The 53292-nt window shown below is 31.0% G+C and carries 53 protein-coding genes, 1 pseudogene, 1 riboswitch and 1 other annotated feature; of the genes and pseudogenes, 14 read left to right on the top strand and 40 right to left on the bottom strand.

All coding sequences use genetic code 11. The annotated features are described in order from the left end of the window. The 4 genes from Ctaglu_RS19230 to Ctaglu_RS19225 form a co-directional block, all read right to left on the bottom strand. The coding region (locus Ctaglu_RS19230) for a phage antirepressor (RefSeq protein ID WP_125004735.1) at positions 1 to 699 on the bottom strand (699 nt) is incomplete at its 3' end. A gap of 12 nt (positions 700 to 711) precedes the next feature. Beyond that, entirely contained in the window at positions 712 to 876 is a 165-nt protein-coding gene (locus Ctaglu_RS25365) for a hypothetical protein (protein WP_164943801.1), read from the bottom strand. Between the two features lie 130 nt (positions 877 to 1006). After that, positions 1007 to 1156 (bottom strand): hypothetical protein, encoded by a 150-nt coding sequence (locus tag Ctaglu_RS25360; RefSeq protein WP_164943802.1) that lies wholly within the window; start codon positions 1154 to 1156, stop codon positions 1007 to 1009. A 98-nt stretch (positions 1157 to 1254) separates the two neighbouring features. Further along, complete coding sequence (locus Ctaglu_RS19225) at positions 1255 to 1494, bottom strand: helix-turn-helix domain-containing protein (protein WP_125004733.1); 240 nt, start codon at positions 1492 to 1494, stop codon at positions 1255 to 1257. 206 nt (positions 1495 to 1700) lie between these two features. Between Ctaglu_RS19225 and Ctaglu_RS19220 the strand changes: the two genes are divergently transcribed. Both Ctaglu_RS19220 and Ctaglu_RS19215 read left to right on the top strand, forming a co-directional pair. Beyond that, the gene (locus Ctaglu_RS19220; protein WP_125004731.1) at positions 1701 to 2066 is read left to right on the top strand and encodes a helix-turn-helix transcriptional regulator; all 366 of its coding nucleotides are present in this window, start codon (positions 1701 to 1703) and stop codon (positions 2064 to 2066) included. A 1-nt stretch (position 2067) separates the two neighbouring features. Beyond that, on the top strand, positions 2068 to 3576 hold the full coding sequence (locus Ctaglu_RS19215; RefSeq protein WP_125004729.1) for a recombinase family protein: 1509 nt from the start codon (positions 2068 to 2070) through the stop codon (positions 3574 to 3576). Positions 3577 to 3604: 28 nt separating this feature from the next. On the opposite strand, the pseudogene Ctaglu_RS19210 reads toward Ctaglu_RS19215, so the two are convergent. The 19 genes and pseudogenes from Ctaglu_RS19210 to Ctaglu_RS19120 all read right to left on the bottom strand — a co-directional run. Then, positions 3605 to 4021: pseudogene (locus Ctaglu_RS19210) on the bottom strand (sigma-70 family RNA polymerase sigma factor); the annotation flags it as partial. A gap of 92 nt (positions 4022 to 4113) precedes the next feature. Further along, positions 4114 to 5793 carry a penicillin-binding transpeptidase domain-containing protein gene (locus Ctaglu_RS19205; protein WP_125004727.1) on the bottom strand — a complete coding sequence of 560 codons (1680 nt, stop codon included), beginning with the start codon at positions 5791 to 5793 and terminating at the stop codon, positions 4114 to 4116. A gap of 75 nt (positions 5794 to 5868) precedes the next feature. Then, on the bottom strand, positions 5869 to 6489 hold the full coding sequence (udk, locus tag Ctaglu_RS19200) for a uridine kinase (protein WP_125004725.1): 621 nt from the start codon (positions 6487 to 6489) through the stop codon (positions 5869 to 5871). Continuing rightward, positions 6489 to 7712 (bottom strand): peptidase U32 family protein, encoded by a 1224-nt coding sequence (locus Ctaglu_RS19195; protein WP_125004723.1) that lies wholly within the window; start codon positions 7710 to 7712, stop codon positions 6489 to 6491. The genes udk and Ctaglu_RS19195 overlap by 1 nt, the downstream gene beginning before the upstream one ends. A 5-nt stretch (positions 7713 to 7717) precedes the next feature. Next, positions 7718 to 8386 carry an O-methyltransferase gene (locus tag Ctaglu_RS19190; protein ID WP_125004721.1) on the bottom strand — a complete coding sequence of 223 codons (669 nt, stop codon included), beginning with the start codon at positions 8384 to 8386 and terminating at the stop codon, positions 7718 to 7720. A gap of 93 nt (positions 8387 to 8479) precedes the next feature. Further along, positions 8480 to 9478 (bottom strand): endolytic transglycosylase MltG, encoded by a 999-nt coding sequence (mltG, locus tag Ctaglu_RS19185; protein WP_125004720.1) that lies wholly within the window; start codon positions 9476 to 9478, stop codon positions 8480 to 8482. A 21-nt stretch (positions 9479 to 9499) separates the two neighbouring features. Continuing rightward, a complete protein-coding gene (gene typA / locus Ctaglu_RS19180) occupies positions 9500 to 11329 on the bottom strand; it encodes a translational GTPase TypA (RefSeq protein WP_125004718.1) in 1830 nt (609 codons plus the stop codon). Positions 11330 to 11578: 249 nt separating this feature from the next. Beyond that, positions 11579 to 12031, bottom strand: coding sequence for a Fur family transcriptional regulator (locus Ctaglu_RS19175; protein WP_125004716.1), 453 nt, complete (start codon positions 12029 to 12031; stop codon positions 11579 to 11581). Positions 12032 to 12186: 155 nt separating this feature from the next. Beyond that, positions 12187 to 12444 (bottom strand): DUF1292 domain-containing protein, encoded by a 258-nt coding sequence (locus Ctaglu_RS19170; protein WP_125004713.1) that lies wholly within the window; start codon positions 12442 to 12444, stop codon positions 12187 to 12189. A 72-nt stretch (positions 12445 to 12516) separates the two neighbouring features. Then, on the bottom strand, positions 12517 to 12936 hold the full coding sequence (gene ruvX / locus Ctaglu_RS19165) for a Holliday junction resolvase RuvX (RefSeq protein ID WP_125004711.1): 420 nt from the start codon (positions 12934 to 12936) through the stop codon (positions 12517 to 12519). Positions 12937 to 13062: 126 nt separating this feature from the next. Next, on the bottom strand, positions 13063 to 13320 hold the full coding sequence (locus Ctaglu_RS19160) for an IreB family regulatory phosphoprotein (protein ID WP_125004709.1): 258 nt from the start codon (positions 13318 to 13320) through the stop codon (positions 13063 to 13065). Between the two features lie 169 nt (positions 13321 to 13489). Next, the gene (gene alaS / locus Ctaglu_RS19155; RefSeq protein ID WP_125004707.1) at positions 13490 to 16135 is read right to left on the bottom strand and encodes an alanine--tRNA ligase; all 2646 of its coding nucleotides are present in this window, start codon (positions 16133 to 16135) and stop codon (positions 13490 to 13492) included. Between the two features lie 89 nt (positions 16136 to 16224). Beyond that, positions 16225 to 16417, bottom strand: a binding site (T-box leader). Positions 16418 to 16499: 82 nt separating this feature from the next. Then, positions 16500 to 17528 (bottom strand): AI-2E family transporter, encoded by a 1029-nt coding sequence (locus tag Ctaglu_RS19150; protein ID WP_125004705.1) that lies wholly within the window; start codon positions 17526 to 17528, stop codon positions 16500 to 16502. Next, positions 17515 to 18021 (bottom strand): PRC-barrel domain-containing protein, encoded by a 507-nt coding sequence (locus tag Ctaglu_RS19145; RefSeq protein WP_125004703.1) that lies wholly within the window; start codon positions 18019 to 18021, stop codon positions 17515 to 17517. The genes Ctaglu_RS19150 and Ctaglu_RS19145 overlap by 14 nt, the downstream gene beginning before the upstream one ends. Before the next feature lie 203 nt (positions 18022 to 18224). Beyond that, on the bottom strand, positions 18225 to 18620 hold the full coding sequence (gene nifU, locus Ctaglu_RS19140; protein ID WP_507762487.1) for a Fe-S cluster assembly scaffold protein NifU: 396 nt from the start codon (positions 18618 to 18620) through the stop codon (positions 18225 to 18227). A gap of 174 nt (positions 18621 to 18794) precedes the next feature. Next, the gene (gene mnmA / locus Ctaglu_RS19135) at positions 18795 to 19871 is read right to left on the bottom strand and encodes a tRNA 2-thiouridine(34) synthase MnmA (protein ID WP_125004699.1); all 1077 of its coding nucleotides are present in this window, start codon (positions 19869 to 19871) and stop codon (positions 18795 to 18797) included. 10 nt (positions 19872 to 19881) lie between these two features. Then, positions 19882 to 20310 (bottom strand): Fe-S cluster assembly scaffold protein NifU, encoded by a 429-nt coding sequence (gene nifU, locus Ctaglu_RS19130; RefSeq protein WP_125004697.1) that lies wholly within the window; start codon positions 20308 to 20310, stop codon positions 19882 to 19884. 1 nt (position 20311) lies between these two features. Beyond that, entirely contained in the window at positions 20312 to 21496 is a 1185-nt protein-coding gene (gene nifS, locus Ctaglu_RS19125; protein ID WP_125004695.1) for a cysteine desulfurase NifS, read from the bottom strand. Continuing rightward, a complete protein-coding gene (locus tag Ctaglu_RS19120) occupies positions 21489 to 21929 on the bottom strand; it encodes an RrF2 family transcriptional regulator (protein WP_125004693.1) in 441 nt (146 codons plus the stop codon). Before Ctaglu_RS19120 ends, nifS begins: the two co-directional genes overlap by 8 nt. A 365-nt stretch (positions 21930 to 22294) precedes the next feature. Between Ctaglu_RS19120 and hisS the strand changes: the two genes are divergently transcribed. The 3 genes from hisS (at position 22295) to Ctaglu_RS19105 (ending at position 26340) form a co-directional block, all read left to right on the top strand. Continuing rightward, positions 22295 to 23611, top strand: a complete 1317-nt coding sequence (gene hisS, locus Ctaglu_RS19115; protein ID WP_125004691.1) for a histidine--tRNA ligase — start codon at positions 22295 to 22297, stop codon at positions 23609 to 23611. 100 nt (positions 23612 to 23711) lie between these two features. After that, on the top strand, positions 23712 to 24896 hold the full coding sequence (locus Ctaglu_RS19110) for a S41 family peptidase (RefSeq protein WP_125004689.1): 1185 nt from the start codon (positions 23712 to 23714) through the stop codon (positions 24894 to 24896). Positions 24897 to 24990: 94 nt separating this feature from the next. After that, positions 24991 to 26340, top strand: a complete 1350-nt coding sequence (locus tag Ctaglu_RS19105) for an aminotransferase class V-fold PLP-dependent enzyme (RefSeq protein ID WP_125004687.1) — start codon at positions 24991 to 24993, stop codon at positions 26338 to 26340. Between the two features lie 98 nt (positions 26341 to 26438). On the opposite strand, the gene Ctaglu_RS19100 is transcribed toward Ctaglu_RS19105, so the two are convergent. After that, positions 26439 to 27347, bottom strand: coding sequence for an AEC family transporter (locus Ctaglu_RS19100; RefSeq protein WP_125004685.1), 909 nt, complete (start codon positions 27345 to 27347; stop codon positions 26439 to 26441). 184 nt (positions 27348 to 27531) lie between these two features. On the opposite strand from Ctaglu_RS19100, the gene Ctaglu_RS19095 reads away from it, so the two are divergent. Beyond that, positions 27532 to 27747, top strand: coding sequence for a hypothetical protein (locus Ctaglu_RS19095; protein ID WP_125004683.1), 216 nt, complete (start codon positions 27532 to 27534; stop codon positions 27745 to 27747). Between the two features lie 191 nt (positions 27748 to 27938). Here Ctaglu_RS19095 and Ctaglu_RS19090 read toward each other — a convergent pair whose 3' ends face one another. The 8 genes from Ctaglu_RS19090 to Ctaglu_RS25355 form a co-directional block, all read right to left on the bottom strand. After that, complete coding sequence (locus Ctaglu_RS19090) at positions 27939 to 28712, bottom strand: histidinol phosphate phosphatase (RefSeq protein ID WP_125004680.1); 774 nt, start codon at positions 28710 to 28712, stop codon at positions 27939 to 27941. Between the two features lie 108 nt (positions 28713 to 28820). Further along, entirely contained in the window at positions 28821 to 29225 is a 405-nt protein-coding gene (locus tag Ctaglu_RS19085; protein WP_125004678.1) for a hypothetical protein, read from the bottom strand. A 287-nt stretch (positions 29226 to 29512) separates the two neighbouring features. Continuing rightward, complete coding sequence (locus Ctaglu_RS19080) at positions 29513 to 30511, bottom strand: Gfo/Idh/MocA family protein (protein ID WP_207669503.1); 999 nt, start codon at positions 30509 to 30511, stop codon at positions 29513 to 29515. Positions 30512 to 30541: 30 nt separating this feature from the next. Beyond that, complete coding sequence (locus tag Ctaglu_RS19075; RefSeq protein WP_125004676.1) at positions 30542 to 31306, bottom strand: SWIM zinc finger family protein; 765 nt, start codon at positions 31304 to 31306, stop codon at positions 30542 to 30544. A 17-nt stretch (positions 31307 to 31323) separates the two neighbouring features. After that, positions 31324 to 34014 carry a DEAD/DEAH box helicase gene (locus tag Ctaglu_RS19070; RefSeq protein WP_185732820.1) on the bottom strand — a complete coding sequence of 897 codons (2691 nt, stop codon included), beginning with the start codon at positions 34012 to 34014 and terminating at the stop codon, positions 31324 to 31326. A 199-nt stretch (positions 34015 to 34213) separates the two neighbouring features. Beyond that, positions 34214 to 35047 (bottom strand): ABC transporter permease, encoded by an 834-nt coding sequence (locus Ctaglu_RS19065; protein WP_224626690.1) that lies wholly within the window; start codon positions 35045 to 35047, stop codon positions 34214 to 34216. A gap of 97 nt (positions 35048 to 35144) precedes the next feature. Beyond that, on the bottom strand, positions 35145 to 36104 hold the full coding sequence (locus Ctaglu_RS19060) for an ABC transporter permease (RefSeq protein WP_125004672.1): 960 nt from the start codon (positions 36102 to 36104) through the stop codon (positions 35145 to 35147). 167 nt (positions 36105 to 36271) lie between these two features. Beyond that, the gene (locus Ctaglu_RS25355; RefSeq protein WP_185732818.1) at positions 36272 to 36415 is read right to left on the bottom strand and encodes a hypothetical protein; all 144 of its coding nucleotides are present in this window, start codon (positions 36413 to 36415) and stop codon (positions 36272 to 36274) included. Between the two features lie 383 nt (positions 36416 to 36798). On the opposite strand from Ctaglu_RS25355, the gene Ctaglu_RS19055 reads away from it, so the two are divergent. The 3 genes from Ctaglu_RS19055 (at position 36799) to Ctaglu_RS19045 (ending at position 40712) form a co-directional block, all read left to right on the top strand. After that, complete coding sequence (locus Ctaglu_RS19055; protein ID WP_125004670.1) at positions 36799 to 38601, top strand: thiamine pyrophosphate-dependent enzyme; 1803 nt, start codon at positions 36799 to 36801, stop codon at positions 38599 to 38601. A gap of 1 nt (position 38602) precedes the next feature. Then, entirely contained in the window at positions 38603 to 39175 is a 573-nt protein-coding gene (locus Ctaglu_RS19050; protein WP_125004668.1) for an indolepyruvate oxidoreductase subunit beta, read from the top strand. A 196-nt stretch (positions 39176 to 39371) separates the two neighbouring features. Further along, positions 39372 to 40712 (top strand): radical SAM protein, encoded by a 1341-nt coding sequence (locus Ctaglu_RS19045; RefSeq protein ID WP_125004666.1) that lies wholly within the window; start codon positions 39372 to 39374, stop codon positions 40710 to 40712. Positions 40713 to 40830: 118 nt separating this feature from the next. Here the strand turns inward: Ctaglu_RS19045 and Ctaglu_RS26290 are convergent, their stop codons facing one another. Together Ctaglu_RS26290 and Ctaglu_RS19040 are read right to left on the bottom strand one after the other, a co-directional pair. Beyond that, a complete protein-coding gene (locus Ctaglu_RS26290) occupies positions 40831 to 40965 on the bottom strand; it encodes a hypothetical protein (protein ID WP_267901302.1) in 135 nt (44 codons plus the stop codon). Between the two features lie 262 nt (positions 40966 to 41227). Continuing rightward, a complete protein-coding gene (locus tag Ctaglu_RS19040) occupies positions 41228 to 41953 on the bottom strand; it encodes a YybI family spore inner coat protein (protein WP_125004664.1) in 726 nt (241 codons plus the stop codon). A 171-nt stretch (positions 41954 to 42124) separates the two neighbouring features. On the opposite strand from Ctaglu_RS19040, the gene Ctaglu_RS19035 reads away from it, so the two are divergent. Next, positions 42125 to 42496, top strand: coding sequence for a hypothetical protein (locus Ctaglu_RS19035; RefSeq protein ID WP_125004662.1), 372 nt, complete (start codon positions 42125 to 42127; stop codon positions 42494 to 42496). 129 nt (positions 42497 to 42625) lie between these two features. Here the strand turns inward: Ctaglu_RS19035 and bcp are convergent, their stop codons facing one another. Next, positions 42626 to 43087: a thioredoxin-dependent thiol peroxidase gene (gene bcp, locus Ctaglu_RS19030; protein WP_125004660.1), complete on the bottom strand. Its 462-nt coding sequence runs from the start codon at positions 43085 to 43087 to the stop codon at positions 42626 to 42628. 287 nt (positions 43088 to 43374) lie between these two features. Between bcp and ric the strand changes: the two genes are divergently transcribed. Next, positions 43375 to 44070, top strand: coding sequence for an iron-sulfur cluster repair di-iron protein (gene ric, locus Ctaglu_RS19025; RefSeq protein ID WP_125004658.1), 696 nt, complete (start codon positions 43375 to 43377; stop codon positions 44068 to 44070). A gap of 15 nt (positions 44071 to 44085) precedes the next feature. Continuing rightward, positions 44086 to 44247: a rubredoxin gene (rd, locus tag Ctaglu_RS19020; protein WP_125004656.1), complete on the top strand. Its 162-nt coding sequence runs from the start codon at positions 44086 to 44088 to the stop codon at positions 44245 to 44247. Positions 44248 to 44320: 73 nt separating this feature from the next. Here the strand turns inward: rd and Ctaglu_RS19015 are convergent, their stop codons facing one another. Beyond that, positions 44321 to 45610, bottom strand: a complete 1290-nt coding sequence (locus Ctaglu_RS19015) for an Nramp family divalent metal transporter (protein ID WP_185732816.1) — start codon at positions 45608 to 45610, stop codon at positions 44321 to 44323. A gap of 11 nt (positions 45611 to 45621) precedes the next feature. Beyond that, positions 45622 to 46848, bottom strand: a complete 1227-nt coding sequence (locus Ctaglu_RS19010; RefSeq protein ID WP_125004653.1) for a magnesium transporter MgtE N-terminal domain-containing protein — start codon at positions 46846 to 46848, stop codon at positions 45622 to 45624. Positions 46849 to 47053: 205 nt separating this feature from the next. Beyond that, a riboswitch (M-box (ykoK) riboswitch) is annotated at positions 47054 to 47222 on the bottom strand. A 142-nt stretch (positions 47223 to 47364) separates the two neighbouring features. Here Ctaglu_RS19010 and Ctaglu_RS19005 point away from each other — a divergent pair. Further along, entirely contained in the window at positions 47365 to 48009 is a 645-nt protein-coding gene (locus Ctaglu_RS19005) for a superoxide dismutase (RefSeq protein ID WP_125004651.1), read from the top strand. Between the two features lie 151 nt (positions 48010 to 48160). Here the strand turns inward: Ctaglu_RS19005 and Ctaglu_RS19000 are convergent, their stop codons facing one another. The 3 genes from Ctaglu_RS19000 to sstT all read right to left on the bottom strand — a co-directional run bounded on the left by Ctaglu_RS19000 (position 48161) and on the right by sstT (position 52246). Beyond that, the gene (locus Ctaglu_RS19000) at positions 48161 to 48604 is read right to left on the bottom strand and encodes a hypothetical protein (RefSeq protein ID WP_125004649.1); all 444 of its coding nucleotides are present in this window, start codon (positions 48602 to 48604) and stop codon (positions 48161 to 48163) included. Between the two features lie 213 nt (positions 48605 to 48817). Then, positions 48818 to 50731: a trypsin-like peptidase domain-containing protein gene (locus tag Ctaglu_RS18995; protein ID WP_125004647.1), complete on the bottom strand. Its 1914-nt coding sequence runs from the start codon at positions 50729 to 50731 to the stop codon at positions 48818 to 48820. A 282-nt stretch (positions 50732 to 51013) separates the two neighbouring features. Further along, the gene (gene sstT / locus Ctaglu_RS18990) at positions 51014 to 52246 is read right to left on the bottom strand and encodes a serine/threonine transporter SstT (RefSeq protein ID WP_125004645.1); all 1233 of its coding nucleotides are present in this window, start codon (positions 52244 to 52246) and stop codon (positions 51014 to 51016) included. A 559-nt stretch (positions 52247 to 52805) separates the two neighbouring features. On the opposite strand from sstT, the gene Ctaglu_RS18985 reads away from it, so the two are divergent. Next, positions 52806 to 53009, top strand: a complete 204-nt coding sequence (locus tag Ctaglu_RS18985; RefSeq protein WP_125004643.1) for a DUF6440 family protein — start codon at positions 52806 to 52808, stop codon at positions 53007 to 53009. Positions 53010 to 53292: the final 283 nt, after the last annotated feature.

Here is a 53292-nt window from a genome sequence, read left to right as displayed (position 1 = left end):
GGAGATACTTACATGTCCATTACTATGTGCTATAGAAGTTTCCTTGATTTGAAATAGCCCTAGCTCCATCGACCTTTGAGTTGGCATGTTGTAGTCAGTTCCTTTTCTGCATATCAAATATCCCATTATTCTTAACTTTTCAAACAGCCTATTTGCTCCTATATCAAAGCCATTTTGTTTTAGTATTTTTGCTAGGTCACCAACTAAAATTGAAGTGTATGAAGCTGTTACCGCATCTGCAAATATTACTTTTGGTTGTTGCAATGTTAGTTGCTTGTCCTTATCTGCAATAGCTTTATCTTTAAGTTCTATCTTTCTAGTTGCTATTAGTAAGGCCTTTGCCATTATGTCCTCGTCACTGTCATTTTCATTTGATGGAATATAGCCACCGGTTTGTCTTATTTGCGGAAGGACTTCATCGAATATCCAACTTTCAAACTTTTCTGCTCCTGGTAGTTCTGATTTTGCTGTTAACCTGTATATGTCACCTTCTGAAATAATATTCATTTGCTGTTCTCCGCTATTTGTAGGGACTGCGTGTTTCACGTACCCCTTGCAATGTCTTGCAATTGCATCATTTGGATTTTTATATCCTAATGATTTTGCAACATCAATTCCAACTGCATAATCTTTTTCATTTACTTTTATCCATCTTATTTCTCCAAACTGTTCATTTTTAAATATCTGTAATTTATTCATTGCTTGTCCTCCTTAAAGCTTCTCTATTTCCTTAACCTTGGCTTCATATCTTTTTATATTCCTTTTGGCATCCATTGTTGCGCTGTGTTCTACACCATTACTAAATATAAACAGCTCCTTAAGCCTTTTCTTTTCTCTTTCCAAATTTTCTTTCCAAAATGGTAAATCATTGTTCATGCTTGTCCTCCTTATTTTTTTACCCTCTACTAAGGCTTGTACACCTTGGGTGGTGCGGGTTGGATTAGAATTGTTTAGATGTGCTTACTACTTTATATCTTTAGTGCGTTGCTTTTTATCCTGTTAGCGCCTAGCTGCTTAATCTTTTTAGTGTAAATTTCACTTTAACACCATATTCTTTAGTTATTATTTTTTCTATTACATGTGAAATGCGTTCCAATACTTTTATTTCTTCTTCCGGTGTGTTATTAGGTCTAACTATCGTCACTGTTGCTGGCATATTATCACCTCTATATTTTGTATGAAATTGTCAGCTTGTACTATTCTTGTTTAACCTTTTTATTTTTAACGCTTTTATTAAACAGTAATTCAATTTCATTAAGAAGCTGCGCTTGCCTTTTTAGTATCTCGGTTTGTCTCATTTTTACCCTCCTCGTACATTTTTTTAATTGTATCAACACTTACGTTATAAAATTGGGAAAGTTTAGTTGCAACATTATCAGTCAAATTAACTCTTCCTGCCTCAACATCATTAAGATGTTTTCCGCAGATACCGATATTAGCAACTACAAATTTTCTTTGCGACCCTCTGCTATCTCTAAATTCTTTTAAATTCATTGTCGTGTTCACCTCCTACAACTATATTCTCACATATTGAAAGAAAAGCCAAATTGAATATTCTGCTATTTAAAGAAAATAAACCATTCATACTTTGATTTGCTACATTTTTCTACATTTCTCACAATTTGAAAGAATAATTTGTCGTGCTAATTCTCTTGAAATGTGAGAAAAAATACTATACTATAAATAGGAGGTGTTTAATTATGAATAAGTTATTTTCTGAAAAGTTAAAAAAATATAGAAAAGAGTTAGAAGTGAAACGAAATGAAAAGGTAGGTCAAGTCCGTCTTGCCGAGGAACTAGGCATAAGTAAAGGTGCTATCGGAAATCTAGAAAATGGAGAAAGAGTTCCTTCTAAAAAAATATTAGTTAAACTAGCTGAACATAGCAAGAAGTCTTTAAGCTATTGGATGGATGGTGTTGAAGAATATGAAGCCCCAAACAGTGTAGATCTAGTTTTAGATAAGATGATAGAAAAAGGATTAATAACGGATACTGATATAAGTGATGAAGCTTGGGAAATAATAAAGAAGGCTGTCCTGTTAGAAATAGAAAGGAAGATAAGATAAAATGAAAATAGCTATGTATTTAAGAAAATCTAGAGCGGATGAAGAACTTGAAAAAACTTTAGGGCAAGGCGAAACTCTATCTAAGCATAGAAGGGCCTTATTAAAATTTGCAAAAGAAAGAAAATTAAATATTGTAGAAATAAAAGAAGAAATAGTTAGTGGTGAAAGTTTATTTTTTAGACCTAAGATGCTGGAGCTCTTAAAAGAAATCGAAGATAAGCAGTATAGTGGTGTCCTAGTAATGGATATACAGCGTCTAGGACGTGGAGACATGCAAGAACAAGGCATTATACTAAAAACTTTTAAAGACAGTGGCACCAAGATAATAACCCCGCAAAAGACATATGACCTTAACAACGATTTCGATGAAGAATATAGTGAATTTGAAGCGTTCATGAGCAGAAAAGAATTGAAGATGATTAATCGCAGAATGCAAGGTGGAAGAGTTAGAAGTATAGAAGATGGTAATTACATATCTCCTAATCCTCCTCTGGGATATGATATAGCGTTTATAAATAAAAGCAGGACCTTACAACCCAATCCAAATGAAAGCGAAGTAGTGAGATTGATATTTAAAATGTATGTTGATGGTTCTGGAGCTGGAACAATTGCGAAATATTTAAACGGCTTAGGATATAAATCAAAGCTTGGAAACAACTTTGAATCTAGCGGTATCCTATTTACTTTAAAAAATCTTATCTATATTGGTAAAGTTACGTGGAAAAAGAAAGATATAAGGAAATCAAAAGACCCTAACAAGATTAAGGATACTAGAACCAGGGACATATCCGAATGGATTATTTCAGAGGGTAAGCATGAGGCTATTATCGAAGAAGATGTTTTTGATAAAGCTCAAGAAATTTTAAAAGGTAAATACCATATACCATATAAAACCGCAAATGGAGCTGCTAATCCCCTTGCCGGGCTAGTCATTTGTGAGACTTGTGGTAGCAAAATGGTTATGAGAAAATATGGAGATAAGGATCCGCACATAATATGCAATAATAATAAGTGCGATAACAGAAGTGCTAAATTTAAATACATCGAACATGAAATTATTTTAGCCCTTGAACAATACCTAGCAGTTCTAGGTGGTGAATCTGAAAATATAACTTCTACAGTTGATGTAGACATATACGAAAAACAAATAGCAATGTTAAGTAAAGAACTTGGTACATTAAGCACTCAAAAACTTAATTTATTCGATTTATTGGAGCGACACGTTTATGATGACGAAACTTTTATCGAGCGTTCGAATAATCTTTCTCAACGTTCCGATGCGATTGCAAATGAGATTGAAAATATAAAAGTTGTAATTAAAAAACAAAGTAAAAAGACAAATAATGATGTTCAATCTAAAATAAAAAATGTCATTGATAGTTATAAAATATCAGATGACATCGCACTCAAAAATGAATTATTAAAAAGCGTATTGTATAAAGTTGAATATAAAAAGAGTACGAGCCAGAGAAATGACAACTTTGAAATTAACCTATTCCCAAGGCTTTAGGCATATACGTCTATCATGCAGAGTGCTATTCATTTCCCTCTTTATCAATTCCAATAGGATCCTGCAAATACACCTCACCTTTTGTTTTTTTATTATTGCGAATAAGCATTAGTATTTCGTTTTCTATGCACCTAGCAGCATAGGTCGCAAGCCTTGTTCCTTTGCTTGTATCAAAGGAGTCAATAGCTTTAATTAATCCTACAGTTCCAATGGATATTAGGTCATCTACATCCTTTCCTGGGTAGGAATATTTTTTTACTATATGTGCAACTAATCTTAGATTTCGTTCAACTAATATACTTTTAGCTAGTAAATCACCTTGTTTTAACTTTGTTAAATAAAATCTTTCTTCTTCTTCACTTAATGGTTGAGGAAATGAACTACTACCAGTAATGTAAGCTGTTAAAAATGTAACATTTCCAATCATATCTAATAAACAATTCATGAAAAACACGGAGGTTCCTCCTAATAGTGCTTATTAATATAATATGATTTATATTATTAATATTGCCTGTACATAAAAAATATTTATTTAATTTATTTTTTAAGTGCATTTACTACTTCTTTAAATATTGGAGCAGCCGTGCCGCCACCTTCTTCATCTGCTATACCATTTACATTCATCCCGATATTATTTACAAATACAACCATAGAATAATTCTTCCCCTTCCAATGAAAAAAACCAACAAACCATCCATCTGATTTAGTTTTTTCCTTATCCTTATAGGAAGTAGTGCCAGTTTTTCCACCTATGTTCATGTCTTTAATATAAGCCTGTTTTCCTGTACCAGTTTTCACTACATCCATCATATGGAGTTTAATTGTCTCCGCAGTTTCACTTTTTAATGCACGAGAAGTTTTAGAAGTGATTTTCTCTAAAATTTCTTTATCACCCTTTAGGAAGGAGTCTATTATTGTTGGCTGTACATATACCCCATTGTTTATGATAGTATTAGGAATACTAATAGCTTGTAGTGGTGTTATTCTAGCAGTCTGACCAATAGATGTAAAGCTTGTATCTTCAATTTTAGGACTCGATAGATCTACCTCTAATTTACCACTTTGCTCCTGCTCAAAATTTAAAACTTTATTAAATAATCCTTGTTTTCTTGCATAATCATACATATTTTCAATACCTATCTTCCAACCTAATTGAGCGAATATATCATTAGAAGAATCAGATAGTGCCTCTGAAAGTGTATATTCATATCCAATTTTATGCTTATCCGCTTTTTTAAATATATTGCCTTTTACTGCAATTGTTTTATCCTTGTCTATTAAATTTAAATCTATCCCAGCTTCCTCCACAATAACTTTAAAAATAGATCCTGCAAAAAAACCATTACATAAATTTGCATTTGAGGTACTATCATTTTTTTGTGCCATTGCTCTTATTTTACCAGTGCTACTCTCCATTAGTACAACACCAATTTGGTCATATTTTTTGTATTTATCCTCATGAAGAATGCCTTCAACCCTATCCTGAACTTCTTTATCTAAGGTAAGTTTTACATTAATATTGTTTTCAGGTTCAATAATTTTGCCCTCAGATATTTCACCATCAACGCCTTTGAGAAATCTAATTTTTGTAAATTCATTATTTTTGGTTTTGTTATATATTTGCATTTCTAGAGAATTAGGACTTTTGAAAATGGGGTCTTTAACCCCCTCTTTATAATATTTTGGATTTGACAATAAATTTTCAATTTTCCATATTTTATCTCCAGTAAGCTCATTGGCTGCATAAGCATAAAACCCTTTTACTCCTTTAATATCCTTGAGTTTATCATAAGTCTCTTCATCAATTTTATATTTTATTTTTTGTCCATTACCTCTACCATTTATCTTATATAAATCATAGTTGCTATTATAATTTCTTAATATAAAGGTTAATGCTTGCATGTCATATTTGCTAGTATATTCATTAAATCTAAAATAATCCAGTGGGTCAATAATTGCGTAATAGTTTATATTATAATCCAAAAGGGGATTATCTTTACAATCAGTTAAACTATATTGCAAGCCATATTTTTCATCTATTGTATATTGTGCATCTGCCATTGCTTTTCTGTCTGGTCCTTTAATATACATATTATATACACATTTCCAAAGGAGGAAAGCGAACATTAGAATTACTATTACCATTACCGTCCAATTTCTTTTTCGAGCTTCTCTCCTGTGATTTGAAGAACTAAATATATTATTTCTACTATACATAAAAACACCTCACTTAGCCTAATTCTAGCCTTAAATGAGATGTTTTATACTTTATAATTATTCCTTTTATGTTTCTTACTTTTGTAATGATTGCCTTATATTTGAAGTAATTATATCTATAGCTACCTTGTTATGTCCACCTTCAGGTATAATAATGTCCGCATGCCTTTTAGTCGGTTCTGTAAATTGTTCATGCATTGGTTTAACAACATTTAAATATTGATTTATAACAGAATCGGTTGTTCTCCCTCGCTCATTAATATCTCTCACAAGTCTTCTTATAAACCTAACGTCTGCATCCGTATCTACATATATTTTAATATCCAACATATCTCGAAGAACTTTTTCTTGGAGTACAAGAATTCCTTCAACTATAATAATTTCCTTTGGCTGCACAGAAACTGTTTCTTCCATTCTATTATGTATTTCAAAATTATATATAGGCTTTTCAATAGCCTGTCCTTCTAAAAGAAGAGTAAGGTGCTGAACTAAAAGTGAAGTATCAAAAGCATCTGGATGATCGTAGTTTGTTTTTATCCTTTCTTCAAAAGAAAGATCACTTTGATCCTTATAATATGAATCTTGTTCAAGCATTGCAATACATGTGTCATCAAACTGTTTATAGATTTCTCTTGCAATGGTACTTTTTCCTGATCCCGTTCCTCCAGTTATCCCTATTGAAATCGGACGATGCATTATTTTTCCTCCTTGCATTTTATGAGTATATCATTCTCATGAAGTTTTTCCATAATATTTACAGTAAATAACATCTGAGCATTTGGAGCAGAAGCTATACTCTCTCCCTTAGAATTTCTCATATCATTAAGCACAATTATTACATTATCGCCTACAGGTCTTAATACTTCAACAGTATCACCTTGGAATACCTTATTTCTTTGCTCTATTGATGCAATATTAGTTTCTTCATTATATTCCCGTACAACTCCAACAATATCATAATCTCTAATATATGAAGAGGATTCATATATCTGTTTGTTTGGATCTCCAAAATAAAATCCAGTATAATATTGTCTATGGCTAGGTTTTAGAAGATTATCCATCCATTTTTGCTGGAATTTATAATTTACTGGATCTTCTATATAAGCATCCACAGCTTCTCTATAGGATTTACATACAGAAGCAACATAATATGAGCTTTTCATTCTTCCTTCTATTTTAAAGGACATTATACCGGTTTCCATAAGCTCTGGCACATGTTCTATCATGCATAAGTCCTTTGAATTCATTATGTAAGTACCTTTATCATCTTCAATTACAGGAAAATATTCTCCATCTCTTTTTTCTTCCACTAAAAAATATTTATATCTACATGGCTGAGCGCATTGCCCCCTGTTAGCATCTCTACCGGTCATATAATTTGACAAGAGACATCTTCCAGAATAGGACATACACATAGAACCATGAACGAATGCTTCTAGTTCACATGTATCCGGTAATTTTTCTCTAATTTCTTTAATTTCTTCTAGGGATAATTCTCTTGCAAGAACAATTCTTTTTACCCCTTGTTTATGCCAAAAAATAGCTGATTTATAATTTACATTGTTAGATTGAGTGCTTAAATGAATTTCCAAATTTGGTACAACTTCCCTAGCCGTCATAATAATTCCTGGATCAGATACAATTATAGCATCCGCCCCTAGTTCATATACTTCTCTTAGATAATCTTCCAGACCTTGTAAATCATCATTATGAGGAATTACATTTAAAGTAACATATACCTTTTTATCTCTTGAATGGGCAAAATCTATACCTTCTTTTAATTGTTCATTAGTAAAATTATTTGCAAAAGCTCTTAAATTTAATTTACTTCCACCTAAATAAACTGCATCTGCACCAAAATTTATAGCTGCTTTTAATTTTTCTAAATTACCTGCTGGTGCTAGTATTTCTGGTTTCATTGGTTTTATTCCTCCTCGCTACTCTCTTTGCATTTTCTTACTGTAACTGAGATTCCATCTCCCATAGGTATTACAGAAGTTATAAGTTCATCATTATTAGATACTAATTCTAAATAGCTCTTCATACGTTTTATTATAGTTACTTTTCTACGTGTTGCAAGCTCTTTTGATGCAACCATTCCTCTAAAAAGAACATTATCAGCAATAAGAACTCCCTGTTTTTTTAGAAGCCTAAGGCAGTGCGGAAGAAAATGATTATAGTGTCCTTTACCAGCATCCATAAAAATCATATCATATTCACCCGTAAGATTTTCTAAAATTTCTAGGCAATCCCCTTGTAGAATAGTGATTTTATTTTGCAATCCGTATTTTTTTATATTAGCCTTTGCAAGCTCTATCATTTTTTCATCTCTTTCGATAGTGGTAATCTCACTTAGTCCTCCAAGCGTTAGATTCATTAAAATAGCAGAATATCCTATGGCTGTACCCAGTTCTAATATTTTTTTAGGCCTATTCATAGTTATCATTAATTCTAAAAATTTAGCAGTTTCTTTTTGAACTATAGGAACTCTATTTTCTAGCGCAAATTTTTCTAAATCTTCTAAAATGCCAGTATTACTAGGAATCAATTCTCTTAAATATTGTTCCATATAATCATGTGTTATGCCACTCATTTAATTTCCTCCAAAAATTGATTAAGGCACATGAAAATAAATAACAAGTCAAAGCTGTTAGTCTATTTATTTTCATGTGCCTAACACAGTTAACTAAAATCCTTGTGTTACAGCTTTAACTTTTAAGAACTCATTATAGTCATCTGTAAAAAAATGTTTCCCATCATTATCTAAAACAAAGTATAAATACTTTGTTTTAGCAGGAGACAGAACTGCTTTAATAGATGCTTTTCCTGGGTTACAAATTGGTCCTACAGGAAGGCCTTCTACTTTGTATGTATTATAAGGTGATTTAACTTTTAAATCACTATTATATAGTTTTTCTTTATGTTTACCTAATGAATATAAAACAGTTGCACAAGATTGTAGCTTAATATCTTTATCTAATCTATTATAAAAAACTGATGCTACCTTAGTTCGTTCATTTGCATCACTAGTTTCTCTTTCAACAATTGATGCCAATATTATTATATCATCCAATTTTTTCATATCTATAGGCTTTTCTTTATTCAGTTCATTTATAGTGCTGTAAAATTTATCCACCATAGACTTTATTATGACCTTACCACTCATACCAGCTTTAAACTCATAGGTAGCAGGAAAAAGAAACCCTTCCAAATTAAACTTTCGATTTGCATCTTCATGTATATAAGTTGGTAGCTTATAAGTTTTACAACTCTCTATAAATTTTTCACTCTTTATTATACCTTTTTCTTGTAGTACTTTTGCAATTTCATTTATATCAAAGCCCTCGGGCACCGTTACTTTAATAACATCTTCCTCATTTCCTACAGTTGTTAAAATAGTTATAATCTTATTAACTGTAGCATCTTTCGGTATAAAGAACTTCCCTGTATGTATATTGGATTTGACTCCATTTTTTTTGATATAAAATTTTATAATACTTAAGTTTTTTATAGCCCCATTTTGGTTTAAATCATCTAATATACTATATAAAGTGTCTCCATTTTTAACATTAACATGGAGGTCTTTGGTAGTCACAATAGGATGTTGTATTATTTTCTTATACTGAAAAATACCAGCTAACACACAAACTATTAAAACCCCCATTAATAGCCCTATCTTCTTCATTAAACCACCCCATATTTAAAACTATTTGTTTGATTTACTTGATGCTCTTTTTCTTTCTCCTGAATCTAATATTCTTTTTCTCATTCTAATATTTAGAGGAGTAATTTCAACTAACTCATCTATAGATACAAATTCTAAACACTGCTCTAATGACATAGGTCTTAGAGGAGTTAGTTTTAGTGCATCATCCGCTCCTGAAGATCTAGTGTTTGTTAACTGTTTCTTTCTACATACATTTACTTCTATGTCTCCAGCTCTTGCACATTCCCCTGCAACCATTCCTGCATATACAGGCACTCCTGCTGGTATGAAAAGAGTTCCTCTTTCTTGAGCATTGTATAATCCGTAAGTTACTGATTCTCCGCCTTCAAATACAATTAGAGAACCACGACTTCTATCTGGAATTTCTCCCCTATACTTATCGTAACCATCTAGAACGTGATTCATTATACCATTACCTTTAGTATCAGTCATAAGTTCACTTCTAAACCCAATTAATCCTCTTGAAGGTACTTTGAACTCTAATCTAGTATATCCATTTATAGCAGAAGTCATATTAACCATCTCTGCTTTTCTAGGTCCCATTTTTTCCATTACTACGCCCATAAATTCTTCTGGTACGTCAATTGTAAGGTGCTCAATTGGCTCTGTTTTGTGGCCATTTTCCTCTTTGTATATAACATTTGCTTTTGACACTTGGAATTCATATCCTTCACGTCTCATAGTTTCAATTAGAACTGAAAGATGAAGTTCTCCTCTTCCACTTACTTCAAAACCATCTGAGTCTTCAGTTTCTTCTACTCTTAAACTAACATTAGTTTCAAGTTCTTTCATAAGTCTATCTCTTATGTGTCTTGATGTAACATAAGTTCCTTCTTGACCTGCAAAAGGAGAATTATTAACCATGAAATTCATAGTTAGTGTAGGCTCATCAATTTCAACGAATGGAAGAGCTTCTGGTTCATTAATATCAGCTATTGTTTCTCCAATGTTAATATCTGGAATACCAGAAACTGCTACGATATCACCAAGCATTGCTTCTTCAGTTTCTTCTCTTTTAAGACCATTGTAAACGAAAAGGCTTGAAACTTTAACATTGCTTATTGTTCCATCTTTTCTTATAAGTGCTATTGGTTGATTTTTTTTGATTGTTCCTCTTTCGATTTTTCCTATTCCAATTTTTCCAACATATTCATTATAATCAATAGTTGAAATAAGCATTTGAAGTGGCATATCTAAATATCCTTCTGGTGCTTTTACATTCTTTATTATAGAATCAAATAATGGTTCCATGTTGTCACTTACATCTTCAACATTGAACTTAGCAAACCCTTCTCTAGCAGAAGCATATACCACTGAAAAGTCTAATTGTTCATCATCTGCTCCAAGTTCAACAAATAGGTCAAAGACTTCATCAAGTACATCTGTAGGACGAGCATCTTTTCTATCAATTTTGTTTATAACAACGATAGGTTTAAGATTTAATTCTAATGCTTTTTTCAAAACAAATTTAGTTTGTGGCATAGGGCCTTCATATGCATCAACTACAAGAAGTACACTATCAACCATCTTAAGTACTCGTTCAACCTCTCCACCAAAGTCAGCGTGGCCTGGAGTATCAACTATATTTATTTTAATTCCATTATGCATTACTGCAGTATTCTTAGAAAGAATTGTTATTCCTCTTTCTTTTTCTATATCGTTAGAATCCATTACTCTCTCTTGTACTTTTTCATTTTCTCTGAAAACATGGCTTTGTTTAAGTAAACAATCCACCAGTGTTGTCTTGCCGTGATCTACGTGCGCAATTATTGCTATATTTCTAACATCATTTCTTGTAAATAAATTCATATTAATCCTCCAATTTTTTTTTCGTAAGTTTCCACATTTTGCACAAACAAAAATTGGATACGCCTTGAAGTATCCAATTTTCGCATTTACTATACTTATTCTAATATTATCTTGCAAAAAAGTCAACTAGTTCTATTATACATTATTACCAAAAGATAAGTCTACCCCAATTGTATCATTTAAAATATTAAACAAATAGTATTTTATAATTCATTTAGTTCCTTTAATCAAAAACTAAAATTGCCTATACTATTTATCTAAGCATTTATCACAAACACCATAGAATTTTAAACTATGATCTTCAACCTTAAAATTGTATTTTTTTTCAACAATTGCTTCTAGCTCATCAAGCAAATCTCCCTGTACCTCTAATACTTTACCACAGCGATTGCATATTAAGTGATGGTGTTGATGATTCTCATCTTCATGGATAAGTTCATATCTACTGCACCCATCATCTAAATCTAGCTTTCGAATTACATTCATTTCTTCTAAAAGTTGAATTGTCCTATACACTGTAGCAAGACCTATTTCTGGGCAGTCGGATTTAACCAAGTCATATAGTTCTTCCGCAGTAAGATGGCTACCTTCGCTCTTAATTATTCCATTTAAAATAGCTCTCCTCTGCGGAGTAAGCTTATATCCCTCTTGTTTTAAGGTTTCCTTTAAACTCTCAATTGTTTCTGGAGATAAATTCGACATATATGCACTCCTCTTCCATAAATATCATTCGGCTTAAAAAAATAAATTATATTTACTATAGTATTATTTTAATACCTTATTGTGATATTGTCAATTGATAATCATTTAGTTTCAACAAAACAGGTTAACTGGTATAAATATCCATTGAAAAACGATTAATCTTCCTCAGAAAAAATTGTTTCGTAAGCTTCTGAAATCATTTCAAACTCTTCATCGTCTTCTATTGTTACTAGGATATCATTACCCTCTGCATCCTTATCAATTCTTAATGCTATTGCATCAATGTCTTCTTCCCCAGTTGGTGCAACTATAAGATATTCCTTATCTTCAATGTCTAATTTAGTTAGCACATCAAATTCTGTTTCCTTACCCTCTTCATCGTTTAATAATATAGTTTCAACATTGTTTTCCATTTTATTATCTCCCTTCAATTATATAATTATTACTATTTAAACTTCAGTTACATATTTTGTAAATGAAATAGACTATAGACGTGTACCTAAGCTATCTAAATATCCTTGCAAAATGAATGTAGCTGCAATTTTATCTACAATTTTTTTTCGTTTTGATCTAGACAAATCACCTTCCAGCATTACTCTATTAGCAGCTACTGTAGTCAATCTTTCATCCCACATTTTTATTTCTAAACCCAAGGTTTCTTTGAGCGCATCACAAAAACGTTGAACCTTTTCTCCTTGTGGTCCTATAGTTCCATTCATGTTTTTAGGAAGCCCTGAAACAATGGTTTCTACATCATAGTCTTTGCATATTTTAGCGAGTTCTTCAATATCTAAAACTATACTTTTCCTTTTAATTGTTGTGATTCCTTGTGCTGTTAATCCTAGTGGATCACATACAGCTACTCCTATTGTTCTATCTCCAATATCTAAACCTAATACTCTCATTCACATACTCCTTTAATAATAGCTTAATTAATCTATGACACTTGTCATCATCTTCAATGCTACTTGTCATCATCTTCGATGCTGAAATGTCGTTAATTTAAAAAACAAAATGCCCCTATGGGCATTTTATTTTTTAATGTCTAGATAAGATTTCAAAACTTCTTCTAAGATTTCATCCCTCTCTAGCTTTCTTACTAACGCTCTTGCTCCATTGTAATTCGTTATATATGTGGGATCTCCTGAAATCAAATAACCTACCATTTGATTTACAGGGTTATACCCCTTTTTTATAAGTGAATTATACACGTCAGTCAAAATAGTTTTTGTTAAATCTTTTTTATCTTTTACAAAATCAAATTGGACTGTATTTTGATTAGTATCCATTGTATTCACCCCTTTCCTTATTATAAGCTAAACATTGTAAATATATCGCCACACAACTTTCTAATATATTACAGTTTATTAGTTACAATAAGTTCCATAATTACATACTAACGATAATTAATTTACTTATTAATAATTATATTATAAAACATCTGTTGCAAAAAGTATACTATTTTACAAATGTTTCAATTATAGAAGGTACATTAGCTATTGCCTGCTCTAATTTTTCAGGAAGCTTTCCACCTGCTTGAGCCATATCCGGTCTTCCACCGCCACCGCCACCAGCAATTTTGGCAACTTCTTTAATTATTTTTCCACAGTGGACTCCACTATCTATAGCAGACTTAGATGCCATTGCAACAAATTCAACTTTATCATTTGCGGCACTTCCGAGCACCACTATGCCATCACCAAGTTTATCGCGAAGTTTATCAGCTAAATCTCTTAGCGCATCACCATCTATGCCCTTTACAACTCCACAAATAACTTTAACACCCTTAACTTCTTTAACATCATCTAAAATTTCATCTATTGAAGAGGCAGCTAACTTTCCTTTTAAGGATAGTATTTCCTTTTCTTTATCTTTTAATTCTGCCAATTGAATTTGTAATTTATTTGTTATGTCTTTTTCTGAGCATTTTAATGTACTAGCAATTTCTTTTATTAAATTATTTTTTTCTTCTAAATATTTTATAGAGTTACTACCAGTTATGGCTTCAATTCTTCTAACTCCAGCAGCTACTCCAGCTTCAGATAAAATTTTAAACATTCCAATTTCTCCTGAGTTTCTTACATGAGTACCACCACAAAGTTCCTTACTATATCCTCCCACAGACACAACTCTAACATCCTCTTGATATTTTTCATCAAATAATGCTATAGCTCCACTTTCCTTAGCTTTATCAATAGTCATAATATTAGTTTCTACCTTATATGATTGCATAATATTGTTATTTACAAGCTCTTCAACTTTAATAATTTCTTCTTGCGTTAGTGCAGAAAAATGGGTAAAATCGAATCTTAACCTTTCCTCATCTACATAAGAGCCTGATTGATGAACATGATCACCTAAAACTCTTTTTAATGCTTCTTGAAGCATATGAGTTGCAGTATGATTCCTACCAATTTCAGTTCGTCTTTTCTTCTCAACCCTCAGGGTTACGAATTCATCTGTTTTTAATGTTCCTTCTAGCATCAAAGCAAAGTGCACAATTTTACCAGAAGCATTCTTTTGACAATCATAAACCTCAGCCTTGAAATTATCATTAAAGATTATTCCTTTGTCAAAAATTTGTCCTCCCATTTCAGCATAGAAAGGAGTAACTTCTGTTACAATAATACCTTTTGAACCCTTTGCTAGCTCAGACGCAACCTCTTCACCACTAATTAAAACTTTAACTACCGATTGTAACTCCGTTTTATCATATCCATTAAATTTAGTTTCTATATTTTTAGGAATTAAATTTAGTTCATTTTCTCCATTACCCATATAATTTGAATGTCCTCTAGCAGATCTTGCTCTTTGTCTTTGACTTTGCATTTCACTATTAAAACCTTCTAAATCAATTCCTATGCCTGCGTCTTCTAGTATTTCCTCTGTAAGCTCATATGGAAAACCAAAGGTGTCGTATAATTTAAAAGCTTTATCTCCACTTAAAATTTTATTGTTATTGCTTTTAAGCTCTTCGATATAAGTTTTCAAAATATCCATACCAGAATCTAACGTTTCTGAAAATCTTTCCTCTTCAAGTTTTATAACCTTTTTAATATAACCTGCTTTTTCTTTTAATTCAGGATATGCTTTAAAGGAATTTTCAATAACAATGTTACAAAGTTTATTTAAAAAAGCATTTTTAATTCCAAGTAATTTACCATGTCTTGCTGCCCGCCTAATTAGTCTCCTAAGAACATATCCTCTGCCCTCATTAGATGGAAGTACCCCATCGCTTATCATGAAAATTGTACTTCTAACATGGTCTGTTATAATTCGGAGTGATATATCCTCGGTGCGAGTTTCTCCATACTTTACTTTTGATACCCTTGAAACTTCGTCTAAAATATTTTTTATAGTATCTACTTCAAAGATACTGTTGGTTCCTTGCATTATAGTAGCTATTCTCTCAAGCCCCATACCTGTATCTATATTGGGATTCTTTAATTTGTTGTAGTTTCCCTGCTCATCTTTGTCAAATTGAGTGAATACTAAATTCCAAAATTCTATTACTCTATCTTCATTTCCTGCTTTAACAAACTCTTCTGCAGTTTTTATTTGACCGAGTTCTACATTTCTATCAAAGTGTATTTCCGAACTTGGTCCACAAGGTCCCTGACCTATTTCCCAGAAATTTTCTTCTTTTCCTAATCTAAAAATACGGGTCGGATCAACGTCTGTATTTTTACTCCATATATCAAAAGCCTCATCATCTTCTAAATATATAGTTACATATAAACTTTCTTTTGGTATATTTAAAACCACTGTTATATATTCCCAAGCCCATGGTATAATCTCTTTCTTGAAATAATCTCCAAAAGAAAAATTTCCAAGCATCTCAAAGAAAGTACCATGTCTAGAGGTCTTTCCTACATTCTCAATATCTCCTGTTCTAATACATTTTTGACAATTAGTTATTCTGGTGCTAGGTGGTGTTTGTATTCCTGTAAAATATGGTTTAAGTGGTTGCATACCTGCATTTACAAGTAATAGACTAGCATCATTCTTAGGTACTAGAGGAAAACTCTCCAGTCTAAGATGCTCTTTACCTTCAAAAAATTTTAGAAAGGATTCTCTAATTTCATTTAATCCTAATTTTTCCATAATATCTCCTCCGTTTATTAATCATATTTTGTTGTAGAATTTAAAAGCTTATAATTTTTTATAATAAAAAAAAACTTTACTCCCCTAAACCAAGGGACGAAAGTTTTCCGCGTTACCACCCTAATTATATCGCTATATAATTAATAAAAATTAATTACGCTGCAATATCTCTCAAGAAAAACGGTTCAAAGATAGCTTCAATATATCTAGCAAGAAGTTTTCACCATCCACTTCCTCTCTAAATGCAAAAATATATTTACTGGTTCTTATCATTACCAAGTATTAAATTATACTTGTATTATTATAGCATATTTTGCCTTAACACATCAATACATAGAATATATAAAAAATATATTTATAATTCTTAAAATAAATAATAGTTTAAGTCCTCGTATATAACTTTAATCACAACCCCTAGTGGTACAGCAAGTATCATACCTAAAATACCGCCAACTTTCCCACCTAAGATTAATAGTAATATTACTGTTAAGGGATGCATACTTATGCTTTCTCCAATTATTTTTGGAGACAATATATTTCCTTCAATTTGCTGAAGTGCAAATAGCCACAAGGCTGTATATAAAGCTATTTTAGGTGAAGCAAGTAGCCCTATTAGAATTGCAGGTATTACACCAAATATAGGCCCAAAATAGGGTATTATATTGAAAATTCCATTTATCAAAGAAAGTATAAGTGGAAAATCAACTTTCATAAACATTAAAATAAAAAAAGTAGCAATGCTTATAATTCCACATAAAATAAGTTGACTTATAATATATCGTCCCAATACTTTATCAATATCATCTATTATTTTTTTTATTATGTTTCTGCTCTCAGGAGGAAATACTATCAATGTCTTATTTATCATATTCTCACTATCGCATAAAAAATAATAAATTATTAGAGGCGAAACCATATAAGTGATTATATTCTCACCAAGTCCCATAATAGAGTCAAATATATTATCGAATATTACAAGTATTTGAGCATTTAATTTGTGGTATATAGTATTCATAATACTACTCATGAACTTGTTCGTGGTTAATATTTTAAATTTCATATTTACATGGGTTAAATAATTTTCTAAATCATAAATTGCCTTACTAATGTTTAACCCTTCCCTAAATATTGACGGAATTAGCACCACAAATGTTAATAATATCAAGCCTATTAGTCCCACTATTATCAGTGAAGAGGCTGCTTTTTTATTTACACCTTTTCCAATCAAAAGCATATATAGTGGTTTTAGTATATATGCTACAATAAATGAAATGAACGCTAAATTTAGTAATTGTTTAATAATAGGTATCCTTATTGCTATAAGGACAACTACCATAAAAAAAACAATACTTATAATTGTAATAATTAATTTCTTTTTACTAATTTTCTTCATGAGCTTTGCCCTCCACGAAGAAGTTATGTGGCATACTCTTTAAAAAAGGATTATGGCAATTGGGAAGATATAAAAGATTTTCTTCTCCCAGTATTAATTCATTTATTAAAATTATTCTCTTCCCTCTAAGCAAATTTGTAATAAATCCAGAAGACACTATAATCCCTTTAATTTCAAAGGTATCATATGTAAAAGTAATATCTTCAACCATACCAAATACATTTCTACATTTGTCTATAACATCCATATTAACAAAGCTATGCAAAGGTAGATATTTATTTTTCTCAATTTTTTTCACTACCATATGTTTATTAAAATATATAATGTCTTCTTTTAATACACTTACATTTTTATGAAAAAATTTATAAGGAGATACTTCAAATCCAATTACTCTTCCTCTATTAAAATCGATTAAAAGATCTTTGATAAATCCTATTTTTTTACCTTCTACAGTGACAACATCCATAAATATAAAATCTTTGCTTTTAAACATAATATCTCCTACATGAAAACAACTTAATTATTTTATAGTTATGTTTTCCAATTAGTCTAGGAATTATTACATAAATAAATATAATTGTTGAAAATAAACTATTTTTTCTTAGAGGATGCTAACAAAAGTGAACGCATTCCTAGCGATATATACTTTTCGTTATAGCATCCTCTAAGAAAAAATTTTAGTCTTATTAAAGATATTTATTTTAAATCATCTTTCCAAAGCTCAAGATTTTGTAACCCTCTATAATTATTTATTGCATTATGTATAGTTTGTTCTGCTAGCACTGAGCAATGCACTTTTGAAGACGGTAATCCTTCCAGCGCTTCAATAACTGATTTGTTGGTAAGTTTCCATGCCTCCTCTGTGGTTTTGCCCTTTACAAGTTCTGTAGCTATGCTAGAAGAGGCTATGGCAGACCCACAACCAAAAGCTTTAAACTTAACGCTCTTTATTATATTATCTTCAACTTTTATATAAATTTTCATTATATCTCCGCAATTAGGGTCTCCCGCCTCTCCAATGCCGTTAGCATCACCTAATATTCCAACATTTCTTGGACTATAAAAATGCTCCATAACTTTATCACTATACATCATAATTATTCTCCTTTTCTCCTTATAAATACAGAGGGATACCTAGTCTTTTAACTAGATACCCCTCTGCTTAAATTATCCACCAAAGTAGCTTTATATATAAAGCACATTTAAATAAATAACAAGTCAGTAGCTAGTATATTTACTTGTTGTTTATTTGAATGTGCTATGTATTTATAAAACTTCTTCTATTATACCTCCACCCACTACTAGGTTTTCCGAATAAAAAACTACTGATTGTCCTTTGGTTATAGCTCTTTGCTTATCATCAAAAACAACTTTTACCCTATTGTTTTCTAATGGAATCAAAGTAGCAAGTTGTGGCTGTGCAGAATATCTAATCTTAGCTGTAACTCTCAAATTAGCCTTAAGTTTATCAAATAGAATGAAATTTAACTCTTTTGCGATAAGCTCAGTTTTAAAAATATCCTCTTCGCCACCTAAAACAACTTGGTTAGTTAATGGGTTAATATCAGTAACAAAAACAGGTCTTCCTAGTGCTATACCTAGTCCTTTTCGCTGACCTATAGTATAGTAGACTATTCCTTTATGTGTTCCTAAAACTTTTCCCTTTTTATCAACAAAGCTACCTGATTTTATTTCCCTACCACTATACTTTTTAATATAAGCTCCATGGTCGTTGTCAGGTATAAAACAAATTTCTTGACTATCTTTTTTTCTAAAAACTTCTAGTCCAATTTTCTCTGCAATATTGCGTATTTCTGGCTTTGAATAGTCTCCACAAGGCATTAAAGTATGACTTAATTGATATTGAGTTAAACTATACAAAGCATAAGTTTGGTCTTTTTTATTATCATCTGCTTTTTTAAGCACATATCTATCTTCTTGTTTTTCAATTTTAGCATAGTGACCTGTAGCTATATAATCAGCTCCAAGGGCTTCTGCTTTCCTTAAAAACTCTTTGAATTTAATATCTTTATTACACACAATACATGGGTTAGGCGTTCTACCTTCCATATATTCATCAATAAAGTTATCAATAACATTTGTTTTAAAAGCATCCTTAAAATTCATAACGTAAAAGGGAATATCCAGTACATCTGCAACGCGCCTTGCGTCATTTGCAGCAGAAATAGAACAACATCCACCTTCATTTTCTTCATAATCAGGATTATTCTCAGAGAGCTTCATCATAATTCCTATAACTTCATAGCCTTGCTCTTTCAAAAGATATGCAGCTACAGAGCTATCTACTCCTCCACTCATTCCAATAACTACTTTTTTTTTCATCTAATATCCCCTATTCTCCGTGCACCTCGGCATGTATATCATCGTGTTCTGTGTAATCCCATACTTCAAGCCCTGCTTTGCTTCTATAATCATTAATTGCTTTGTGTATAGCTTCTTCAGCAAGGACCGAGCAATGCATTTTTATTGGTGGAAGTCCATCTAAGGCTTCAGCCACAGCTTGATTTGTTAAAGTCCATGCATCATCTACAGATTTACCTTTAATAAGTTCTGTCGCCATACTTGAAGATGCTATAGCAGATCCACAACCAAAAGTTTTAAACTTTGCATCTATCACTATATTATTTTCTACTTTTAAATACACCTTCATAATGTCTCCACATTTAGCGTTACCAACTTCACCAATTCCATCAGCATTTATAATTTCCCCTACATTTCTTGGGTTTGTAAAATGGTCCATAACTTTTTCGCTGTATATCATATTATTTTTCCCCTTTCTTTAAGTAGTCATCGTATAATGGTGACATATCTCTTAATCTTTGAATAATCCCTGGAACTGTTTTTAATACAAAGTCTACTTCTTCTTCAGTAGTTTCATCACCTAAAGATAATCTTAGAGATCCATGAGCTATTTCATGCTCTAGTCCTATTGCTAGTAAAACGTGAGATGGATCTAAAGATCCAGATGTACATGCACTTCCGCTAGAACCTGCTATACCATTCGCGTCTAACATAAGTAGTATAGATTCGCCTTCTATAAACCTAAAGCATATATTTGAATTACCAGGAAGTCTATTTTCTCCTCTTGGTCCATTTAATCTTGTATGTGGTATTTCTAATAATCCATTCATAAGTTTATCTCTTAAATAAACTAGCTTTTTATTGTTTTCTTCCATGTTTTTAGTTGCTAGTTCAATAGCTTTACCAAAACCCACTATGCCAGCCACATTTTCAGTACCAGCTCTTCTATTTCTTTCTTGTCCACCACCATGTATTAAATTATCTATTTTAATACCTTTTTTTACATATAATGCTCCAACGCCCTTAGGACCATAAAATTTATGAGCAGCTATTGATAATAAATCTATATTCATTTCTTTTACATCTACTGGAATGTGACCTACAGCTTGAACTGCATCTGTATGAAAAAGTATTTTCTTACTTCTGCATAATGCTCCTATTTCTTTTATTGGCTCTATTGTTCCAATTTCATTATTGGCAAACATTATTGATACTAATATAGTTTTATCGGTAATAGCATTTTCTAAATCTTTAATATTTATAAGACCATATTCGTCTACTGGTAAATATGTAATTTCATATCCATTTTTAGCTAAATATTCACAAGTATGTAATACGGCATGATGTTCAATTGTTGTTGTTATTATATGATTTCCCTTTTGCTTATACGCAGAAGCTATTCCTTTTATTGCCCAATTATCTGCTTCTGAACCTCCACCTGTAAAGAAAATTTCATTTTCATTGGCATTTATAGCTTTTGCAATCTTATCTCTTGCAACATCAATGGCTTTTTTAGTTTCTCTTGCTAGAGTATAAATTGATGATGGATTTCCAAAGTATGTTGTGAAATAAGGAATCATCTCTTCTAAAACTTCTGGTTTAGTATAAGTTGTTGCAGCATGGTCCATGTAAATTGATTTATTCATTATCTTTCACTCCTTTATTTAATGTTATTTCATTATAATCATCAACAATATCTTTTAAGGTTATTGAGGATGTTACACTATCTATACTGTTTTTAATTTTTTTCCATAATAATCTGGTAGCACAACAATCAATTTTATTGCAAGAGCCTTCTTCAAGACAATCTGAGATTTCAATTGGTCCTTCAAGCACATTAATAACATCATATATAGTTATTTCCTCTGGTGCTCTATTTAGTATATAACCGCCTTGAGCTCCTCTTACACTTTTAATAAGTTTAGCCTTCCTAAGAGAAGAAAATAATTGTTCTAAATAATATTCAGAAATACTTTGTCTTTCAGATATACTTTTTATAGATATAGGTTGTTCTCCATAATTTATAGCTAAATCTACCATGGCTTTAACACCATATCTTCCCTTAGTAGATAATTTCATATAATCACTCCTTCAAAGTAGAGTGTTTTACTATACTTTATATAAATTATAATATCAAACCCTAGTAAAGTTGTCAACTATAAATATGCGTATTTTTCAATATTATTTACATTAATAAGCTAAATTATTGAATTATTCATTAATAATCCATCTGTACATCCATAATGCTCAAAATTATGGATTATAATTATATATATATCCCCTTTTATATTTTAAAAAAAGATTGACGCATAAAGAAGTTTTTAGTAATTGTTGAAGGAATTAAATATGTATAGTATAATTTAAAAAATGATTCTGAGGGATATCTTCCACGTATTTACATCACTTACCTAGGGTTTTTTATATTTTTTAAGGAGGTATTAAAAATGAAAATCGACATGGTAAAACCATCTATTTTGCCTGGCTTTATGGAGTTACTGCCAGGGGATCAAATTCAGTTCAACAAATTAGCAGATACAATAAGGAAGACTTATGAAAGCTTTGGATTTATGGCCATAGATACACCAATAATAGAGAAATCTGAAATTCTACTGGCAAAAGGAGGAGGAGAAACTGAAAAGCAAATTTATAGATTTTTAAAGGGTAGTACTGATTTATCTCTTAGATTTGATTTAACTGTGCCCCTAGCCAGGTATGTGGCTCAAAATTATAGTTCTTTGACTTTCCCTTTTAGAAGATACCAAATTGGCAAAGTATATAGAGGAGAGAGAAACCCAAAAGGACGCTTTCGTGAATTTTACCAATGTGACATTGATATTGTTGGTAATGGCAATTTAAATATTTTGAATGATGCTGAAATACCTAGTATTATTTATTCAGTATTCAATAACCTAGGATTCCAGGATTTCACTATAAAAATAAACAATAGAAAGCTATTAAATGGATTTTTTGAAGCACTGCAAATTCAAGATAATTCAGAGGTTTTAAGAGTTATTGATAAGATTGATAAAATTGGGACATCAAATGCCACCCAGGAGCTATTATGTTGTGGCTTAAGTTTCGAAATCGTAGAAAAAATCTTTGAATTTATTAATATAAGTGGAAGCAATCAGGATATTTTATTATTATTAAACAATTTAAATATTTCTAATGCAAACTTCAAAGATGGTGTATGCGAGCTTTCAGCTGTTACTAAATATGTAAAATTGTTTGGTGTTCCAGATGATAATTTTAAAATAGATTTAAAAATAACCAGAGGTCTTGATTATTACACAGGAACAGTTTATGAAACATTTTTAAATGAATACCCGTCTATTGGTTCTGTGTGTTCAGGTGGACGCTATGACAATTTAGCAGCGTACTATACAAAACAAAAACTACCGGGAGTAGGCATATCAATCGGCCTTACTAGATTATTTTATCAATTAAATGAAGCAGGCTTCTTTAAAAAAGAAGTTAATAAATCTATAACAAAAGTTCTAGTAATACCTCTTGATAATAATATTGATTATGGAATTTCTCTTGCAAATTTTTTAAGGGATAAGGGCATAATTACAGAAATATATCTTGAAGAGGCTAAACTAGTAAAGAAACTTGGCTATGCAGATAAATTAGGTATTCCTTTTGTAATTTTAATTGGTGAAAAAGAAGTAGAAAATAAAACGGCCACTATAAAAAATATGTTTACTGGTGATCAAATAACTGTTGATTTTAATGCTTCTTATGAAATAGTTAATGCATAAATAAAGGTCTAACAAAAAAATATTATTGCCTCACAAATACATTATCTTTTGTGGCATAATAATAATAATAGGTAAAAACCTAAACAAAGGAGATTAACCTATGGATTCAAATAGAAATACAAGATGGTTAGAGGATATCAATTTCTTATGTCGTGAACTTTCTCTAAAACATAAAAATTTATTTTTCCAAAAAAATAAAGAAGATTTTTTTAAGGAAATAGAAAGTTTAAAAACGGATATTGAATCCCTAAGTAACTATGAAATAAAGCTGGAAATTGCTAAAATTGTTGCCTCCATGGGAGATGCTCACACCTATGTACCTTTAAACGTTAATCTCTTGCTTCCCTTAGAATTGTATTGGTTTGCTGATGGAATCTATGTAATAGTAGCCCCACAGCAGTACAAGGAAATACTGTATCGCAAAATAATAAAAATAAACAACATCGATATAGAAGAGGTTATTAATATTTTAAGCTCAATCATTTCCTATGAAAATGAAACCTATCTTAAATCACAACTACCTAAATACTTACCTGCTATTGAATTACTATACGATTTGGGACTTGTTAATGATATTGACATCTTAGAATTAACATTTGAAGATGAAAACAAGAAAGAAAGAACTTTAGAAATAGAATCTATGCCCCTTGGCGAATGGAAAGAATTGTACAATTTAATTAATAATGATTTAATGTATAGCACCAATTTACCTCTTTATAGAAGAAATAGTCACAAAAATTACTGGTTCGAATACATAGATGCTTCTAGTATTGTGTACTTTAAATACGATGCTTGCAAGGATATGCCCCCTAAAGATGTGGTTACCTTTTGCAGTGAACTCATAAGTTTTATTGAAGCACATATCGTAGAAAAACTCATAATTGATTTGCGAAATAACTTTGGTGGTAATTCTTCATTATTAAATCCATTTATTGAGTATATAATAAATTGTGATAAAATCAATAAAACTGGTAATCTTTTTATAATAATAGGACGAGAGACTTTTTCGTCGGCCCTGTTAAATTCCTTTTTCTTAAAAGAAAACACCTCAGCAATATTCTTAGGTGAACCCACTGGTGGAAAACCAAACTGCTATGGTGAAGTGCAACGATTTATTTTAAAAAATTCTGGACTTACGGTTTGTTATTCTACTGAATACTACAAAATTATTGAAGATGATACCCTACTATCACTTTTACCGGATGTTAATATAGATTTCACCATACAAAATTATATTAATAATGAGGATCCGTGTTTTGAATACATTAACAAGAAAGACTCATAAAGTATTTGCTCTCCATATTTATGACTTTTTTTATCACCTTTTCCTCCTAGAACTAATACTATATACTGTGAATAATTTTACGAGGAGGAGTATTATGTCCTATAGAGATGATAGTACAAGCTACAGAGATTTAATCCTTGGCATAAACAAAAAGGTACCTCTTATATCTGGGAAAAGTGTTACTGCAATTAATTTTGATAATGCAGCAACTACACCCCCTTTTAAGTCTGTTATGGAAGATGTTGTGAGATTTACTCCTTGGTATTCCTCCATTCATCGTGGTGAAGGATTTAAGTCTCAACTTACTACTAGATTATATGAGGAGTCTAGAGATATTGTCAGCAAATTTGTTAAAGCTGATTGTAATAATACAGTTATTTATGTTAAAAATTCCACTGAAGCTTTTAACACTCTTTCAAATTTATTATATGAGTCTTCTAATAAAAATGTCATTTTGACAACAGACATGGAGCATCACTCTAATGACCTACCTTGGAGAGATAAATTTATTGTAGACTATATATCTATAGATGCATCTGGAAGGCTATCTTTAGAGGATTTAGAAGCTAAGTTAAATAAATATAATAATTATATAAAGCTAGTTACAATTACAGGTGCTTCAAATGTAACAGGATATAAAAATCCTATCTACAATATAGCCAAATTAGTTCATAGATTTGGCTCAAAATTACTTGTGGATGGTGCACAATTAATACCCCATGCTCCTTTTATTATGAATAATGAGAACTCAGAATATAATATAGATTTTTTAATCTTCTCTGCCCATAAAATGTATGCTCCCTTTGGCATCGGAGTATTAATTGGACCAAAAGATATTTTAGATAACTGTGACCCTGATTTGGTAGGTGGTGGAACCGTAGATATTGTAACTCATGATTTTATAAAATGGGCTGAATCGCCGCAGAGGCATGAGGCTGGATCTCCAAATGTTATAGGCACCATAGCTCTGGCATCTGCTATTAAAACTTTGAGCAAGATTGGTATGGCTAATGTAGAGCATATTGAAAAAAAATTGACTGCTTATGCCATTTCTCAAATGAAAAACATTCCAAATCTTAAAATATATTGTGACACTTCTAAAAAAATTGACAGAGTTAGTATAATTCCCTTTAATATTGATGGAATTCACCATGCCACAGTTGCAAAAATTCTTTCCTATGAATGGGGTATTTCAGTAAGAAGTGGATGTTTTTGTGCTCAGCCCTACATGGCTTCACTTCTAAATATTTCCAGTGAATTTTCAAGTAATCTCATAGCAAATCCTGACTTAGATCGTCCCGGAATGGTTAGAATAAGCTTTGGACTATATAATAGCTACTCAGAAATTGATATATTATCTTATGCCCTTAATAAAATTTCATCAAAAAGAGATTATTATATTTTGAAATATCAAAATATGAAAAAAACTCTTTTTGATAAATAATTCCTATAACTATTTGAAAATAAAAATAGTACACAGGTAAACTCTGTGTACTATTTTTAACTTACCACTTAAATGGATAGTAAAATTAATTGAATTATTTATAAAAATAATATTACTATAGGTATAGTTATTACAGAAACCATTGTAGTTATAAATACGCACTGTGAGGCAAGTAAACTATCCCCACCATGTTTTTCAGCAATTATTGCAGTTATTACTGCTGCAGGCATTGCTTGCAGTATAACACATATATTTAGTAATAATTCATCTACTTTTAAGAATTTTAAAACTACATAAATAAGCATTGGAACTATTAAAAGTCTTACCACTGTAGCATAGTAAATAGAAATGTCAGAAAAAATATCCTTAAATTTCATTTCCGCCAGCATTGAACCAACAATTATCATAGATATTGGTGTTGTAGTAGATCCCACTAATTTTAACGAATTTTCAATAGGTAGAGGTAATCTTATTGAAAATACGAATAAAATTATGCCAATAAATACTGCTATAATCGCTGGGTTTGCTATTGCTTTTCTCATGGATTTAAAATCTTTTTCTCCTGTGTAGAGCATTACACCTACTGTCCACACTAAAAGATTGAAAGGAATATTGAATATTGCTGCATAGAAAACACCTACTCCTCCATAAATACTTTCAAGCACTGGATAACCCATAAACCCAACATTGCAAAAAATTGTTACAAACCTAAATACCTGTTGCTTGTTACTCGGAAACTTAAAAAAGAGTATCTTACTAATAAATATTAAACCTATGTGTATTAAAAAAGAATAAATTAAAATTTTTTGAGCATTATTGACCATGGTCGCTTCATATTTAATATTAAATGATGTAACTATCATAAAAGGCAAGGTTATATTTAATAGCAATTCTGATAGACCTTTATCAACGATAATATTAAAAAATTTTTTTTTCTTGGCATAAAAGCCTACCATCATAACAATGAATAATACCATAACTTGATTAACTAACTGGCTATTTCCCATTTTTATTCTCCTTAATTCAAAACATTCTAGTAACTTATATTAACATTAATTTAGGTGGGTTAACAACTATTTAAAATTAATTAAAAGTAATAGATCAAGTGATTATTAACCGTACCCCACAATCATATACTTTATAAAGAATTAATTAATTGAAGTTATTGTTAATGAAAAGGGGGAATCAAAAATGTATATTAATATGGACCAATATATGTATGAAGTTTATAAACAGGCCGAATATTGCAAATACAATATGATGTATACTAATACCTTTGATGATGAAATTTTTTATAAAAATTCACTTAATAAAAAGCTCTATGAAATAAGTGATTTACTAGAAGATGATTTTAATTTTTCAATTAATCAGACCTTAGAAAATAAAGGTATTAGGCAAGAGGACTAAGTTAGCTAAATATAATGGTAATCTAGCCTATGTTGCAATAAATGGAGCAGTTTATGCCCTGCCATGGAGATTCCAAATTGATCAATAGCTTACCAAAGATTGGAATCTTGAAAATTTAATTAAATAAGGCACCTTCAAATAAATTAGAGTTAAATGCTTGTATAATTATTTGAAGGTGCCTAAAATACATTTTATAACAAGGGCATATACTCTATTTTTCTATTCTTAAAATAAACAGGTTTCAAATTACATATCTCGCATATCCTATTAGCTAATATAAAATTGTTACCAATATCCTCTGCATTATGTGCATCGGAACCTATAGTTACATATTTTCCACCTATTTGTTTGTAGGCACTATATACATGGATTAAATTATTATATGCTTCCACACTGCCCAGTCTTCTAGTATTAATTTCCATTACTTTTTCATTATGTACTATAGCTTTTAGCACTTCATCTATATATTCCTTAAATTCATGGTAGTGTATTTCATTATCTTGATAAGTAGCATATCTAGATATATAGTCGATATGTCCTAAACTATCAATAAAATCATACTGGTTTACGCAATCTACCATACTTGAAAAATATTGTTCAAATACTTCTTTTTTAGTTTTACCTACATAAGTTTTCGGATTGAAAATATCTGCTCCATTAGCTGCATGTATAGATCCTATTATATAGTCAAAAGGATATTTGTTTATTATTTTTCTATTTTCCTCTAAACAAATCTCTTGCATTCCAATTTCAATTCCAAGCATAAAATTACTACCCTTGTATTTTTCATAATCATTAAAATATTTATCTATATCAAAAGTAAAATCTGTTCCTGTTGGAAACTTTAAATCTAGATGCTCTGTAATCGTCATTCCTAAACCAATCTTTCTCGCATGGTCCAGAGCATTTTGAAGTTTCATTTCAGAGTCTGAAGAAAACTCTGTGTGTATATGTGAATCAATCATAAGTCATCCTCCTTTTTTATTCAATTTTAATTGTAACACACTCCACTTAAATAACAAAAACCACATTTGTTTGCAAATATTTTTGCAAACAAATGTGATTTTTATAAATTAATATTGAAGCACTGTGTGGTTTATATTAAGTATATCTCCGCCCCCAGAGATTGTGGCAGAATATGTTCCAGGAGCAGTATCATTGCCAACAATCCAATTAAAGGTAGCTACCCCTGTTTTATCTGTACTGCGCCATTGAATAACCCTAACTGTTTTATTTCCTACTTTATATGAAGTCTTTATATTATATTGTGTATTGGGTCTTCCTTGTATTGTTATAACACCAGTTCCTCCATGATTAACAGCAGATACAGCATTTATAATTTTTAAGTTGCCCTGGGCTATTATAAATTGTTGCTCTGGCATATTCACGGCCTTTACCATAGATATAGCTCCCGTGGTACTAGGGCACACAATGATGCACATGCTTAAAAATAAAATCCACACTACCTTGATTTTCATAAGATCACCTCTTCTTATATATTCTACCCATGTTAATAAATAATATTAGTTGCCACGCATATGGTAGCTTCAAATAATATAAAAATTTGGTTGAACTAGTTAAAAAGTATATCTTCATTAATATTTTATGGTGATTATGACATATTACAGGATGGATTAAATCCCTCCATTATCATAGCTTAATTGCCACATAACTCCAAAATGTTTCTTGAATGTCCATGCCTACAGTTCCGCCACTCCTTACTTGTAAATAATTCATAAATTGTTTATTTGAATATTATATTATTTTACTGCAAGTCTGCTGGAAAAACCAAACCTATTTGTTTTCTTGCTTCATCCATCGTCTCCATTACCCACTTAGAAGTTTGTAATAATTTAGAGCTACCCTTTATGTCACCATTTTTAATCATAGTTATAAAGGTCTCTATTTCATAGCACATATCATGTTCATTATGAAATTGTGTTAACTCTTCTTCTTTTCCATCCCTAAAAACTATTTTTACCTTTTCAAATTTATTAATATTTTCAATTATTATATTCCCATCTTCTCCTTGAATCTCCGAATGCAATTTTGAATTTGTTATTTTTGAATACATAGCTATAGCATCCATTTCATCATACTTAAATATTATACTTCCTTCACCATCAACACCAGACTCCAAAATTAAAGCATTTGCTTTTATTTCCTTTGGTTTACCAAATAAATTTATCATGGGATGAATACAATAAACACCAATGTCCATTAACCCACCATTAGATAGGTTTTGGTTAAATGCATTTAATACTATTCCTTCTCTATATTTATCATATCTAGAAGAGTATTGACAATAGCTCCCAAAATATTTTCTTACCTTACCTATTCTATGTAGATTATCTTTAATGATTTTAAAATTAGGTAGCTGTGTTGTTTTCATTGCCTCCATTAAAATAACATGGTTGATTTTTGCAGCATTAATCATGCTAATTACTTGTGATGCATTTGATGCTAAAGCTTTTTCACATAATACATGTTTTTTATGGTTTAAAAATACTATAGCTTGCTCTGCATGAATTGCATTTGGCGATGCAATATACACCGCATCAATTAAATCACTTTTTGCCATTTCAAATAAATCAGTAAAAATATGTTCTACATTATATTTTTCTGCAAAGGCTTTTCCTTTTTCTTCACTTCTTGAATATACTGCTGTTAAAATAAAATCTTTTACCTGAGCCGCACCATTTAGGAACCAATCTGTAATATTATTTGTTCCTATAACTCCAAATCTTATAACTTCCTTATTCATTAAGTCCATCTCCTTGTACATAACAAAATTTTATTTGATTTTATCTTTAGTATCATCTTCACCTTGAACTTCCATATCAATTCCAAACATATCAAATATATCTGTTTCTTCGATAACCCTACGACCTTTAGCTTTAGATTTTTCAAGCAAGTTCTGTGTTTTTTTGTTGATAGCTTCTGAAATAAGGTCATTTATATTTACCTGTCTTAAAATAAAAAACAGTTCTGGTTCATCATCAAGTTTTGCGCCAACACCATATAAAACTGCTGCTACATGCTTGCACATATTTGCCCAGTCAGGGCAGTTACACTTTAAATCTATTTCACTTGGCGCTGGAAATAGTCCATTACCTTTTGATGTAAACAAATCAGCCAGTGCTTTGGGAAATTTCCCTTGAATTAGTTCCTCAATAGATTCTATTTTTCCTAAGCATTGATTTATAATGTCTTCCCAAATATTTTTTGGTAGTGCTTTTATATTAATATCCAGCTTATATGGTTTTGAGCCACTTCCTTGCACCAGAGCATTTATATTTCCCTTTGTTATTTTAAGATCTAATACTGCTCCATTTTTCACATAACTACGTCCGCGAGCTATGCGATTAGCATAATCTGCATAACTTTCCAAGTTCTTGTTCCATGATTTCCCCCACCAAGTTTTTGCTATAGTTTTACCTGTTATAACTACCGGAGAAATATCTGGGTTTTTCTTTTTTAATTTTTTGACACTTTCTTCTGCGCGCTCTTTTCTCTCGGCTACTGGTACATAGGCAGGAAAGCCTCCGTAATAAGACATATATTACCCTCCAAAAATTATATTTGTAATTTAAATAAGTCCATAATTTCATTATTGGTCATCTCAGTAATAAAACTTTCTTGAATATCCGGAACAATTTCGCGAGAAAGTTTAATTTTATCTTCAATCATCATATCAATTTTTTCTTCAATAGTGCCTTTAGTTATAAATTTATGAACTATAACATTTTTCTTTTGCCCTATTCTAAATGCTCTATCTGTTGCTTGATTTTCAACGGCTGGATTCCACCATCTATCAAAATGAATAACGTGATTAGCTGCTGTAAGGTTTAATCCTACACCCCCAGCTTTTATTGAAAGTACCATAAAAGGTACGTACTCCTCACCTTGGAATTTATCTACAAGTTCTTTTCTTTTTTTAATTGCTGTTCCTCCATGCAATATAAGCCCTTTATGTTCAAATACAGTTTCTAGAAAATCACTAAGTGGTTTTGTTATTTCTTTAAATTGTGTAAATATAATAACTCTTTCTCTTTTTTCGTAAATAGTTTCACATATTTCACGAAGTCTTGCATATTTACCACTTTCATTTTCCAGGTAAGAATCTTGACCTAAATACTGAGAGGGATGATTACATATTTGTTTGAATTTCATAAGTGATGAAATTACTATTCCCTTACGCTCTATCCCCTCTTCTTTAGATTCAAGTTTTTGTTTTAAGTCAATTACCAACTTATTGTAAAGCATAACTTGTTTTTTAGTAAGAGTTGCATATGTTTTCATTTCTATTTTTTCTGGCAAATCATTAATGACTGCTTTGTCTGTTTTTAATCTTCTAAGGATAAATGGACTCACAACCTTTTTAAGTTTTGAATAGTCCATCTGACTTTCCTTAAGTTTCTTTATAAAACCCGAAAATTCCTTTGCACTTCCTAAAAGCCCCTTATTTAAAAAGTCAAATAATGACCACAAATCTGAAAGCCTATTTTCTATTGGTGTACCCGTCATTGCTATTCTATATCTAGCTTTTAATTGTTTTACTGTTTTAGTTTGTATGCTTCCTGGATTTTTTATAGCTTGAGCCTCATCTAAAATCACTGAATCCCAAGTTATGTTTTTTATCCATTCAAACTTTGAAATCATAGCATATGTAGTTATAAAAAGGTCATAATTCTCCATATACTTACTATCATCTTCCCCTAATTTTTTATTTTCAGAAGGATGTATAACATAATACCTTAGCGAAGGTGCAAATTTTTGAATTTCACTCATCCAGTTACCAATAAGTGATGCTGGAATAATTAACAATGTTTTTTCTTGTTTATTTGTCCTAATATAATTTAAAAGCGCAATAACTTGCACCGTTTTCCCAAGTCCCATATCATCTGCAAGACATGCTCCAAGCCCAAGTGCTTTCATAAAATGAAGCCAGCTTATACCACGCTCTTGATAAACACGTAAGTTAGCATTAAAGTCATCTCCACAATTAATTTCTTCTATTTTTTCTGGATTACATAACTTATCAACAACTGAATTGAGCCACTGTCCATTTGTAACTTCAAGATCAAAGGTATCTTTAGAAACATTTAATACTTTTTGAGCATTTAACTGAAACCGCATTGCTTCAACCATATTTATGTCTTTACTTTCCATAAGCTTCTGTGCCTTTTCAAAAGCCTTTAGCATTTGTTTTAGCTTTTCATGATTAACTTCTACCCATTTTCCCTTTATAAAAGCTAATCCCTCTGCTTCTGACAGGAGCTTTTTTATTTCATCAGCGGTAATTGTTTCTTCTCCTAGAAATAGTTTTGCATCAAAATCCACTAATGCTTCAAGGTTTACTCTTGAGGGTGTAGAATTTCCTACACTTACAGACATCCTTAAGGATTCTGATTTATTCTTCCACCATTTTGGAATACGACATAATATCCCTGATTCTTCATAAAGAGGTATTTCTTTTAAAAATGTAAAAGCTTCCGCCGCACTTAAACCTAAGGGATGAAATATTTCACCTGTATCAACAAGTTCTGAAATTAGCTCACTTTTTTCTGATGCCTTGTTTACTGTTGAAAGCAAATTTAAAAGTTTTTTGTTGTTTTCTCCATATTCAATAAGTGCATTTTTTAATGGAAGATGCTTTGATGTACCACTTTTTGCATCATTTACTGAGTAAGTTGCTAAAAATGCAAAAGGATAATTGTCCTTTTTACTCTCAACTAAGTGGAAAAATACACGCCCAACTAAGTTAATATTAGTGCTGAAAGAAGAAAAAAACTCGGAAACGCTTCCTTCATACTCCCCTATCATTTCACTAAAAGAGATATTTAACTTCTGCCATAGTTTTTCAATCCACTCATAATTCAAGTATTCCAAGCCAGTCAAATAAGGTGCGTTATCTAGTAAGTCTTTAATTTCATCTTTTTCTATGTATACTATGGTTTTTTCACGTAAAAGTTCAATGTCTAAATTCATGGATATTTTTTTTATAAATGTAGCTATAATAAGTCTTAAATATGTAACAGAATCTGTTAAAACTTCTGTGTTTTCTAAAAATCCAAGAAAAAGCATACCTTGATTTTCATTTTGTGCAAAATGATTATTTATTTCTTGTTGAATTGCAATTTGCTCTTCATTTAATTTTTCTTTTGTTACTTGAAAGTCAAGTTCAAAAATACCATCTTGTTTAAATATTACAATTAATTCTTTGTGCTCATTATCTATTGATTTCTCTTTATTATTTATTGTCATTTAGCTTATCCTTCCTGGAAAATCTATTGTTATTTTTAATTATAACCATGGTTCTATATGCATAATCAATTATATATTAACTCTATTCTAAGGCATATAAAAAAAGATAACAAGTAAATATACTAATATATTGCACTTGTTACCTTTTTCATATTTCTAATATATTATAAAATAAACAGAGTATAAACCACGACTTTGCCTATCCTTCATCATTAACCTTAGGATCTAATGCCACCCTTAATACATCTCCTAATATATTAAAGCTTAGTACAGTTAATAATATTATTATACCTGGAAATAGAGATAAATATGGAATATCAAGTATATTTTCCTGCGCCTTTTGTAGCATACTTCCCCAGGATGCCATAGGTTCTTGAACGCCTAACCCTAAGAAGCTTAAGGCTGATTCTGAAAGTATTGCACCTGCTATGCTTATACTAGATATAACAATAATAGAGGAAATTAAGTTAGGAATTATATGTTTTTTTATTATGTGTTTATTGCTAGCGCCTAGAGACTTTGATGCCATAACATATTCCCGCTCTTTAAAGGATAATGTCTCTGAACGGACAATTCTCGCGGTACCCATCCAACCAAATATACCAATGATAACTATTATATTTATAATACTTGAACCTAAGTAAGCATTAGCTATAAGAATTAAAAAAAAGGTTGGTATGCACATAAAAACATCTATTATCCTCATATTTATGCTATCAACTATTCCACCTACATATCCGCTAATAACCCCTACTAGCGTACCAATGATAACTGATACAAACATGGAAGCAAACCCTACTGTTAAAGATACCCTTCCACCATAAAGCACCCTAGTAAAATAATCTCTTCCCAACTCATCTGTTCCAAAAAAATGATTCAAATTAGGTGATAAAAATTTTTCTGATAAATTAATCTTATTAGGGTCATAAGGTGATAAAAAAGCTAACAAGGAGCTCACTATAATTATAATTAGAATTACTAATGAAACTAGCGCAAACTTATTCTTTTTAAATTGAAGCTTTAGGTTAATCATGGCCCTATTTTTAATATTATTTTCATTTTCAACGATATCTGTATTTTCAAGGATATTTATTTTTCTCCACTTTTCCTCGCTATTCATCTCTTTGCTATTACTCATGTTTATCCACCACCTTTATTCTAGGGTCAAGAGTTGCATATAGTATATCTGATATTAGATTCCCTAAAATAAGTAATATTGAAGTAATCATAGTAATTGCCATTATAGCAGGATAATCCCTATTAAATACTGAAGTTACTCCAAATCTTCCCATGCCTGGCCACCCAAAAATACTCTCTGTGATAAAAGAACCTGAAATAAGCTCTGGTAAACTCATTCCTAATATTGTTACAAAAGGTATCATTGAGTTTTTTAAAACATGTGAAAATAATATCCTGTTTCGAGATGCGCCTTTACTTATAGCCGTTATTACATAATCTTCTTTTAACTGACTTATAGCACTGGACCTAACATATCTAGTTAATACAGCTATGTTAGAAAAACTAAGTACCATACACGGCATAATGCTGTGCTTAATTAAATCTATATTTGTTTCTATCCCTATAGCTCTCATACCTATAGATGGCAATATTGAAAGTTTTACAGAAAAAAGAACTATAAGCATCATTGCAAACCAAAATCCTGGGATTGATATTCCAACATAGCATACAGCTGTAACAACGTTATCAAATGACTTGTTTCTCTTAAAGGCACAAATCATACCTAAAGGAATAGAAATTATAATTGATATAAGCATGGTAATACCCATTAGCCCCAACGTAACTGGCACTCTAGCTCCTATCTCCTCCGAGACTGGTTGATGGCTTATAAATGAATACCCAAAATCTCCTTTTATAACAGTTTTAATCCACTTCCCATATCTAACTGTTATAGGTTTATTAAATCCTAATCTTTCTCTTGTTTCTGCCACCTGAATTTTATTCATTCTAGGTGTTACAAACGCATTTGATGGGTCTCCTGGTGCTAAATTCATAATCAAAAATGAAACAATTGAAATCGCTAAAAGCATTGGGATTGCTTGAAGAACTCTCTTAAATACATACCTTTTCATTTAAACTTCTCCTATCTCTATTTAACTGAAAAGAAATATGCAAGCTCATTATTTTGAGCTTATATATCTAGCTTCTCAATATTTAACCCTTACCAATTAATCCTATGATAATGTTCTTTAATCTTTATAATTGCTTGTAATAAGAACTATGACCCTATTGAAATTTACTAATTAAATTTCATAGGGTCAAGCTCTTTGGAAAAACTTTGCAAGTTGTTTACTCCAACTATTTTTCTATTATATATAATAGCAATAAGTCCTAAACTCATTGTAGCAACTAATGCTAAACATAAAATTTTTGATTTTTTCATTGTTTTCCCCCTTGGATTGCAATTTCCTTTTGTTCCACAACCAATTGCATAGACAAATTTAAACAAATTCAAGGTATTTTTTACATTATTTCAATTTTGTATAAACAATGCTTTAACTATAGGAAATATAAATTGTAGGATTGTTTTGTAATTTGAATTGCAAATAATCAATAATATCATTTATAGAATATTTTTAGTAAACTACATGATAATATAAATTTCTAATTATAGGTATTTTTCATTTATAAATATAGCTGATTTATTCAGCTTTAAATAATTTCAATTTATTGAAAATTATGATATACTATTCTCAGATAATAATTATTTTATAAAAATTATTATTATGAACTGCATTTGGAAAATAATATGAATGGGGTGTTATTTTGAGTAATAAAAAAATTCTAACCGGCAATGAAGCAATAAGTAGAGGTTTTTGGGAAGGTGGTGGAATGATTGCTTCTAGTTATCCTGGTTCACCTACTGTACAAATTTTAGATTCGCTAAAACAATATGAAGAAATTTATAGTGACTGGGGAACTAACGAAAAGGTAGCTATGGAGATTGCAATGGGCGGAAGTATTGCAGGTGCAAGATCTATGGTTTCTATGAAACACGTAGGAGTAAACATTGCAAGTGATCCCTTTATGACTTTTACACAAACAAAAACAAAGGGTGGTCTATTACTGGTTGTAGGTGATGATCCAGGCCTTTCAAGTTCACAAAATGAGCAAGATAGCAGATTTTGGGGTAAATTTGCAAATATTCCTATCTTAGATCCTCGGAATCCTCAAGAAGCTAAAGATTTTACAATAGAAGGCTTAAAACTTAGTGAAAAATTTCATACACCAGTGCTTATAAGAATGATGAGTAGATTATGTCATTGTAGATCAGCGGTAGAATTAGGTGACCGAGAAGAATTTGCCCCTGAGGGATTTGTACCAGAACAAGGACGATACAGCATGCTTCCCCCCTACTCTAATGCGCAACAATATTTTATGAAAGAAAGAATGGAAAAGCTTCAAAACTTCAATGAAGATTATGAATATAATTATTTAGAAGAAGGCACTAGCAAGGATTTTTTAATCATTACTTCTGGTCTTATATATGAATCTTTAAAGGAATTACAATTGGAAAACATAAATATACTAAAACTAGGTATGATTTGGCCTCTTCCTATAGAAAAAATTAAAAAATTGAGTGAAAAATATACCAATGTAATCGTTCTCGAAGAAATGTTACCATTTATTGAAGATCAACTTAAAATCAATGGTATTGCAGCAAAAGGCAAGGAGTACTTTTCTTTTACAGGAGAGCTTACTATTAAAGATATAAAAATAGGTTTAAAAAAAGCAGGAGTTTTGATAAACGGTGTAGAATTAGAAATCCCACAAAAAGAAGAAATCATTACAAGAACACCTATGCTATGCGCAGGATGCCCTCATAGACCTATTTTCCATATTTTAAAAGCTAATAATGCAACGGTTATAGGGGATATAGGGTGTTATTCTCTAGGAATACAGGAGCCTTTCGAAGTACATAAAACTAATATAAGCATGGGAGCTTCCCTTGGAATGGCTCTTGGAGTTGCCACTGTTCATTCAAAAATAAATAAACAAAAACCAATTGTAGCTACAATTGGAGATGGAACATTTTTTCATTCTGGAATGACAGGATTTATACAACTTGCAAAAACTACAGAAAATATAACAGTTATTATAATGGATAATAGGACTACTGCCATGACTGGTGGCCAAAACACACCAACTACAGGAGATTATTTTAAAGAAGAACCTGGATATCATGTCAGCATACCTGATATTTTAAAATCTTTTGGAATAGTGGATATTACAGTAGCAGATCAATTTAAGTACAAGGAAACAAAAGAAATCATTAATACTGCAATGAAAAGATCAGGACTTTCTGTAGTAATAACAACTCGTCCTTGTGCACTGAATTTCAAAATTAAAAGTCCTCATTTTTATGTAGATGAAGATATTTGCATAAGTTGTAGAAGTTGTTTGCGTTCCAACTGCCCACCGATTTCTATGAAAATGTATCCTGGAAAGGAAAAGAAAAATTCTTATATAAATCCAGATATGTGTGTAGGTTGTTCCGTCTGTTCTCAAGTTTGCCCTGTTGGTGCAATAAAATGTAGTAGTGAAAACATGCAGAAGGGAGTGAAATAAGATGGGAGTTACAAATATTTATATGGCTGGTGTTGGTGGACAAGGGTTAGTGCTTACCACCGAAATAGTAGTAGAAGTTGCTTTCTTAGAAGGCTATGAGGTAAAAAGTAATGATGTAATTGGACTATCACAAAGAGGTGGAAAAGTTTGGGGAAGCGTAAGGTTTGGTGAAAAAGTATATTCTGCTTTAATTCCTGAAGGAGAAGGCGATCTACTCCTTGCAATGGAAGAACTAGAAGGTTTAAGATTATCCTCTGCTTTAAAAAAAGGTGCAAAAATTATATTCAATGAAGAAATCATTTTCCCAAATAGAGTGCTTATTGAGAAGGATGAATATCCAGAAAATATAGAAGAAAAATTAGTAAAAAAAGGATATGAGGTTATTTCTTTAAATGCACAAGAACTAGCTAAGGACCTTGGAAATATTAAAACAGCCAATATCGTACTTTTGGGCAAGCTGTCTAAATATTTGCCTTTTAAAGAAGAAACCTGGTTAAAAGTTATAGAAAATAAAGTCCCAGCAAAAACTGTACAAGTAAATTTTTCTGCGTTTAAAGCTGGCAGACAAGCATAAAAAAAACAAGGAATTCTAAATTAGAATTCCTTGTTTTTTTTGATATTCATTATAATTCATTCAACACTTTTTACAACTGCAATAATCCATGCACATTGTAATATATTTTTTTATAGATTAATAATATTTAACCCGTTGTTTAAATATATATATTTTATACTTAATATTTAATATTTAATAAATTGGAGGAATAACAATGTTATCTATAAAACAATTAGCCGAATCTATAGCTCTGAAAGAGGGCCTACATTATGTGGAAAAAAATCCTATGGAGAATTTCCCTAAACTATTAAAATGGGGTGAAAAATTTGCATCCCGTGAAGACCACAAGATGGAAATCAATGACGTAGCGAAAAACATGAAAGATCATACTACTGTCACTTATAAATTTATTGAAAGAGTTTTAACAGAACTAAACCAAGAAGTAAGGAAAAAGTTCTTAGTTAATTTCATTATAAATTCTGGACTAGTTGGTATTCCAGAAAGCACTAAAATTCAAGAAAAAGAAAAATGTAATATTCCCTGGGCTATACTCTTAGATCCTACTGCATCATGCAACTTAAAATGCATAGGATGCTGGGCAGCAGAATATAACAAAGGTGATTCTCTTTCCTATGAAACTATTGATAGAATAATAACAGAAGGAAAAGATCTTGGAATTCATATGTATATATTCTCTGGTGGCGAACCATTGGTTAGAAAAGAGGATATTTTGAAAATCATTAAAAACCACAGTGATTGCATGTTCCTTTCCTTTACCAATGCTACATTAATAGACGAAAAATTTGCAGATGAAGTAGCAAAATCAGGGAACTTGACGTTTGCTATTAGTGTAGAAGGCTTTGAAAAAGAAACCGACATGAGGCGGGGTGCTAACACATATCAAAGAGTTCTTCTGGCCATGGACATACTTAAAAATCATGGTATTGGCTTCGGATTCTCTTCTTGCTATACCAGTAAAAACTACCTTTCCATAGGTTCTGAAGAATATATAGATTTTATGATAAAAAAAGGCTGTCTTTTTGGTTGGTTGTTCACTTATATGCCTCTTGGGAAAGATGCTGTACCTGAACTAATGGTTACCCCTGAACAGAGAAAGTTTATGTATGAACGTGTACATGCTTACAGAAAAGAAAAACCTATTTTCCTTATGGATTTTTGGAATGATGGTGAATATGTTAATGGGTGTATAGCTGGCGGTAGACGCTATCTTCACATAAACGCAAGTGGTGATGTAGAGCCCTGTGCTTTCATTCACTATGCCAACGTTAATATAAATGATACAAGCCTTTTAGAGGCACTAAAATCTCCTATTTTCAAGCAATATAATAAAAATCAACCATTTAATGATAACCACTTAAGGCCATGTCCCCTCCTTGATAATCCTGAAAAATTAAGAGAAATGGTGCATGCTTCAAATGCACATTCAACCCAACCAGAAGATGAAGAAAACGTGGATGATTTAACTGCAAAATGCCAAGGAAAATCAGCTGAATGGACAATCATAGCAGATGAACTTTGGTCAAAATCACACTAACAAGCAGAAAGCCAGCACTTCTATTTTAACTGCTGGCTTTCTAAATTTTAAATATATTATCCAGTAAGTAAGATCTTATTTTTAAAAAACATGATTTTAAAATTTCTTTCAACCTTAGCTAACGATATAGTTTTGGGAATTGAGTTATAGTATACATCCAAACTTTCCATTGACCATTTTCTTTTAAAAGTTCTACAGCTCCTTTTGATACATCTGCTTGTTCGTTCTTCCCATCAGAAGAGATAAACTTCAATTTAACTTCATAATGATATCTTACTTTATCTTCATTCTCTCCATATACGTTTTCACCTAAAGTAAAGTCTGTAATCTGAGCGGTATAATTACCCCTTTATTTTATATAGTTAATATAATATTACCGCTATATCCTTATTCAATTATATTACATATTAATAGAATTATTCAAATATTTAACATAGCTATATATACCCCTCTTTTATGAGCTTCTCGTGGCATTATAAAAGTAGTGTTTTCCTTATGAATAATTGGAAGTATACCTATGCCTGTGCTCCAAAAATAGCTACCTGTTGGCTATCCAAAACAAACATATTATCTTTCCACTTTAGAGTATTCAAAACATATCCTAAGGAGTCTGCATTGTATCTTCCTGCTATTTTTTGATATGCCAATAGCTCGTATACTTTATTTGAATCAAAATCCACAGGATATAATCCGCTTAGAGGATTTACAAATCCTATGATTGCATTCTTTAGCTTTCCATTGTCGTAGTATATTTCATTTAAATAATCAGCATCCTTATTAGATATATCTATAATGTATTTTTCATTGTTTTTCTTGCTAACAACTTCCACCTTGTAGCTGTCTTTATAAATAACATCGTATTGGTATTGCTCATTATACAAATTAAAATCAAACAATAATTGTGCTGTATTGTTAATAAAGGAATAGATGTAGTCGTAGGTTATTCCACCACTACCACCGGTGGTAATGCCTATTAAGATATCCTTCACACCGTCTCCTGTAAAATCCCCTAAAAACAATGTAGGGTTGTATCCTGCATTGTCACTGAGTGGCACACTAGTAAATCCACCTGTCATTATGTCTTGTATTACAAGGGTAATATTTCGAGTAAATTGACTATCTGACGTCTTTATACCAGTTAAATACACATTATCAGGTATACCATCTCCATTTACATCTCCTCTTGCATAAGAAACAATTTCGGGATGCATCATATTAGCTCTAAAATAACAATTATACATAGTATCTCCTTTTCAATATTAGCATTGTATAATAGCTTACTATAGATTCCAATAATATGTTACAGATATAAAAAAAACTAAAATTTTACCAAGTATAATTTACAATAAATTAAGCAAAATAATATTTATAGTTAATATAAATTTACTTTCTCTGAATAGGAGGATTTTATTATGCAAAGAGGTGTATCAGGATTTTTAGGCGGTGTACTAGGAGGGTTTATTATGTTAGTAATAAACTTTGGAGAAACAGGAACAAGCTCTGTTTCAAGTTGGATTATGCATATATTGATTACTGGTTTTGTTGGTTGGATAATATCGAAAATATTATCCAAAAAATCCACAATTAACTTTGTTTATTCAGGAACAATTACAGGTATAGTTTTATGCTTATTAATAAACGTTGTGTATATGCTTTCAGGAAGAATTGCTCCCACATGGTCAATGGGATTAAGTACATTTATAGTAAGCTTTTTTTCATACATTATACTTGGAATAGTAATAACAACTACTATTTCTAAATCACAAGTGAAAGTGACTAAATAGCCACTTTATTGAATTTTACTGGTTTTTACGTCATACTTCAAATATATATAGTCTTAAAAATAGAAAAATCACGCTATTTTTAGCGTGATTTTTTACTATTTAATATTCTATTATTTATGAGAATTCTACTTATTGATTTTTTAACACTTTAAGAACCTCTTCACCATGCTCCTCTGGCTTAACTTTCTGATAGGTCTTAATTATAGTTCCATTTTCATCAATAATAAATGTGGAACGTACAATTCCCATATATGTTTTACCAAACATTTTTTTCTCCTGCCATGCTCCATAAGATTCAATAACACTATGGTCAGCATCGGTTAACAAATAAAAAGGTAATGTATGTTTATCCTTAAATTTTTGATGTGAAGTAGAGTTATCTGCACTAATTCCTATGACAACCGCTCCAGCATCCAGTATGTCATCATATACGTCTCTAAAACTGCATGCTTCCTTCGTGCAACCAGGAGTATCATCCTTTGGATAAAAATAAATAACCACCTTTTTACCATTAAAATTGCTTAACATTATATCCTGATTTTCCTCGTTCTTTAACGTAAACCCAGGTGCTTTATCTCCCTCTTTTAACATAATTATGACTCCTTTCATGAATTCAATTTTTTATTTCGAAATTTACTAAGTAAATTAAGTTTTATAATATTAAACATTATAATTATATAAGATTATTGTTTTATTTTACAACGAGATACTCTTAAATGCAATAATAACTTTTAGTATATAATAATAACTTTAAGCATCTAATGATAAAGTATTTAAATATTGATTTAAATCACATATTCATAAAAGTATAGAAGATATAATAATCCCATAGTAAAGATCGCATACAATTCCCTAGAGGACGATAAGGAGGCCATTTTATGAGTAATAAATTTAAAACAGAAGATGCCATAGGACAAATAGTTGCAGCGTTTCCAGGTGCAAGTGAGATATTTTATAAATATAATATAGATTTTTGTTGTGGAGGAGATAGGCCATTAATTCTAGCAATACGTACACAAGGCCTTGAGGAAAAAACAATAATTGAGGAATTAAATACTAAATACCAGAGTTTTGAAGAAAACAATGAAAAGTTTACAGACTGGGCAAAGGAAAGCCCAAGCAAATTAATAGAATATGTGGTAAATAATCACCATGCATATCTAAACATAGAGTTACCAAAAATATCAAAGTTAATTCTAAAGATATTAGGCGTACATGGTAAAAAACATGAAGAATTATTTAAGGTGCACAGACTATTTAATAATTTAAGAACAGAATTAGAGGAACATCTAGTTAAAGAGGAAGAATTTTTATTTCCACTTATAATTCAGTATGAAAAAGGGAAAGATGAAAAAGTAAGAAGTGCTACATTAAAACTTATTGATGAATTGGAACAAGAGCATACGGGGGCAGGAGATATTATAAAAGAACTAAGAGAAATTACAGACCACTATAATACACCTAAAGATGGATGTGGAACCTTTGAACTTACCTATAAAAAATTGCTGGAGCTTGAAGTAGATCTATTCCAGCATATACACTTGGAAAATAATATATTATTTAATAATTTTTAAGGAGGCGTAATAATTATGGATAAATATCTTTGTATAGTATGTCAATATATTTATGACCCAGAGCTTGGTGATCCTGATGGAGGAATTGCACCAGGCACTAAATTTGAGGATATACCTGAAGATTGGGTTTGCCCTTTATGTGGAGTTGGTAAATCAGATTTTGAAAAGGTAGAATAGTAATATTAAATCAGCACAAAGACAATAGTCTTCATGCTGATTTATTTTTTAATAGCTTGTAGTGTCAGTTTACTTAAAACCCTAATATTTTAATTATAGCCTGGAATAATAACACTGTAGTTAATGCTATTAAAATAACTATAGTAACCCAACCAACCCAGTTTTTGAATTTATTGTTTGTATATTCACCCATCAGGTCTTTTTTATTTACCATAAGCATCATACAAATTAAAACTACGGGTAGAAGCATTCCATTAATTACTTGAGAGCCAAGAGAAATCTGAAGTAATGGTGAACCTGGAATGAGAATAATTATGGCACCTATAATTATTATTGCTGTAAATAATCCGTAAAATTCAGGAGCCTCCTTCATTGTTTTACCTATACCAGCTTCAAAACCAAAGGCTTCACAGATGTAAAATGCAGTTGCCAGTGGAAGAATTGTAGCTGAAAATACGGACGCAACCAAGAGCCCAAAGGCAAATATACTTGATGCTAAATCTCCAGCTAAGGGCTTTAATGCCATTGCAGCATCCTTAGCTTCATATATAGTAATACCCTGTTTATTTAAAGTTGCTGCGCAAGCTACAATAATAAAGAAGGCTACTACAACCGTTACGCTACATCCAAGGATAACATCCATAAGCTCATATTTATACTCAGATATTTTAATTCCTTTTTCTATTACAGAGGACTGCATATAAAATTGCATCCACGGAGCAATCGTAGTACCAATTAAACCAATTACCGTACTAATCCACGCTGCGTCTATACCTTCTCCATGAGCACCATTAAATGAGGGTATAGGATTGATTAGTGAAGTTCCAATTTGGTGCCAATCGGGACGCGCAAGAAGCGCAGAAAAAACATAGGAAAGTAAAAATACACTAAATACTAAGAATATCTTCTCAACGGATTTATAGGTTCCTTTTACAACCAGTAGCCAGACTAAAATTACTGCAATTGGAACTGATACATATTTTGAAAGATTGAATACCTGCAAACTTCCTGCAATGCCTGCAAACTCAGTAGCAGTATTACCTATATCTGCTACTAATAGACCTAGAAATATAAAGAATGTTACCTTTACACCAAAATTTTCGCGAATTAAATCAGCTAAACCTTTTTGAGTGACAATACCCATTCTTGCATTCATTTCTTGTACTACAAGTAATGCAATAAAACAAGGAATCAATGTCCAAAGTAAAAGATAACCATAGTGAGCTCCGGCTACAGAGTAAGCTGAAATACCACCGGCATCATTATCTACACTTCCAGTTATTAAGCCAGGGCCAAGCACTGATAGAAACACCATAAAGCTTACAAGCCAAGGCTTTTTATTTGAATTCGTTTTTTCGCTCATAACATGCCTCCTTAACTAACCTTCCTCTTGTTTTTAAGCAATTCATAAATAATATCATTTATTATAACATTGCCGAGTAACTTCATTTCATGATTAGTAACAGGAATAGCTACAAGATTGTATTTTGAAACATTTTTTATCAAATCTTTAATACTATCTGTATCAAACATTGATTTGAATTTTTTGTTCATAATAGCACTTATTTTGCTAGTTGGCTCAGAAATAATTAAATCTCGAAGGGAAAGGGTTCCTATTAATTTATCATTTTCATCTACTACATAAAGGCTGAACAATTCATCTTCTTCAGGTTTTAATATCCTTAGATCTTCAATTGCTTGATTTATAGTTTCATTGTTACTAAAAGATACAAAATCCGTGCTCATAAGACTGCCAACTGCTTTAGAATCATACCCTAACAATTCTCTAATTTCGCCTGCAGCTTCTTTTTCCATGCTATTTAGTAGCTCTTCTACTTTTTCTTCACTCATACCATCAAGAATATCCGCAGCTTCATCCGCAGGCATATTTTCTAAAACATCTGCAGCTTTATCTGGAGATAGACTTTCAATGAAACTAACTTGTGCCTCTTCTTCCATTTCTTCTAAAACATCCGCAGCTTTTGCGTTATCAAGTGAGGAAAAAATGGTAAGACCTGTTTTAGCATCAAAGTCTTCAATAATATCAGCGAGGTCTGAGGGATGAAGAATGGATAGTGAATCATAGGTTTTTGATAGAACAATATTTTCATTAGAAGTTATAATAGCCTCTACATCATTCCATAGCATTAGCTTAGTCGAAATTTTAAGACCTAACATCTTAAGTGGTTTAGCAATTCCAATTCTTCTTAGAAGACCATCTATGCCGATGTCTACTGCAACTATAGACGCTCCTTTCTCTAAATATGATAGTGAAACATCATTTACACGAACTACTTTTCTTCCATTAACATCTATAATCTGTTGATCTAAAATATGCTTTCTCAAAAACAATGTATTGGGAGGGGTATATTCCTCTATTTTGTTACATATTAAAATATATTGTCCTTTTTGTTTTGTAATAGAAAAATTTTTAAAGTCGTAATCTTTAATTCCACTATTAGTTTTTACTTTTGCAGTAGTGACATGAGGGCTTTTTAATTCATTTACAACACCAAGATCACTTAATCTTCCAATAACTTTCATATCTGGTGTATATATTTTATTCCCTAAAATTCTGCTTAGATAGAAGTTGTTTTTCATATTACATCCTCCTTTTAGGAAGGGATGCAATACCACCTATAAAATAGTTTAATAGAGTGATATCCCTTCCAATATATTAAATTTTTCACATGCTGGGGACCACTGTCCATTAAATAATCACACTCCTAAAATTAAAATTAAAAAATCTCTCCACAACAAAGTGAAGAGATTAAAATGCGTAAAAAATAAAGGCGTAAAAAAATTAGCTCATCCCCACTCGTTGAGTTTTAGCACTGTACAGCTTAGAGATTTGATACTCAGCTACATTAAGTAAAACCTTAATCCGGTAATACCTGCTGACCCGTTGGCGTCTCTCGACATTTCTGGGCAGTAGCGTGTGTCTTATACAGTAACCTCACCTAACAAAAATATTAAATTGCAATTTTCAGTTAATATTATTCTTATAATATTATACTATGCATCAATCCTAATATTGTCAATGATTTTTATATTTTATTCACCTAAATAGCATGTTGGTACATATAATATAATATAATATTTTTTAGAGGGGATTTAATGTATAATTTGAAACCGGAAATTTTTGATTTTAAAAGTGTCAAAGGCATTTCTATGAAGCAGCTAGATGAGCACTACAAATTGTATTCAGGGTATGTAAGTAAATTAAATGAAATTTGGAACACTCCTTATGTACCTGATAATTATACTGATAGCAATGCCACTTATTCCAAAATGCGAAGTTTAAAACTAGGTGAAACATATTCACTGAACGGTGTAAAACTTCATAATCTTTATTTTGAAAACATAGTTGGCGGAAATAACCTTCCTTATGGACCCATTTTTAATGCTATAAAAAATCAATTTTCATCTTATGATGATTTTATATCTTACCTTACAAATGTAGGTTTATCCATGAGAGGTTGGGTAGTCCTTTCCTTTGATCTGCTTGATAACAGGCTACACATAATAGGAAGCGATTCACACGATACTGGCGCGGTTTGGCTTTCTTGTCCAGTATTGATCATGGATGTTTATGAACATGCATATTTTATGGATTTTGGAACAGATAAAAGAAAATATATTTCTACATTTATTGAAAATATAAATTGGGAGGTTTTAAATGCTAGATTTCAAAAATACGTTTCAATGATACAGTTTATGGAGATGAACCAACATAGATATAGTCCATATATATTTTTTTAATGGACTATTTTCTAATTCTAAGTTAGATATAGAGTGTAGTAAAATCTACACTCTTTATAATTTGTATCAGCACCTATTATATTATTATCAATGGCATATCATCAACTAAAGAAGACCTAGTAAAAAAGAAAATTTCAATACACTTTGCTCCTTATTCAATGGGTGAAAGGATCATATCAATTGAACACTTGAATAACTCTCCACTATTTACATCAACACAGTATGCAACATCTTCTAATGTATATTCCTCTGTGTTTAGGGTATATAGATAGTAGATTTTTTCCTTAATATTCCTTTGTGAATCATAAAGAACCTTTAAATTAGGCTCAATTTTAACCTTCGATGTTACTATTTCCAAGCCTGTTTCTTTAGATACCTTATAATTAGATATTTCACCACTATTACTATTTACTTTATTAACATTGAATGCAGATACAGCCCTTGGTATCGATACAACTGTAGCAATTATAACTACTGATATAACAAGTCCAATGGTAGGTATCCTCTTTTGATTTTTAGTAATTAATGCAATAATGATCCAAATCAAAAATATAAAAAATCCGAATAAGCCAAGTAAGGTAAAAAACATAACCATAGACCCATCCCCCTATTATTCCTAGCATTAGTTAAGTCTATGTTAGATAAAGCACAGGTTAGAACATATATCGGAATTTCATTGGATAATATAGTATTATTAAATATTTTAAAGAAAAACAAAACACTATATACGATTGTACATAGTGTTTTAAAATTTAAGTTTCAAAGCTCATCTTATTGCCAAGAGCTTCACAATGCTTATGAAGTTTTCTTAACGAATAGATCCATATATAACAAAATCATTTTCAATAACTCCAATTGCAATTAATTTTTCTTCTTTTATTAAATATACTAATGGTTCTTTATTACTATCAGTATTCTTTTTATATAATACCCAACCATTATTTTTTAATAATGAATAATAGTCCTTAACGAAATTGTCTGGCAACAGTAAGACTGAATAAAAATAAAATATATGTGTGCCATCAGGCGATAATGAAGTTTTGTAATAACTTGCATTTGTTGGCATCGGTACATCAGATAATAAGGGGAAATACTTATATTTATTTTCGGGAATAGGTTTGGAAGTCATTTTATTTTTAATTTCCATTAGTGTCTTTTCATTACTACTATTTAATAATGGATTAACTTCATTAATAGGTATTACAAATCCTATATCCCCTGCTAAATCATATCCTGCATAAGTTATTCCTATTATATCACCATATACATTAAATAATGCTCCACCACTTGAGCCATGAGAAATACTTGCAGTAGTTTGAAAATCATTTCCTCTATCACTTTTTCTATTAATTCCACTTATTATACCTGTACTTAAAGAATTTTCATATCCTTCTGGGCTACCTATTGCAACAACATTGTCTCCTATTTCCATCGTATTACTGTCACCTAATTTAACTATATTTAGATTAGTTGAATTTGATAATTGTAAAATTGCTATATCTTGCTTTTGATTATAATTTAAAACACTTTTAACCTCATACTTTGTTCCATTTTGTAATGTTACATTTGCATAGGAACAATCTTTAATTACATGAAAATTAGTTACTACAATACCATTGGAATTAACTATAAATCCACTACCATTTGCAATTAATTTATGATTTTCATCACTTACTTCAACGGAGACAACTGCATCACCATATTTTCCAAAAATTTGTTTAGCAGTTAATTCATTTGTTACCGTTACTTTACATGTTGCTGTTTTGTTTCCATCTGAACTTATAACAGTTATTATTGCAGTTCCTGCACTTATCGCTGTTATCTTTCCAGTATTGTCTACTTTTGCTATTTCAGGACTTGAAGATGTCCATCTTATATCTTTGCTAGGCTCATCCATTGCTATTAAATTATCTGTTCCGCCTACTATTAGCGAACTTGCAATTTTGTTTAAATTCAAAGAGGCAACTTTAATTGTTGTATTATTAATAGTAATTACTTTTAATTTAAAGCCATCATATTTATTCTGTGACTCATTATTCTTAGCCCATATGTCTGCTATATAAGTACCCTCAGGAATATTTTTTAAATTATAATTTACATTCATATTATAATCAGTTAAATTAGTTAACCATTTGCTGTTTTTAACATCAAATAAGTGTAATTTATAATCCACTTCTAATGGCGTATTTTCCACACCATTTATAGTTAATATATCCTCTTGACTTAATTGTGTCTTGCCAATTTCCATACTGCCATTTAATTCAATTTTTGCATTTTTGACCACCTCAAAATGTAAGGGATAAGCATCATCATAATCACCATACTTATTTTTATTTAGGCCTTTTACACCCACACGTCTAACTCTAATAGAAAATCTATATTTATCTGCTTTTAAATTTAAATTTTTAATATCTACAATCATTGGAGCTTGTGCATCTATAGGGTTTGTCCAACCATTAACCATATCAACATTATTAATTAACTTCCAGTCTTTCATAACACTTTCTTGTATATAAAATAATTGATATTGGACCTGTCCAGTATAATTTTTAGCGGAAATATAGAACTCATTCTTATCCCCATTTATAAATGGGGAATGTTCCAATGATACTATAGATACTTTAGGTGTTGTTTGTGCAAAAACCTGGATTTTAAATGTACTTAATAATAATACAGTTAGTAAAATCATAAAAAATCCACTTGTTAAATTTCTTCTCTTCATTTTAATCCCCCTCCAATATATTTGTAACAATACTATTTAATAATACATTTAATGACAAGATATAACAATAGTTTTATAAATATATTATCCTATAGTTTTAGTGGAGTTAGTATATTTGGTCTGATTAATGACGAAGAAAACTCTGTAAAATTAATTCTTGATCGAAGTATTTTGGAAAATACTTTCAATAATTATTTATTCAAATAAAAGCCCTCTATAACAGATTATAAACTGCCATAGAGAGCCTTAATAATTATAAAAAACAAAAACGTAATTTAGTTTCTATTTAGGGATAACGATTTTCTTGCCTTCTTTACGCCACTTAGCAAATTCAGCGGTTGCTGTGAAAAGTACGTCTGTAGATGAGTTAAGAGCCGTTTCGCAAGAGTCTTGTAGCACACCTACGATAAAGCCTACACCAACTACCTTCATAGCAATGTCATTTGGGATGCCGAATAAGCTACAGGCTAAAGGAATCAGTAATAGTGAACCTCCAGCTACGCCTGAAGCACCGCAAGCACATACAGCAGAAAGTACGCTAAGGATTAATGCTGTAGGCATATCCACTTTAATACCAAGCGTGGCAACTGCTGCAAGGGTCATAACAGAAATGGTAACAGCTGCACCAGCCATATTGATTGTAGATCCTAATGGAATAGATACAGAATAAGTATCCTTATCTAAACCTAGTTTTTCACACAAGGTCATATTTACAGGAATATTCGCAGCTGAGCTACGTGTAAAGAATGCTGTAATACCACTTTCCCTTAAGCACTTAAATACAAGTGGGTATGGGTTTTGACGAATATTTATAAACACAATGATTGGATTGACAACAAGTGCCACAAAGACCATGCAACCAAGCATAACTGCAAGTAAATGTCCATAGCTCCCTAAGGCTTTAAGTCCCTTTCCAGCAAAAGCCTCAAATACAAGACCCATGATACCTAATGGTGCAAAGTTTATGACCCATTTAACCATTTGAGTTAATGCATCTGAAAAATTAGTAATCATGACTTTTGTAGTATCAGGTGCATTTTTTAAAGCAAATCCAAGAACTACCGCCCAAGATAATATGCCTATATAATTGGCATTAAAAAGTGCTTTCACTGGGTTATCAACAATATTTAGAAGTAATGCTTTAAGAACCTCTACCACACCTCCAGGAGGCGTAACATTCTGAGCTCCCGTTGTAAGTGTCAATGTTACCGGAAAAATAAAGCTTACAACAACCGCTACAAATCCGGCTAAAAATGTTCCTAAAAGATAAAGAACGATAATGGACTTCATATTTGTTTGATGACCAGTCCTATGTTGAGATATAGCCGACATTACTAAGAAGAATACCAATATTGGTGCAATCGCTTTCAAAGCACCTACAAATAAAGAACCAAATATGATGACTGGTTTTGCTTGTTCTGGAAAAAAGGAAGCTAATAAAACACCAATAACTAATCCTATAATTATTCGTATTACTAAGCTCATTTTATTCCAATTCGTCATTAGTTTTTTCATAATATTTTCCTCCTATAGTTAAGATTGAAATCAAACTGTGCACAGCCACTTTAAATAGCTTTCATTCGACTTATTATTCTCACAACTCTGTGATAAAAATAAGTCTACCACAAATTTTAACTCATGGGAAGAAAAATTTTAGTGGTTAAATCTTTGCTAATTACCACTCTAAACCTAGTTATACCATAACTTTGGCTATAATGTAAAAATTTATAATTATACTTATAAGAACTTTGATATTAGTTTTATATAAATCTAATGCTAAAAATTAAAAAATGAAAACCAACAAAAAAAATACATTAAATTGTATAATTTTCAGTTATTATAATTTTTCTTGTTTTTAAATAACTATATTAAACAACCCTAGCTCTTACGGTACTAAACCATATCTATAAGTGATGTTAACTTTTATTGACGGCCCCTTCTCAAATTGTTCTTGATACATGAAGTATATAACTTTAATTTTTGGCTATATTAAAGAGAGTTATTAAAGTTTATAGATATAATATTTAAGAAGATTCCATATAATATTATCCAAGGAAAATAATAGGAGGAAAAAATGTTTAATAAAAAGGATAAAAGCCAAAATAATAAATTTAAAACTATAGATGACTATTTTTATGCCTTAGCCGTAACTAGTAAAATAATTGTAGATAAAGGAACAATAACAAACTATTTGATTAATATTAAAGATTATGCTGGAGCAATCACTGTATTACTAGATAAAGATGGAAATACTATGTTTTCACAGGTAAAGTTATAATATTTTTATACTAAAGTATAAAATAGCGCTCATTGGTAATTTATAAACCCTAAAATGGGTAATCGAATAGAGGCTAACAATTAAAATGTTTCGCCCCTTTCACAACACCGTACGTACCGTTCGGTATACGGCGTTTCATTAGTTTACGGTTTAACGTGGCTATAATAATCCGAAAAGAATATGTAGTTACGTCTCTTTAAAGTATCATTTGTTAATGAGCGAGTCATAATTGGGCTGTTGGAAATTCTCCAATAGCCTTTTCTTGTGTTTGCGAATTCCAATG

The sequence above is a fragment of the Clostridium tagluense genome, from assembly GCF_003865095.1.
Taxonomy (GTDB): Bacteria; Bacillota; Clostridia; order Clostridiales; family Clostridiaceae; genus Clostridium_AD; species Clostridium_AD tagluense.
This window is presented reverse-complemented; position numbering and strand designations above follow the sequence as displayed.

Excerpts from the sequence above, each read along its gene's own strand:
- Ctaglu_RS19070 (WP_185732820.1), bottom strand. The coding sequence starts at position 34,014 with ATGACAATAAATAATAAAGAGAAATCAATAGATAATGAGCACAAAGAA.
- Ctaglu_RS19035 (WP_125004662.1), top strand. The coding sequence starts at position 42,125 with ATGCAAAGAGGTGTATCAGGATTTTTAGGCGGTGTACTAGGAGGGTTT.
- ric (WP_125004658.1), top strand. The coding sequence starts at position 43,375 with ATGAGTAATAAATTTAAAACAGAAGATGCCATAGGACAAATAGTTGCA.
- Ctaglu_RS19220 (WP_125004731.1), top strand. The coding sequence starts at position 1,701 with ATGAATAAGTTATTTTCTGAAAAGTTAAAAAAATATAGAAAAGAGTTA.
- Ctaglu_RS19090 (WP_125004680.1), bottom strand. The coding sequence starts at position 28,712 with ATGATTGATTCACATATACACACAGAGTTTTCTTCAGACTCTGAAATG.
- Ctaglu_RS19040 (WP_125004664.1), bottom strand. The coding sequence starts at position 41,953 with ATGTATAATTGTTATTTTAGAGCTAATATGATGCATCCCGAAATTGTT.
- Ctaglu_RS19175 (WP_125004716.1), bottom strand. The coding sequence starts at position 12,031 with ATGTCGAATTTATCTCCAGAAACAATTGAGAGTTTAAAGGAAACCTTA.
- Ctaglu_RS19045 (WP_125004666.1), top strand. The coding sequence starts at position 39,372 with ATGTTATCTATAAAACAATTAGCCGAATCTATAGCTCTGAAAGAGGGC.
- Ctaglu_RS18995 (WP_125004647.1), bottom strand. The coding sequence starts at position 50,731 with ATGAAGAGAAGAAATTTAACAAGTGGATTTTTTATGATTTTACTAACT.
- Ctaglu_RS18985 (WP_125004643.1), top strand. The coding sequence starts at position 52,806 with ATGTTTAATAAAAAGGATAAAAGCCAAAATAATAAATTTAAAACTATA.
- sstT (WP_125004645.1), bottom strand. The coding sequence starts at position 52,246 with ATGAAAAAACTAATGACGAATTGGAATAAAATGAGCTTAGTAATACGA.
- Ctaglu_RS19005 (WP_125004651.1), top strand. The coding sequence starts at position 47,365 with ATGTATAATTTGAAACCGGAAATTTTTGATTTTAAAAGTGTCAAAGGC.
- Ctaglu_RS19010 (WP_125004653.1), bottom strand. The coding sequence starts at position 46,848 with ATGAAAAACAACTTCTATCTAAGCAGAATTTTAGGGAATAAAATATAT.
- Ctaglu_RS19080 (WP_207669503.1), bottom strand. The coding sequence starts at position 30,511 with ATGAATAAGGAAGTTATAAGATTTGGAGTTATAGGAACAAATAATATT.
- mnmA (WP_125004699.1), bottom strand. The coding sequence starts at position 19,871 with ATGAAAAAAAAAGTAGTTATTGGAATGAGTGGAGGAGTAGATAGCTCT.
- Ctaglu_RS19015 (WP_185732816.1), bottom strand. The coding sequence starts at position 45,610 with ATGAGCGAAAAAACGAATTCAAATAAAAAGCCTTGGCTTGTAAGCTTT.
- Ctaglu_RS19110 (WP_125004689.1), top strand. The coding sequence starts at position 23,712 with ATGGATTCAAATAGAAATACAAGATGGTTAGAGGATATCAATTTCTTA.
- mltG (WP_125004720.1), bottom strand. The coding sequence starts at position 9,478 with ATGAAGAAGATAGGGCTATTAATGGGGGTTTTAATAGTTTGTGTGTTA.
- Ctaglu_RS19050 (WP_125004668.1), top strand. The coding sequence starts at position 38,603 with ATGGGAGTTACAAATATTTATATGGCTGGTGTTGGTGGACAAGGGTTA.
- Ctaglu_RS19170 (WP_125004713.1), bottom strand. The coding sequence starts at position 12,444 with ATGGAAAACAATGTTGAAACTATATTATTAAACGATGAAGAGGGTAAG.
- udk (WP_125004725.1), bottom strand. The coding sequence starts at position 6,489 with ATGCATCGTCCGATTTCAATAGGGATAACTGGAGGAACGGGATCAGGA.
- Ctaglu_RS19215 (WP_125004729.1), top strand. The coding sequence starts at position 2,068 with ATGAAAATAGCTATGTATTTAAGAAAATCTAGAGCGGATGAAGAACTT.
- hisS (WP_125004691.1), top strand. The coding sequence starts at position 22,295 with ATGAAAATCGACATGGTAAAACCATCTATTTTGCCTGGCTTTATGGAG.
- ruvX (WP_125004711.1), bottom strand. The coding sequence starts at position 12,936 with ATGAGAGTATTAGGTTTAGATATTGGAGATAGAACAATAGGAGTAGCT.
- Ctaglu_RS25355 (WP_185732818.1), bottom strand. The coding sequence starts at position 36,415 with ATGAAAAAATCAAAAATTTTATGTTTAGCATTAGTTGCTACAATGAGT.
- alaS (WP_125004707.1), bottom strand. The coding sequence starts at position 16,135 with ATGGAAAAATTAGGATTAAATGAAATTAGAGAATCCTTTCTAAAATTT.
- Ctaglu_RS19205 (WP_125004727.1), bottom strand. The coding sequence starts at position 5,793 with ATGTATAGTAGAAATAATATATTTAGTTCTTCAAATCACAGGAGAGAA.
- Ctaglu_RS19160 (WP_125004709.1), bottom strand. The coding sequence starts at position 13,320 with ATGGATACTAATCAAAATACAGTCCAATTTGATTTTGTAAAAGATAAA.
- Ctaglu_RS25365 (WP_164943801.1), bottom strand. The coding sequence starts at position 876 with ATGAACAATGATTTACCATTTTGGAAAGAAAATTTGGAAAGAGAAAAG.
- nifS (WP_125004695.1), bottom strand. The coding sequence starts at position 21,496 with ATGAATAAATCAATTTACATGGACCATGCTGCAACAACTTATACTAAA.
- Ctaglu_RS19195 (WP_125004723.1), bottom strand. The coding sequence starts at position 7,712 with ATGAAACCAGAAATACTAGCACCAGCAGGTAATTTAGAAAAATTAAAA.
- Ctaglu_RS19095 (WP_125004683.1), top strand. The coding sequence starts at position 27,532 with ATGTATATTAATATGGACCAATATATGTATGAAGTTTATAAACAGGCC.
- Ctaglu_RS19000 (WP_125004649.1), bottom strand. The coding sequence starts at position 48,604 with ATGGTTATGTTTTTTACCTTACTTGGCTTATTCGGATTTTTTATATTT.
- Ctaglu_RS19225 (WP_125004733.1), bottom strand. The coding sequence starts at position 1,494 with ATGAATTTAAAAGAATTTAGAGATAGCAGAGGGTCGCAAAGAAAATTT.
- Ctaglu_RS25360 (WP_164943802.1), bottom strand. The coding sequence starts at position 1,156 with ATGCCAGCAACAGTGACGATAGTTAGACCTAATAACACACCGGAAGAA.
- Ctaglu_RS19065 (WP_224626690.1), bottom strand. The coding sequence starts at position 35,047 with ATGATTAACCTAAAGCTTCAATTTAAAAAGAATAAGTTTGCGCTAGTT.
- nifU (WP_125004697.1), bottom strand. The coding sequence starts at position 20,310 with ATGATATACAGCGAAAAAGTTATGGACCATTTTACAAACCCAAGAAAT.
- Ctaglu_RS19105 (WP_125004687.1), top strand. The coding sequence starts at position 24,991 with ATGTCCTATAGAGATGATAGTACAAGCTACAGAGATTTAATCCTTGGC.
- Ctaglu_RS19190 (WP_125004721.1), bottom strand. The coding sequence starts at position 8,386 with ATGAGTGGCATAACACATGATTATATGGAACAATATTTAAGAGAATTG.
- Ctaglu_RS19060 (WP_125004672.1), bottom strand. The coding sequence starts at position 36,104 with ATGAAAAGGTATGTATTTAAGAGAGTTCTTCAAGCAATCCCAATGCTT.
- typA (WP_125004718.1), bottom strand. The coding sequence starts at position 11,329 with ATGAATTTATTTACAAGAAATGATGTTAGAAATATAGCAATAATTGCG.
- Ctaglu_RS19150 (WP_125004705.1), bottom strand. The coding sequence starts at position 17,528 with ATGAAGAAAATTAGTAAAAAGAAATTAATTATTACAATTATAAGTATT.
- Ctaglu_RS19100 (WP_125004685.1), bottom strand. The coding sequence starts at position 27,347 with ATGGGAAATAGCCAGTTAGTTAATCAAGTTATGGTATTATTCATTGTT.
- nifU (WP_507762487.1), bottom strand. The coding sequence starts at position 18,620 with ATGTATAGTGATAAAGTTATGGAGCATTTTTATAGTCCAAGAAATGTT.
- Ctaglu_RS19145 (WP_125004703.1), bottom strand. The coding sequence starts at position 18,021 with ATGTTTAAAAGCAAAGATTTTATATTTATGGATGTTGTCACTGTAGAA.
- rd (WP_125004656.1), top strand. The coding sequence starts at position 44,086 with ATGGATAAATATCTTTGTATAGTATGTCAATATATTTATGACCCAGAG.
- Ctaglu_RS19085 (WP_125004678.1), bottom strand. The coding sequence starts at position 29,225 with ATGAAAATCAAGGTAGTGTGGATTTTATTTTTAAGCATGTGCATCATT.
- Ctaglu_RS19075 (WP_125004676.1), bottom strand. The coding sequence starts at position 31,306 with ATGTCTTATTACGGAGGCTTTCCTGCCTATGTACCAGTAGCCGAGAGA.
- Ctaglu_RS19120 (WP_125004693.1), bottom strand. The coding sequence starts at position 21,929 with ATGAAATTATCTACTAAGGGAAGATATGGTGTTAAAGCCATGGTAGAT.
- bcp (WP_125004660.1), bottom strand. The coding sequence starts at position 43,087 with ATGTTAAAAGAGGGAGATAAAGCACCTGGGTTTACGTTAAAGAACGAG.